Below are 57,671 nucleotides of genomic sequence, written 5' to 3' on the forward strand. Positions count from 1 at the left end.
GGACTATTAAAAGCCCCTCATTCCTCTGAACGTTTGCAAAGTTACAAATATTTTTGCCACATTCCAAATGTTTTACGGCTTTTTTATCTGCTTATAAGCGATTTAGATGAAATATATCCAAGGTCTTTCTTCCCCTAAGAAATCTTCGAATTCTAAATTCTTTCATGAAAGAAAATATTTCTTTTCGTGAAGAAAAATATTTTTTCTCATGAAAATAAATTCTTCCTTTCATGAAAATAATTCTATGCAAAACTTCCTTTAGATAACTAAAAGATAGGAACTACACATATAAAGACCACTAAATCAACTGTATATAAGCACATATCACCACTTATCAATTCTAAATAAACTGCGAATTCTGTATTTATTGTTTGATAAAACGAACGATATCTTCCAAGACTTCTGGCGAGATCGTTTCTTCGATCATCCTATACTCCGAAACATTTCCGGTCTTACAGTGTTGGAAAAGATGGTTAAGCGATGGATACTCTTTGATAACGTTTTTGGGATTATTCTTTAGATGAGCCTTAATTCCTGTAAGATTCAGCGATGAGATTACTTGAATATCACGATTACCATTAATAGCCATAACAGGACAAAACGTCTTTGAAATATCCCCAGATGGATCATAATCAATAAAGAAATTCAGCCAAGGAGACTTCTTTAAAGAAGCATTCATACGGTATTGCTGTGTAGTGAGTCGCATTGATTGCCCTGCAAGTTCAAGCATTATATTCGTTTGAGCTGTCAAAGCTGTATCTCCTTTCACGCCAACACCAGCCATACTAATAACGAAATCTACTTTCCCTTTCGCTCCCAACATGAAAGCTATAGAGCCTCCTTCACTATGTCCGAGTACGCCAACCTTACCAAAAAGCTTTGACGTACGCAGAAATTCAACGCCACTCATTGCATCTCGCATAAAATCAAGCGTCGTTGCATGTTCCACATCTCCGCCTGTTGATTTACCAAAACCACGATCATCATAACGCAAAGTGGCTACACCATTCCGTGCCAGATAGTCTGCTATAACAAGGAAAGGCTTATGATCGAAGACTTCTTCATCTCTGTTCTCCTGCCCACTCCCAGTAACCATCAACACAACAGGGGTCTGTCCTTTCTTATAACCAATAGGGTATGAGAGTGTCCCAACAAGTGTTGCCTTATCTGTCACATTATTAAACGTCACTTCTTCTGTCTTATATGGATAGGGAGCTACAGGGTTCTGCGGACGATTTAGTTTCTCCTCTCCTCGTTTCAAGGTTAATGGAAAGGGTTGCCCCTGGGTAAAAGTACCGACTATCTCGTCCCCTTTCAATTTTCCTTGATAGCTGAGAGCCAAACTTGCGAGGCTTATACTGATAGAATCAGACGAGCAGTAATCTGTTTCTACCGCTATCCCCTTTGCCCCTTGATCAGGACTATCGAGCGTACATTCAACCTTTCCTTGTGCATCACAATTCACATGTAACACAATAGTCAACAATTGTGGACCAAGATTCAACTTACCCATCCACACTCCTTCCATAGGTTTCTGTGCAAAAGCTCCAACCCACGAAAACAACAAACATAAGAGCAGAATCTTCTTTTTCATATTCATCAAATTTATAGTACAAACTGTTTTAGGCAAAACAAGTACTTTAAAAAACTTTTTCAAGTCTCGTTCTCACATCCATCCTCCACTTGCCTTGGCACTGAATAACAAGCAAGTAAGGTTCCCACAGGGCAAAGATAAAGAAAAAAGACATATAAGTCAATCCCTCTAAAAGAAAATATTTCATATATAAAGAGAATTATCTATCAAAAAGCAGTTCATTAACATGACAAGTAACCCATAAATAAACACACAAAATGACTATATAAGAATAAGGCTTATAAGTTCCACTTGAACTCATAAGCCTTATTCCTTTTATTAAAAAGTTCCCTTTATTTCGCCTTTGACTTCTGCTTTTTATCAACAGCTACATTGCTTGCTGGTTCGAGCTTAACCAAAGGCTGACCAACAACAGGCTGCAAGAGTTTCTTATACTCTGCTGGATTCTTCAAGATTTCCACAGCCTTTTTCCACTGCTTATCAAACTGCAGACTATTCTCCAAGGAGCCTTTCTGGTAATAATAAGCAGAAACGAGGTCGCTCGTCAACACCTTTTTCAGGGTTTGCTTGTTATAATCAAGGTCTTTAGCAAGATTATGATTCAACTTCTTCTCTAAGGCATCAAACTCACCTTTCGCATCATCATAATAGCCTTCGAACTTAGCCAACTTCACAAGATTCTCCAAGTATTTCTTACTCTCACGGTCATACTTGAAACCACTCTTCAACACTGCTTGCTTGAAGTCTTCAAAGTCAGCATCTGAAATAACAAATGTCTTTGCAGGACCAATAGTAGGATGCTTCTTCAAATACTGCAACTCCCAATTCCACATTACCTCTGTTGAATCGCGTCCAGAAGAAGCAAGATAGAAAGCTATGTTTGGTAGAGAGTCTGGACGCACCTCAACATCTGGCTTGATACCACCACCATCACGCACCTCACGTCCGTTTGCCGTGTGGAACACATGTGTTAGCGAGTCTGGTACATGCTCAGTATATCCGCCATTTGCATGCTTATAGTTGATTGCTTGTATACAGCGTCCGCTTGGGATATAATACTTACTCGATGTGAGTTTTAAGTTTCCATTATAAGGAAGATCCATTGACACCTGTACAAGTCCCTTACCATAGGTTCGTGTACCGAGAACTACCGCACGATCAAGGTCTTGCAGACTACCACTGGTAATCTCACTGGCACTCGCAGTCTCATCATTCACCAACACAACAATCGGCATAACGGTGTCAATAGGTTCAACTGTCGTCTTATACTCTTTGTTTGCACGTTCCATCTTACCCACCGTCTTCACCAGTGTAATCCCTTTCGGTACAAACATATTTACGATGTTAACCGCCTCTTGCAAACTACCACCACCATTGTTACGGAGGTCGAAGACAAGTGAGGTCATACCCTGTTTCTTCATATCAAGGAAGGCACGACGTACATCCTTAGCACATCCCGTTGTGAAAGAGTTAAGATTCAGATATCCCACTCCACCATCCTGCACACCATAATAAGGTACGGCAGGGAGCTGAATAGAACGACGAGTAATCTTAAACTTCATCTTCTTATTCACTGACGGGCGCTGAATAGTCAGGATAAAGGTTGTACCAGCATCGCCACGTAGATGATTGCTGACGTATGCAACATCCTTACCCACCATTGACGAATCGCCAATAGCAAGGATGACATCACCCTTCTTCAAACCAACTTCCGCAGCAGGCATATTCTCGTATGGCTCATCAATCACCGTATTCTTCAATAAGAAATTATAACGAATCAATGCACCGACACCTGCATACTTACCCGAAATCATCAAGTCGAGGTCTTTCACCTTCTCCTCTGGGTAATAAATTGTATAAGGGTCGAGCGAACGGAGCATGTAATTGATACCCGTCCCGATTACCTCGTCGGCATTAAGGCTATCAACATACATCAAGTCAAGATACTTGTAAATAGCCGAAAAAGTCTCAAGATTCTTTGCGACATTGAAGTTATGCTCCTTCTCCGCAGTGCTTTGTGCCATAACAGACCCACTGAAAGTTAGCAACCAGAGTCCGAAAGCCAAAAACAATTTTCTCATTATATATTATATCTGTTTGTTGTTTAATGTTCTTATAACGGGACAAAAGTACATTATTATAATGGAAAACACGCCTTAATAACAACGAAAATAAAGAAAATTACGATTTTCTTAAAATTTTCTTCAAAAACATTTGGCAGTTTCAAAGAAACATACTACCTTTGCAACCGCTTACAAGAAATAAGCAATACAAACTGCTTCAGTAGCTCAGTTGGTTAGAGCACCTGACTGTTAATCAGGGGGTCGTTGGTTCAAGCCCATCCTGGAGCGCATCAAAAGGAATTACGAAAGTAATTCCTTTTTTGTTTTTATACCTTTCAAGAGACTTTACTGTTAGTTCTGTAGCAAGATGTGAGAAAAAGATTAATTAGCCTAATTGGGCATATTAGGCTTAATATAATAACAGAAAGTATAGGAAGACAGAAAAGAAAAAGGGTGTATGCTCTCCTTTTTAAGAAGACTCATACACCCACTATTATATGTAAGTCTGAAAAGTTGCTCTTACTTTGAGCGCCAGAGACCATGGAGGTTGCAGTACTCACGTGCGTAAACCTCTGTAGCATCAGTCTTAAACTCAGCTACTGGACGGTCTGTTGGCTCGAGATACTTACGGAGTACCTCGTTGTTGTTAGTTACCAACTCAATCCAAAGGATAGAGTGAGCCTCTGTCATTGGGTGCTCAACCTCACCAACAGTTACGCGGTAACCACCTTCAATCTTCTCAACAACTGGTACGTGCTTCTCGGTAGCAGCATCAGTAGTATTCTCAACTACATGCTCCATACCAGCAACACCACACTCACCGCCTACTAATACTTCAACGATCTGACCACTCTCTGAACACTTATATAATTCGTTTCGCTTTGACATAATAAATTATTTCTTAATGTTTTATGTCTGCAAAGATATATCTATTTTCCGAAAGAAACAAACTTTCCTCTTGTAAACATTACAAAATTTACATACTTTAAGACTTTATTCACTACAATGACTACCTTGTATTTACACAATATCTTACCTTATTAGCTATCAAAACTTTATCAACTCTACCCTATCCCACCATCTTTTACCATCGAAAAGATGCCCAACACCAATGGTGTTAACGCCTAACACCAATGGTGCGAACCATAAGCACACGATGTGTGGAGGGCTAAATACCACACAACACGTCGTATAAATAAGCGTAACATGACGTTAGAAAGGGGTATAAAAACAAAAAGTAAGTCTCCTTAATGTGATAAGAAGACTTACTTTCTCGAAGTTTATACACCGCTAAATATAGGATATTACATAGAAAAATGTATGCTTTTTTCTTTTTATCTGATAGCTGGACTTACTTTACAACTATCTTTTTGCCTGCATGGATATAAACGCCACGCTGTGAAGGCTTACCTATGAGTCGCTGACCAGAGAGTGTGTAATAATACTTATCGCCCCTGCTCTGTTTAGTATCAACCTCAACTCCTTCAATACCAGAAACTTCATTCGTCACGTTATTGACTACATACTTACCATTCTCCTTTGTTGATGAGATAACAAAGTAAGACGTTTTCTTCACGCGTTCGATGTCTAAACTTTGATTATCACTGGCATTTGATGCGCTACCAATACTAAACACAAAGTTCACATAGTCATCAGCTTTTGTGAGCGTATAGTCTTTATAGAACCAAGTCTTACCATTCAGGATTGTCTTTGAAGTAACCTTATCACCGGGCCATGCCGTTGCTGTGTGCGTACCACCCCATGAATGATAATTCACGTATGTCTTCCAATTCACCTGATCAGTATTCACATAGACACGAATCGTCTCTGGTGTGAAGGGAACAGGAGCCGTAACCTGATAGCTGCGAGTGATAACCTTTCCCACTACACCATCTGCCAACAATGCCACCTTCAAGGTTGTTTCGCCCTCAGGGAGAGTTATCTCCGTTCCAGAAGCCACCTGCGCACTACTTGCCATTGGCTCTGTACCATCCGTTGTATAAACAAGTTTAGCTCCCGCATTGGCAGACACCGCAGTTAGTTTAACCTTTAAGTTCTCTACTTCATACTGACCACTCGCCTTATCAACCCAAGGCATCTCTGCATCATTAGTCAAATAATAAGCGTAGTGATAACCACTCAACAACTTTGTATAACGTGAAGTAGGAACTATTAGTTGGTTAGCATTGTTACCCACAACCACCAAGAGTTTTCCATTCGTACCTGTAACAACATTGGCATAATAATCCTTTGAAGTACGATAGACCAGATAACAGCTCGTATTCGTTACCCCAGCTAATTTACGAGCATCAATCATTGCCTTTATTTCCTTTGGATAAGCAAGATAATGAGTATAGAAAACGCAAGGTGTTCCAGGCATTGCCAAGAGATAAGCATTGGCTGCTAACGTATCCTTACGGATAGGGTCTGGAGTGTAACCGCTCGTCGTCCCTCTGTCTTGAACATCATGATTTTCAACAAAGGTTACGGCATATTGCTTATAAGCACCATTATCTATATTAAGCCCTGTAGGTCTTGTATCATTAAGAACACGCCAATCATTCTGATTAATAGCATCACGAACAGCATAGCGGAAAGCAAAGTCGAAGGCAGCACTACGTTTTCCTGTGGCATCAATCCACGCCTTTACAGTATTCGCATTGCCGTCCCAATACTCACCTACCGAGTACTTTACGTTTGCTGCTGTATTATAATTACCAACATGAGAAGCGCCAAATCCCTTCACCATATCATATCGGAAACCAGCATAACCAAGGTCATTGAGCAAGTAATCTTCGTATGCTTTGACAATCTTCTGAACGTTCGTACTCTTATGATCAAGGTCGCGCATACCGCCCCAACCTTCTCCTTCGTCATTGTTCTGACTAAGTTGAGTGCCCGTTTTTCTTGCTTCTGTAGCAGCCGCTCCACCGTCATCATCAGCACAAACATCCGTAGAAAGGTTTTGATAAGTTACTCCCTTATAAACTTCTGCAGGGAAACCAAACCATCCATTATTCGTTCCATGATGATTGATAACCACATCGGCAATCGTACCAATCTGCTTGTTCTTAAAGGTAGTAATCATACTCCTCAACTCTGCCTCAGTACCGAACGATGAGTTCTGATTGAAGTAATAGAGCGGATCATAACCCATCGACTTCGTTGCAGCAGCCTTGCCACTCTGCGGAACCCATACAAGATCGAAATAACCAGAGAAGTCATTAGCTTTCTTCTCCAGCACAGTCCACTGCGAATCGTCGAACGAATCCCAATAAAATCCTTGTAGCATTACGCCACCATAATCAGCAGGCCACCCCTGTGACATGGCACAAAGGGAAAATACTAAGGCATATAAAAACACGAGTTTACGTTTCATATAGATTTCATTTTTAGTTGTTTACAGTCTATGTGTACAAAGATAATGATTTACCAAACACAATATTCGCAAACAACTGTGTATCTAAGTATTTTAAAATGCAATCGTTTGCACTTTTATGAACAGAAAACTAAGCCCCAAGTACTCAATAGTTTCCTCTTCAAAAGCCATAAAAAAGAAAGAGTGTGTCGAACAATCCTTCGACACACTCTTATCGTTTTACCTAAATTCAAGTCATTAAGGAACAAGTTCCATTGTACAGTGTGACTTCGTATCACACAAGAGATAGAGTTTGATATTATACTTACCAGCTGCAACATTGATGTTACCACCCTTGAAAGTAATATCAGTCAATGAGCCACCCCAGTCTAATACCCAATCATTGTTAGCACGGAACTTCATCTCACCTGCAGTCAGTGTGATGCCCTTTATCTCCCAACACTTCTCTGTAGCATTGTAGGTCATTGCCTGATCGCTGTTCCATCCGTTTGGAGTTGCAGAACCAATAATACCAACGCGATTGATAGCAGTATAGGTAAGTGCCTGTGATGTGAGGTCAATATCCACCTTATAGAAGCCTGCTGGCTCAGTCAACACGATATTACTACCCTTCTCTACGAGACCAGTACCATAGTCAGTACCGTTCCAGTCCTGCTGAGTTGCAAACTTAAAGCCATTCTGATTGAGATACATAAAGCCTGTGTACTTACCATCAGCAGCTGCGCTATAAAGCGGATTGCTGAATGACCAGCCGTTAGCATCACCTGACATATAAAGATACTGAGTGAAGGCTGGTGCAACACAAGTTACGTTTGCAGTCACACTCTGTGAAAGGCTGAAGCCCTCACCACGGAGCAACTTTACTTTATCAGTCACTGTAATAGGCACCTGATGTAGGTTGCCATTCTTACCATAGAGGCTCTCTACGGCAGAAACAAGTTCTGTACTCTTCACCTTACCCTCTTTACTTGCGTTAAGGGTTGCGGTCTTACTATTATAAGAAAGTACAGCCGTCAAGGTCTGAGAAACGACAGAATCCGTTGAGACAACCTTTGGAACAAACAGCTGAACAGAGTCTGCTGTTGCAGTATTGAAGTCGATGGCAGCTGCTTGGTTTACAGTAAACGTAACCGTACTGGCTGTCTCTGCGCTGTTACTCTGTGGTGCAGTCCATGCTTCATATTCATCGCTACCGCAAGAAGCAAGTAGCAATGCGGCACTTGCCATGATTAATAATTTCTTCATTTCGATTCTTCTTGTTATGTGATAAGGGTGTGTCATACTAATTGTGCCTGCTGACACACCCTCTATTATCATCTTTAATAAATTACTGCTTTACGAAAGAATACTGACCAGTGATGTCGTTGAAGTAAACAGTGTAAGTACCCTTACCATTGCGAACATTCTTACCGCCCTTCGTTGCAACACCATATGGGAATGCTTCAGAACCCCAGTTTACGTCCCAAGTACCGTTAGCAGCGAACTTACAGCCCTCACCATCAGCACCAGTAGACTTCTCATTGAAGGTCACAGTAGCCTTCCAATCATGATTCTCTACAACAGTTGTCTGTGCAGTCATTGGTGTTCCTGCAGCATTCCAGCTGTCATGCTTACCAGGAAGACCCATAGAGTTGTAAACAGTAGGTGTAGCACCAGTGTACTCTGCGATTGTCAGTTTCACATTCTTAGTATCAAAAGTAATGGTATAGTAACCAGCTGTTGGAACCTTGATATCAGAAGAACCGCCATCATTATAAAGGAACTCGCCATAGCTTGTGCCCTGACCAACCTGACCAGCATCCCAATTCTCTGGGTTCTTCTTCAGTTTGAAGCCTGCTGTTGACAGATAACCAGTCCAAGAAATTACGCCCTTACCTGTCTTCTTATCATACTCCTGACCTTCCATTGGCAACAATGGAACCACCTGACTATTACCCCAAGAGCCATCACCGAAGTTACCACCGATGAGATACCAAGTCTCAACAGGAGCGTCAGAAAGCTCAACATAATAAGGAGCAACACTCATCTTTACAGGGTTAGAGTAGATTGTATCACCATTTACTAATGAGTAAACACGTGCGTAGAGTTCCTGTGTTGCAGGGACAGTAGTCTCCTCATAGCGTTCCATCTTCTGAATAGCCGTTGCAAGATCAGCTGCAGGAACAGAGGTAGAAGCTGTACCTGTTGGCGAACCAACAGCAGCATAGTTACCACGTTCAGCATCCATATCAACAACAGCGTCCACAGACTTTGTCCAAGTGTTGGTAGTTGAGAACTGCATACCATATTCAGCAGCTACAGGGAAACCGTATTCAGGCTGCGACCATGTGAACTTCAGGCTCTCAGCAACTTTTAAATCTATTGTTTGTGCAGCGTAAGCTGGTGTGTTCAGAACAAATGTCTTTGGTGACTGAAGAACTGGATTATTGTCCAAGTCCTTGTCGCAGGCAGAGAACAGTGCCACACCTGCACACAACAGCAACGATGACTTAATTATTGATTTCATATTGATTATTCTTTAATCGTTTACTTTCTATTATTCAATAGTACGTCTTTTCAATGTCTTATGGGTCTCAAGAACATCATTTCTAACCATGATGTGGGTTATATTGAGTCTTGTTGGCGAATTCTTTTCATGAAAAGAAATAATTATTTTCACGAGTGGAAAAATTTATTTTCATGAAGAAAAATATTTATTTTCATGAAAAGAATTTGCCGTAGATGATTACCAAGAAGTTAATTCTCAGCTTTCATCAGACCTTCCAGCCATTGATTACACCTTAATTAATACCCTGGATTCTGAATCAAGTTGGCTTCGTTAGCAACCAAATCACTTGTCGGAATTGGGAAGAGGTTAAGGTGAGAGTCGAAGTTACGACCGCTCTTCACACCACCCTTCCAACTCCAGTTGTAATTAACATTACCACCAAAGTAGCCGAAACGGATAAGTGTTGTACGACGCAAGCCTTCGAAGTAGAACTCACGGCTCCACTCGTCACAAATCTGACGGAGTGAGTAAGCTGTCTGAGTAGTAGCATTAGCACGCGTACGGAGCGCATTGATATAAGCAGTTCCCTGTGCAGTTGTCGTTCCATTGTTCTGACGTGCATCTGCTTCAGCATACATCAAGTAAGCCTCAGCAGCACGCATAAGGAAGAAGTCGGCATCTGGGAAGAGTGAGTTATGACCTGCACTGCCGTCCGTCTTGAAGTTATTAAACTTACAAACAGAGAATCCGTTGGTAAATACCTTTACACCCTTCTCATCGTCACCATTGCTTACATTACGACCTTCACCATCGAAGAGGGCACGATCGTCATCAGCTGCTGCTGGCATAGCGTATGCAGCAACATTAGGAGCATCGTTATTTGGGAAGAATTTCAATACGAGGTCTGGACGCATACGGTTACCAGCCCAACCACCAGTAGTATTATTACCTGCAACGGTAGCACTCTTGATATGCTCGCTGTTATCGTTAGAACCAGCCATAAGGTAGAGGGTTGTACCATATGAAGTAGTCTTCAAACCATCCTGAAGGATAGGGAAGATAGCCTCAACAGAAGCACCATTCTCACCATTATCGCCCATAAAGAGCTGCTGGTAAGCACTCCACTGACCCTTCTTGGTGGTATAGAGCTTATAAGGAGAGTCAATAACCTTCTTTGCATATAACTTAGCATTAGCCCAATCAGCAGTACCTGTATAAACCTCAGCATTCATATAAAGACGAGCCAAGAGCATCCAAGCAGCAGCTTTGTCGACACGACCATAACCAGTAGTGGCTGAAGTCTTAGGACTTGCATCGTTCAAATTAGGCTCAACTTCATTCTTCAATTCATCAATAAGCCACTTATAAAGGTCTGCACGCTGGATGCGAGCTGGCTTAGCAGAAGATATTGCTGTTGTGAAAGGAACATTACCCCATCCGTCCAAGAGATAGTAATAATTCAAAGCACGGATGAAACGAACCTCTGCTGACATCGTTGCGTTGTAGTCACCGAAGTCTGCAAGATACTGATTGCAATAGGTGATACCCGCATAAAGACGATAGTAAAAACCCTTCAACATTGGATGTGAAGCGTCATAACTATCGAAGTTCATGTTAGAAATACCTTCATCACCCCATGCGCAGATAGCCTCATCAGTGGTCAACTCCTGTGAATTGAATAGCTGACGTACGTAACCACTGGTTCCACCATCGATACCATCAACATCGCTGTCACCATTAGCTCCACCGTTACCAGCCATAGCAATATGAGCATAGCACTTATTGAATGCGCTTTCTGGCGACGTATTTTCCTTTGTATTAAGGTTTGGATCAATTGGTTTTACATCCAAATCGCCTGTACAAGAGGTGAACCCTACTGACAGCAAAAGTGCTGCTGTAGAGAATATATATTTGAATTTAGTATTCATTGTCTTTACTCTTTTATAGATTTAGAAATTCAGGTTCAAACCCAAGATGAATGAGATTGGACGTGGATAGAGGTTGTTGTCAATACCATTGAACACCTCTGGGTCGAGACCTTTATACTTAGTAAGGCAGAACACGTTATTCACAGTTCCATAAATACGACCAGTAATACCATTCCATGAACCCTGCTTGAGAAGATTAGCGAAGCTATAACCCAAGGTTACATTATCCAACTTCAAGAAAGAAGCATTCTGTACCCAGTAGTCTGTCTGAGTAGATGTAGTCTCGGTTGACAACCAGTTGTCTGCTACTACATCTGTAGGACGGTTCACGAGGAACTTGCTCTTTACAAATATTTCTGAGTTAGACATATTAGAAGTACTTGCAAAAGCATCATTGTAAACATAGTTACCAAGACTTGCACGGAGTGCGAAACCAAGGTCCCAGTTACGATACTCGAAACGAGAAGCAAAGCCCATCGTTACTGGTGCTGCAGGTGCCTTGTAGTAGTACTTATCAGCATCGGTAATCTTACCATCGCTGTTGCGGTCGACAACTACGCCCTCCAACGGCTTGCCATTCTTATCATATGCCTGCTGGAATACGTGGAAAGAGTTAACTGCATTACCTACATGCTGTGCCTGGATGTTACCACCAGTACCAGCAGAGATACCTCCTGTTGGTACGAAATAGTTTGGATCGCTACCACCATTAAGGTTCGTAATCTTATTATAGTTATAGGTGAAGTTGTAATCCATTGTCCAGTTGAAGTCCTTAGCGTTCACTGCCAACCAGTGGAGACTTGTTTCAACACCCATATTATACATAGAACCAATGTTGCTCATTACCTGATTACGGAAGTTAGCACCTGCTGGTACGGTTGCATTGTTGAGCAAGTCGTTGGTCTTGCGATAGTACCAATCAATGCTACCTGTGAGGCGCTGCTTGAGAATACCCCAATCAAGTCCTACGTTATAAGAGGTAGTAGTCTCCCACTTCAAGTTTGGATCGTATGCCTTTGGACGAGCCAAAGAACCATCACCAGCGATTGGATAGGTAGATTCAGTACCTTTATTCATTTCGTATATAGCAAAGTAATTATAGTCGCCGATACCTTCCTGCTGACCAGTCATACCCCAGCTAAGGCGAAGTTTCAAGTCTGACAACCAGTCAATCTGCTTGAAAAGGTTCTCTTCATTGATACGCCATGCGAAAGCGAATGATGGGAACGTTGCCCAATGCTCCTTAAAACGTGAAGAACCATCATTACGTACGGTTGCCGTTACCATATAACGACCATCCATCAAAGACCAGTTTGCACGACCGAAGAAGGATACAAGATAGTTCTCTGTCGCATAGTAATAAGGTGCATAGTTGCGTTGTTTGCCAGCAAGAGTTGCATCACCGTTTGTTGATGGATAGTAACTCCAATAAGCGTTATTGGTGTTGTGCCAGAAGTGTGCCCACTCATAACCAGCCATGATATCGAAGTGATTCTTTGCTTTATCATTGAAATCGTGGTAGTACTGAGCGTATGCAGAGAGCTGCATGTTACGTTTCAACTGTGATTCCCATCCATAAGAACCATAATAGATAGCCTGTGGAGAGGCTGGATCAACATCTGTTACCTGACGTCCCTTTGCAACATCAACACCTGCAGTAACGTGGAAACGGAGGTCTTCAAAGCCATGAACTTTATAATCAACATCGGCACTACCAAGGAAGTCGCGGCTGATAGCACGGTCGTTCTTTAGGTTAAGAATAGACACAGGGTTCTTTGTTGCCAATGAATAATAGGTCTTTGGCCAACTGCTATCATTGAGCGCTGTACCATCATCAAGCCACTGATAGTAGCCACCGAAGTTATCATAACCAGACGCATAGACTGGCTGTGTTGGGTCAAACTGACGTGCTGCCTTGATAGCCTCACCATCAGCATAGCGATTCTTTGTCCACATTCCCTTAGCATTCAACGTAACCTTCAAGTGGTCATTCAAGAAAGAAGGGCTCAATGTCAACGCTCCAGTGAAACGCTCAAAGTTAGAAGTCTTGATGATACCCTGCTGATTTGTGTAACCTGCACTAACACGATAAGGCAACCAGTTAGCAACTTGACCAGAAACGGCTACGTTATGGTCGTGGCTAAAAGCAGTGCGGAAGATTTCGTTCTGCCAGTTAGTATTAGCCTTACCAAGGCGTGAGTAAGCTGTTGGAACTTGATTACCATTAGCATCGAGGATATAAAGATCTGTACCAAACTTGTTTCCTATGAGGCTACGATACTCATCAGCAGACAACACATCAAGATTCTTTGAATTCTTACTAACGGTAAAGCTACCATTATAAGAAACCTGCAAACCACGACGTCCCTTCTTAGTTGTAATGATGATAACACCATTTGAACCACGAGAACCATAGATTGCAGTAGCAGAAGCATCCTTCAAAACGTTGAAAGACTCAATATCCTGTGGGTTTACAAGTGCCAAAGGATTGCTTACACCCTTAATACCTGTCTGGTCCATAGCCACACCATCAATCACAATCAATGGATTGTTAGATGCGTTCAAAGAAGAACCACCACGAATACGAATGTTAGCACCGCCACCAGGAGTACCACCATCGCTCGTTACACTCACACCGGCAACCTTACCAGCAAGCATATCCTGTGCATTAACAACAAGACCCTTATTCTTGCTATCAGGTTTCAAGGCTGTCACAGAACCCGTAAGGTCACTCTTCTTAACAGCACCGTAACCAATAACAACAACCTCATTCATCTGCTGTGCTTGGTCTTCCTGAAGTGTAATTACCATACCATTGGCTGCAGCTACTTGTTGTTTCTGGAAACCAATGTAAGAGATTGTCAAAGTAGCACCCGGCTGTACGCTGATAGAGAAGTTACCATCAAGGTCGGTCACTGTACCATTACTTGTCCCATTGATAAGGACAGAAGCACCAATGACTGGCTCACCAGTAGCATCCTTCACCTGTCCTGTAATCGTAGACTGCGCAAAGGCACTGACTGAAAGGAATAGACCCAACAATAGAGTCAATATCCTAACAGGAAATTTGCATTTTACCTGCTTCATCTTTGTTATTGTTAAAGTAATTTATAAATTGATTAAAGTAATATTCGTTTAGTTCAATCAAAAGATAGGTTAATACCTTTTTGTAGGCTTTTTCTGCTGCAAAGTTAGTTGAGATTAAGCTACTTTATACTATTTTTGCTTTGAATTTGTATTTTAAGCAATGCAAACGATTGCACAAATAAATAAGAGATAAATAAATTGATATAGGTCAAAGAAGTTATAGAAAATATGTATATTTGCGTAATAAAACAATTAGCAGACTAAAGACAAAGCTAAATCGCATGAGTGACTCAACCAACATAACAATGAAGGATATAGCCCGAGACCTTGGTGTTTCGGTCGCTACTGTTTCTCGTGCGCTCAAAGATAGCCCTCGTATATCTGCAGAAAAACGTGAGGCAATAAAGAAGTATGCACAAGAACATAACTTCTACCCAAACATCCTTGCAGAGAGTCTGCGCAAAAGTAAGGTACAACCGATTAAGATTATCGGCGTAATCATTCCGCAACTTGACCATTTCTACTTCTCATCTATCCTTTCTGGCATCGAAGAAGAGGCTTCTTCACGTGGCTATCGAATTATGGTTGCACAGAGCCGAGAGAACTATGAGGACGAAGTGAAAATCTGTCGAGCATTTTCGGAGAGTAAGGTTTGTGGCATCATCGTTTCTCAAGCGAAGAATACAACCAAATACAACCATTTTCAAACACTCATAGATAAGGGTGTACCTTTGGTTTTCTACGATCGTATCAGTACGGGTGTAAATGCCAGTCGAGTGGTTGTTGATGACTATATGGGGGCCTTTTCCGCCGTCACACATCTTATAAACACAGGTTGCAAGCGTATTGCTTATTATGGTACTTCGCTAACCATGCAAATCGCAAAGAACCGTTATAACGGATATCTTGATGCCTTACTGAAGAATGGTATGCACCCTAACGAGCAACTGATTAAGAATTGCGACAATAGGGCAGACGCTGAGCTTATCACTCCAAGCGTGATGCGACTTCCAGAACCACCAGATGCCTTCTTTGCTGTCAATGATGACACAGCTATCGGTATTCTCTACTCCTGCAAACGCTTAGGTTTCCGTGTGCCAGAAGACGTCTCTATCTGTGGTTTCACTAACGGACAACGTGCCATTGCCTGCGACCCAATGCTGACAACAGTTGAACAAAGAGGAGTCCGCGTGGGTGAAGAGGCTGCGAGTATTCTCATCGATCAAGTGGAAGGAAGACTTCCTAAGAATCGAATTGAGAAACGTGTGGTGAGGACAAGACTGATTATCAGAGGGACAACGAGGTGAGGGAACCTCCCCCAACCCCTCCAAAGGAGGGGAGTGCTGGGGACTTTATTGGGCTAATAAGCCTAATTAGCCCAATTAGCCTAATAGCCCTCTCTTAAAAAAGAAAAGGCTAAACAGGCTTCACACTCCCTCGCAAGAGGGGCTTAGGGAGGAGAATATTGGGCTTATTTGCCTAATCAGCCCAATCAGCCTAATAGTCCTCTCTTCAAAAGAAAACAAACAACACAAGCTTCCCATTCCCTCGTCAGAGGGACTTAAGGAGCACAAAAACTAATATAACAATGAAACAAAAACCTAACTTAAGCTTCTGGCAACTTTGGAATCTCAGCTTTGGATTCTTTGGAGTGCAGATTGCGTACGCGCTGCAGAGTGCCAACATCTCACGCATTTTTGCGACATTAGGTGCTGACCCTCACAATCTTAGTTACTTCTGGATACTCCCTCCATTGATGGGTATTGTCGTACAGCCGATTGTAGGAACACTCTCTGACATGACGTGGACACGCTTCGGACGTCGCATCCCTTACCTCTTCGTAGGTGCAGCCGCTGCCGTCCTCGTGATGTGTCTGCTGCCGAATGCGGGCTCTTTAGGTATGGCTGTCTCAACGGCGATGGTATTTGGACTTGTCTCATTGATGTTCCTCGACACAAGTATCAATATGGCTATGCAACCCTTTAAGATGTTGGTGGGAGACATGGTCAACGAGAAACAGAAGACACTCGCTTACTCTATTCAGAGTTTTCTCTGCAATGCAGGCTCTATCGCAGGCTATGTCTTCCCATTCTTCTTCACTTTCTTAGGTATCTCTAACCAAGCTCCATCGGGTGTTGTTCCAGACTCAGTGGTCTATTCTTTCTATATCGGTGCAGCCATCCTCATCCTTTGTGTTATCTATACCACAGCCAAGGTAAAGGAGATGCCACCAAAGGTTTATGCCGAATACCATTCGGTAGAGAAGAAAGATGATACTTCAAAGTCTAATGTCTTCACCTTATTAAAAATTGCACCACCTACCTTCTGGAAAGTAGGTTTAGTACAGTTCTTCTGCTGGTTTGCCTTTATGTATATGTGGACTTACACCAATGGAACCGTAGCAGCTAACTGTTGGGGTGTAGATATGCTTGCACATGATGCAACAATGACAAAGGGATATCAGGAAGCAGGCAACTGGGTAGGTATTCTCTTTGCCATTCAGGCGATTGGTTCAGTAGCTTGGGCAATGGTTCTTCCACAGTTCAAGAACACCAAACTCGCATACTCCTTCTCACTTATCTTAGGTGCAGCAGGCTTTGTCCTCGCAGCCTTCATCCACAATCAATATGTGATGTTCATCCCATTCATCCTCATCGGATGTGCTTGGGCAGCCATATTGGCAATGCCATTTACCTTGGTGACAAATGCGCTCGAGGGCTATGGCCACTTGGGAACTTATCTCGGATTGTTCAACGGTACCATCTGTATTCCACAAATTATCGCTGCGGCTATTGGCGGAGTACTCCTTCAGATGGTTGGTTCCGTACAAAGTAATATGATGATTGTAGCAGGTGTTTCCCTCTTCCTCGGTGCAATGTCCGTTGGAATTATAAAGGTACGCCGTCCTGCAGAACAAGGGTAACATAACTTTTTTATAATCTCTCTGAATTTAAGGGTGTACTGAAAAGCGTTTCAGTACACCTTTTTCCTTTTCTACAAACACTTTTTACACCTCTTATCGCTCAACTCAATAAACCTTTTCTACCAACAACTTACTACCACTCTACCCTCACCAACAAGTTATTTTCATGAAAAAAAATATTTTTCTTCATGAAAATAAATATTTCTTCTCACGTAAATAAATATTTATCACCATGAAAAGACATGATAAACCACTGAGAAATCAATCTCAATAGAGCATTCTTTCCTATATCAAATAAATAGCTAACATCAGCTAACAAACATCCTCTTATCAGCTTGCTATTCCCAGTTTACAAGTCATATAGTCCTAAACCCAAAATTCGTTTACCGTTTCTAACGACTGTGTTGCAGCCCCGCACCATTGGTGTTGAGCGTGCGCACCATTGGTGCTAAGCACTAACACAAAAGCAAAGTAGCGTTAGAAAGCATCGAAAATAAGGTTTTATTTATACTTATAGAGCGTTAGTTCATTAGCCATGAATTATCACCAATCTATCATTATGCAAACGATTGCATATAAATTGATATAAATCATGTAAAAGGGTATTGCTTTTTCTAATTAATATTATTATCTTTGAGGCAAAATAACTACCCAACTCTATGAACATACAGTTTCACATAGACTACCAGACCTATTACGGACAAGACCTTGTCTTGAATATTATTACAGGTCAACACAAGGGGGCTGTAGAGGCCTCACAGTACAGAATGCGCACATCTGACGGCTACCACTGGGAGGTGGAAGTGAAGAAGGATGCAAAGCCAGGAACGCATATCGATTATTTCTACAGCATTCTCTGTGGTAATAATGAACAGCGAAAAGAATGGGGCGTAATCAATCACCGATTAGATATTGATACAGAACGCAGTCTTAATTATCGTGTTTACGACCATTGGAGTGACATTCCGGACAATGCTTATCTCTATACTTCTGCTATCACCGATTGTGTTGCGGGTAAGAAGTTAGCGAAGGGTAAACTCAATAACTACAACAAAGCTGTCACACTGAAGGTGCGTGCACCACAGTTAGGTGCAACGGATGAACTTTATCTCGTAGGTGCTGAGCCTGCATTAGGTGCTTGGAACGTGAAGAAGGCACTGAAGATGGTACAGCATAATATCAACGAGTGGAGCTATACCTTAGATGCTACAAAACTTGCTGGCGACCAACTTGAAGTGAAATTCTTCATCAAAAGCAATGATAGCAATGAGAATCTTGTTTGGGAATATAGCGACAACCGCACCTTACTATTGCCAACAATGGATGAAGGCGACGTCGTTGTCTATGAGTTGACAGAGGCTTCTTTCCCTCTTCCAGCTGTTCGTGTTGCTGGAACATTGGTACCTGTGTTCTCACTTCGTTCGGAGACAAGTTTCGGTATCGGTGACTTTGGCGATCTAAAAAAGATGGTTGACTGGGTGAGTATGACCAACCAGCGTGCGCTGCAGATACTTCCTATCAACGACACAACTATCACTCACACTTGGACAGACTCTTATCCATATAGCTGTATTTCTATCTTTGCCCTCCACCCACAGTATGCTGACCTTACAGCATTACCTGCACTGAAGGACAAGAAGCAGAGTGAGAAGTTCGAGAAACTACGTAAAGAGCTTAACGCACTGCCACAGATTGACTATGAGCGTGTGAACGATGCAAAGACAGAATATCTCCGTCTGCTCTTTGAACAAGAGGGTGAAAAGGTACTCGAAAGCAGTGCTTTCAAGAAATTCTTTGCTGAGACAGAGAGTTGGCTTGTGCCTTACGCACAGTATTCTTATATGAGAGACAAGTTCGGGACAGCCGATTTCTCTCATTGGCCAGACCATAAACAATGGGATGAGGCCGACCGCAAGGCATTGTCTAACCCTAAGAACAAGGCTTACAAGGAAGTAGCTTTCTTCTATTACGTACAGTTCGTATTGAGTAGTCAGCTGAAAGCGGTACACGAATATGCACAGGCTCATAAGATAATCCTCAAGGGTGACATCCCTATTGGTGTCAACCGCTATGGCTGTGACGTATGGACAGAACCACGTTACTTCAACCTTAACGGGCAGGCGGGTGCTCCACCTGATGACTTCTCAGTGAATGGTCAGAACTGGGGGTTCCCTACTTACAACTGGGACGAGATGATAAAGGATGGTTGTCAGTGGTGGGTAAACCGCTTCCAGAACATGGCACAGTACTTTGATGCTTATCGTATCGACCACGTACTCGGCTTCTTCCGTATCTGGGAGATTCCTATTCATTCAGTACACGGACTGCTCGGTCAGTTCGCTCCATCACTTGGTATGACTCGTGAGGAGATTGAAGGCTACGGTCTACACTGGCAGGAAGAACTCTTCACCGAGCCATTCATTGCTGATTGGGTACTCGACCGCATCTTCCGTGAGCATGCCGACGAGGTAAGACAGAAGTATGTGGAACACGTATGGGGCGACAGATACAAGATGCGTCCAGCGTATGACACACAGCGAAAGGTTGAGAAGGCCTTTGCTGGTAAGAACTCTGATGTTGACATCTGGCTGCGTGACGGACTCTATGCACTGATTAGTAATGTACTTTTCGTTCGTGACCATAAGGATCCAAACCGTTTCCACCCACGTATCTGCGTACAGTTCGACTTCATTTACGAGAGTCTCTACGATAGCGATAAGGCTATATTCAATAAGCTTTACAACGATTACTACTATCGTCGTAACAACCAGTTCTGGTATCAGGAAGCTATGAAGAAACTGCCAAAGTTGGTTAATGCAACTCGTATGCTTGTCTGTGCAGAGGACTTGGGAATGGTTCCTGATTGCGTGGCATGGGTGATGAATGAGCTACGCATCCTCAGTCTTGAGATTCAGAGTATGCCTAAGAACCCGAAGGTGCGCTTTGGCTATCTCAGTGAGAACCCTTACCGCAGCGTTAGCACCATCTCTACTCATGACATGGCTACCCTGCGTCAGTGGTGGGATGAAGACTGGGAACGTGCGCAGGATTACTTCAATAGCATGTTACATCGTGGTGGCCCAGCACCTCATCCACTGCCAGGTTGGTTGGCAAGAGACATCGTTAGCCGTCACCTTACATCGCCAAGTATGCTCTGTATCCTCGGTATTCAGGACTGGATGAGTATTGACGAGGAATTGCGTTTGGCTGACCCTAATGCCGAGCGTATCAATGTTCCGTCTAATCCAAAGCATTACTGGCGTTACCGTATGCACGTCAGCATTGAAGACTTGATGAAGAATGCGTCTTTCAATGAGCAGATAACAGACCTTATCAATCAGGCGGGTCGATAAAAAGAATAGGTGATGATGGCTATTATAAATTATTATAACAACCCATCATCACCTAAAATTCATCACCCAACACCTATTATTCATCACCCAACCCCCAACCCCTACACCCCTATTCATCATCACCCAACATTCAACACCCATCACCCAACACCTACAACCCAATGAAATTAAAATACAACCTTGCAGCATCTGTAGCTGCTTTCATACTCTCGCAGAACGTTGTTGCACAACAGCGATTCAACGAGATGTCTTATTCTCCGAGCGAAACAACCTTCCGCCTCAACGCGCCTTCTAAGCCAACGCTTCGCCTTTATGAGGCAGGACGAGGTGGAAAAGCCTATAAGAAGGTGAAACTTGCACCGAGTGGAGACAATACTTGGACGGCTACTGTGAAGGGAGACCTCAAAGGTAAGTTCTATACTTTCGATATCGGACACGGCGAGACACCGGGTGTCTTTGCCAAAGCGGTCGGCTGTAATGGCGGACGCGGTGCCATTGTTGATATGAAAGAGACCAACCCAACAGGCTGGGAAAGCGATCGTCGTGTACCAACTAAGAGTCCGGCAGACCTCATTATCTATGAGTTGCACCACCGTGACTTCTCTATTGATCCTTCATCGGGCTTGATGCACAAGGGTAAATACCTTGCCTTAACTGAGCAGAAGGCTATTGATCACTTGAAGAAGTTGGGTATTAACGCTGTGCATATCCTCCCTTCGTTCGACTTTGCTTCGATAGATGAATCCAAACCGGACGTGCCACAGTATAATTGGGGCTATGACCCATTGAACTATAACGTACCAGAAGGTAGCTACTCATACGATGCCAACCTGCCTACACGCCGTATTATGGAGTTCAAGCAGATGGTACAAGCATTGCACAAGGCGGGTATCAGAGTTATCCTCGACGTTGTTTACAACCATACTTTCGACCTTACAAACAGCAACTTTGAGCGTACTTACCCTAAGGCTTACTACCGATACAAGGCTGATGGTACTCCTTCAGATGGCACAGGGTGTGGCAATGAGACGGCAAGTGAGCGTCCTTTGATGCGCGAGTATATGCTGGAATCAATGAAGTATTGGGTAAATGAATATCATATTGACGGTTTCCGTGTAGACCTTATGGGGGTACATGACATTCAAACCATGAATGATATCCGTCGTGAACTCAATGCTATTGATCCAGAGATATTTGTCTATGGCGAGGGTTGGAGTGCTGGTACATGTGCTTATCCACATGAGAAGTTGGCAATGAAGGCAGCTATTCCACAGATGCCGGGCATTGCAGCCTTCTCTGATGACATCCGTGATGCCTTGCGTGGACCCTTCTCAGACGACCATAAGCCCGGTTTCCTTGGTGGCGTTACAGGCTTGGAAGAGAGTTTGAAGGCAGGTATTGCGGGTATGATTGAGCACCCACAGGTAGACTACTCAAAGGTAAACTATTCTAAGAAACCTTATGCCCTTGAGCCTACTCAGATGATTTCTTATGTCAGTTGTCACGACGACTTGTGCCTTGTTGACCGTCTGAAGGCTTCTATTCCAGAGGCTGAATATGACGAGAATGAACTGATTCGTCTGAATGAACTTGCCCAAACGGCTATCTTCACATCACAGGGTGTACCTTTCATGCTCTCTGGTGAGGAGATGCTTCGCAACAAGAAAGGGGTGCATAACTCGTATAATTCACCTGATAGTATCAATCATCTCGACTGGAATAACCTCAAGACTTATCCGCAGGTATTCAACTATTACAGTGGACTCATCAACCTTCGCAAGGCACATCCAGCCTTCCGATTGGGCAAAGCCGACCTCGTTCGCAAGCATCTTGAGTTCCTTCCTGTACAGGATTGTTTAGTTGCTTTCCGCCTAAAAGACCATGCTGGTGGTGATAAGTGGAAGAACATCTACGTCATCCTCAATGCTAACAAGGAACTTCGCACCGTCAACATCCCTAAGGGGCAGTATACGATTGTATGTGCTAATGGTGAAATTAACGAAGCTGGATTAGGCAAAATGGAAGGTGGCGAGGTGATGGTTGACGCCCAGTCAGCCCTTATCTTGCATGATTAAGTCGCTATAACCTTCCCCACTTCTCCCCAAAAAGGAGGATTGCTGACCATTCAGCAGATTATTAATAGCTGTTAAGGATATTGGGCTTATTGGCCCTATTAGGCTAATTAGGCTAATAAGCCCAATACCACAGCAAAACAAATTACCTAAAATGAACCGCAGACAACTAACGAACGAACCTAATCTTTCCCTCTTTCAAAAGACTTGGAAGATTCTTTTATTCTTACTTCTTTTATCATCTCCTATGACCGCTCAGAACAGTACGGCAGCTCAAAAGAAAGCCAATAATCGAACAGCTACACCAAACGTTACCCGCATTGACCCTACCAACTGGTTTGCTGACATGCAGGACCCAACGTTACAACTGATGATATATGGCAAAGATATCAAGTTTGCAGACGTTACAACGGACAACCCTAATGTAAAGATTGACTCGCTTGTACGCCTCGATTCACCTAATTATCTCCTTGTTTATCTTAACTTAAAAGGTGCGAAACCGGGTGAGGTAACCCTTACCTTCTCTAATAAGAACGGTAAAAAGACAACAAAGAAGTTCCAACTAAAGGCACGTGAGATGGCTGGAGCAGACCGCAAAGGCTTCGATATCTCGGATGTTTTATATATGTTGATGCCCGATCGTTTCGCTAATGGAAATCCAAAGAACGATGTAATCAAAGGGATGGAAGACCAACTATGCAACCGCAATGAGCCAAGTCTTCGACACGGTGGCGACCTTGAAGGACTCCGCCAACACCTCGATTACTTCACTGACCTTGGTGTTACTGCCCTATGGTTGACACCAGTATTGGAGAATGATCGCCCTGCTGATGGTGGCAAACACAGTACTTATCACGGCTATGCTACAACTGATTACTATCGTGTTGACCCTCGCTTCGGTACGAATGAGGAGTATAAAGCCCTCGTTGACGAATGTCATAAGAAGGGATTAAAGGTGGTTATGGATATGATTTTCAACCATTGCGGAGACTATCATCCATGGGCTAAGCATACACGCATTGATGAAAACGGCAAGACAATCAAAGACTATCCATCAAAGGATTGGTTTAACAGTCCTAACTATGGGCTCCAAACAAGCTACAAGCTTACTCCTGTCCTCGACCCATACGCCAGCAAAGTGGATATGAAAGAGACTGTTGACGGATGGTTTGTTCCCTCTATGCCCGACCTCAACCAGCGTAATCCACACGTTATTAAGTATCTGATTCAGAATTCTATTTGGTGGATTGAAACCGTAGGTATCGATGGAATCCGTATGGATACTTATCCCTACGCAGACCGACAAGCCATGGCTGATTGGATGAAGGTGCTCAACAAGGAATATCCCAACTTCAACACCGTTGGCGAAACATGGGTAACAGAACCTGCCTACACGGCTGCTTGGCAGAAAGACAGCAAACTCTCTGACATTAACAGTAATCTAAAAACAGTGATGGACTTCGCCTTTTTCGATCGTCTTTCGCAGGCAAAGAACGAGGAAACAGATGATTGGTGGAAGGGATGGAACCGCATTTACAACTCTCTTTGCTATGATTACCTCTATACTGACCCATCTTCTGTGATGGCATTCATTGAGAATCACGATACTGACCGCTACCTTGGCAATGGTAAGGATTCAACGGCTTTAAAGCAGGCGTACGCTCTCTTGCTGACAATGAAGCGTATTCCACAGCTCTATTATGGTACGGAGATTCTGATGAATGGTACGAAAACGGAAACAGATGGCAATGTACGACAAGACTTCCCTGGTGGTTTCCCTGGCGATAAGGTCAACAAGTTCACAAATGAAGGTCGTACCAAAGCCGAGAATGCTATGTTTGATTGGACCAGCCGCCTACTCCATTGGCGACAGAACAACGATGTAATCATCAACGGTTCTCAGACACAATTCATTCCTCAGCATGGCGTTTATGTACTTGCTCGTCAACATAATGGCAAGACGGTCCTCACTATCCTCAATGGTAAGAAAGCTGACAACCAAGTCGATGTAGCCCACTATGCCGAAGTAATTGGTTCACATACCACTGCAACCGATGTCCTTACAGGTGCTACTGTAGACCTCACAAAGAACATTCCTTTGGTACAACGACAAGCAATGGTGCTCAGTTTCTAACTTTAAAACGTCGAATAAAAGCCAAAACGAATATAAACTTCACACTAAACAACAAAGACTATCGGAGTTCCCGATAGTCTTTGTTGTTTCTATTCACTAAATCAGAACGTTACTGTCAGACCCACAGAGAGAGCTGTTTTGCCTTGATAGACGCGCCCATGTTCCACATCATCGCCAAAAGTCTTGAAGAGATTCTGTCGCACCTGCCCATAAAGTCCGAATGTCTCACTAAAGTTATAGCGTACACCTGCCTGCAAACCAGCTGTTCGCAAGCCGACGGAAACACCACTATAAATATCCAGTACGGATGGTAGTTTCAGTACTTCAGCCCAATGATAGTTACCCGTCAAGCTGAAATCATACCCCATAAAGGCTCTATCACGTCCTTCGTCATAGTCCTTCACGTTGACATAAGTTAGCTGTCCGCCTACTGAAACGTAGTCGCTAAGCGCATAATCGCTGCCCAACTCTATACCAGACCTCCCTCCAACATTGGCATAACCTGCATAAACTTTAATATCTCCTTCTCCGTCCCACGCCTGTGCCTGTGCACTATGCGGAACACAAAGCAGACAACCAAGCAGTAAAAGCCATTGATAGAGACGGAATTTATCAATATATCTCATCATCTTCATAGCTCAATTATTTTATAGTGTACTTTGTAACAGCAAACACTTTACGGCGTTCACCAGTCTTAGTATTCTTCACCACCTGCGTTCCATAGACGAGGAAGTTATCTCCATACCAGTGCTGAGAGTTAGAGTAACGCATCTTCTTAACGTCTTCGTCTTCATTATCCGTTTCTATAATCTCCGACGTACGGTCTTGAATCACATTTCCATCCGCATTTCTAAAGAGTTTAGATACCAGTCTGTTCTTATCTGTAAAGAGAAGATTCACATTATTCCCCTTCATACTTGCAGAAACAAAATGTTTCACATACATCGGCATAAGGCGTGGCTCCATAGGGAAACATTCGTCCCAAAGCAGATTACCTGCAACATCAAACTTTGCAAGAACAGCGTGTGTATAGTTATAACCTGCGAAGGTTGTAATCATTGTATTACCAATCCAAGTCGTACGATAAACAGGATAGTAAGCCTCACCAAGATAGAAGTAATCCTTACCATCCGTCATAATACGATGAGAAGCCATCAAATACTTCAGCGAATACTCCTTACCAGCCTTCTCTGCCTTTTCCTTTCTGCGTTCAATCTTTGCTTGCTTACGGTCGCTCATATACTCCGTAAAGTTCTTCAACTTTAAGAAGTTGTAGAACTTGATATTATTAAACCTATCGTCTTTCAGCTCTGAGAAGAAAATACCTTCCGCCCCACCTTTCTTCGACTTAGAGTAAGTTCCTGTAACAAAGAACTTATTTCCTGCCTTTGAGACTGATGCCGAGATGATTCGTTCAGCAATATCAGCAGTGAGATTGTTTGCTCCTAACTGATTGCCCTGCATATCCAGACGAAGCAGATAGACATCGGTCTCTACTCCTACCAACGCATAGATAGTATTGTCTATCACGGTATTTTCAAGCACAAAGATATTCTTATCCTTCACTTTTGGGAAGTGGATATCGGTAAATCGGCAATTACCCGTCTTCAAATCAATGATACCAATGCGGTCTAATTTCTTCTGTGTTGAACTGAAAACGACTGATCCATTCGCAATAACGAGATTTCTCATCGACCCTTTACGGGTGTATTCACCATCCGTTGTGGTTATTCTATGTGTTGCAGGATTGAAAGCAACGATCATAAACGAACCATCCTTCTGACGCAAAACAGTATAAAGCACACCACTCTCAACCACATCTGAATAGAAATACATACCCTTATCAATCAATATTGAATCGGTACTTATCAGCTTCATTGCGGTTGAATAAAATTCTGTCTTGAAGTAACGCTTACCCTCTTTGCTGTCCTTAGCAAACGACTGAATGACCAGTCCCTTGTCATCCACAGGCAACACGACCTGATCTTCATAGTCAGCACGGTGAGGATACTCTATTCTTCCTGTCACCTGAGCAGTCATACTCATCACCTGAGAGCACAACGCAATAACACATAATAGCAGAGTTCTCATAATTACTTTATCGTTAATAGTTAATGATTAAGATTGTCTTTATATTTTAAAAAGCGATCTAAAAGTTCGTTACACTATATAATTTTAGGCTCTCTTCATCCTCCTTTTAGAGTTTTAACTTACTGAACACAAAAGTACATTTTTTATCGGATAATCACAAATAATTCAAAGAAACTTTCACAGCCTACTATTATTTTTATCCAAATTAACCTAATCTATTGAGCATAAAGAGGATGCATAACTTGTATATAGACACAACAATGAGAAAGTCCTAATGCTCTTCTCGCTGCTTTTATACGTCTTTCTCCCTATTCAGCATCATGCACCTTTAATAGATTCATAAGTTCATCGAACTCGGAAGAGTATTTTACACCTGTTTGTCCCCAGTCATATTCATATCGAACGGTCTTTCCATGATAGTAAATATAGATGTATAGACCACCCATATCACTGCAATGTTCGTTACCTTTTACCGCCACAATGTCCTTTACAGTACCCTTGACGAACATATCATCAACAAGTTCTTGTACACGATGAGCACTATCATCACTAAAACGAACAGTTCTGACAGTGTCTTTACCATCGTCAGATACAAATATTGATCGCGTACATTTCGTTACACTTCCATTCTTATATAACATCCAATAAACCTCCGTACGACCGCAACTATAGCCGGGATCACGTCCAATAAGAACGGAGTCATACGCACTGAGTGTATCCTTTTTCTTGATACTACCTCGATTACCTTCTGTACAACTGACGACTGCAAAGGCAATTATACCACATAACCATAATAACTTATTCATCCTTCTAAAAAAATAAAAAGTCAACCGCTATCAATCTATCCTACTAACTATATCGGAACGTAAGACACTATAAAACAGTGCAACTATCAACTATAACCTTTCCTTTATGTACTTTTCACAAAAGTAAGCATTAATATTCTTGTTTCCAAACATTGGTCAATAAAAGTTCGTCTTACCCATCTCTTCTATACGTGTTAGTGCTTAGCACATAGCGTGCGGAGGGTAAGCACCAATGGTGCGGAGTACTAACACGATGGGTGATGATGCGGAGGCGGATTCAAAAAGAGCGCTTTTCAAAGGATAAAAAACACAAGGCTGCCCTCGTTAGGACAGCCTTGTACATCTTATTGATAACTTAATTGTTGTCTAATCCGTCTCTTACTGGAAGAGAATATTTACTGTTGTCTTACTCTTTACAGGGCGGTCATTCTGCATAGCAGGGTTCCACTTAGGCATATTGTTCGTAAGACGAACTGCCTGCTCTTTGTAATATTCCACACAGTTGTCCAACACACGCTTCTGTTTTTCAGCATCCATCTTCATAAAGTGCTTGCTTGTGCCCTTCACATTCTTTACGTCAACGACACGAGCACCAGTAACAGTGCCATCCATCTCAACATTGAAAACAACGGTCATCTCAGCCTGTACCTTTGAACGGAATGACTGAATACTGCGACGCTGACTCTGTGCAAAATAGTTATTTATAGCCTCCTGACCACCTTCAAAGGTTGGGAGCACCTCTGTCTTACTAACCTGTGGAGTCAGAGAAAGGGACTCTAACTTCGCTTTCAGCTTATTAATCTCCACCGTTCCCATGACAATCTTGCCCTCTGGGTCAATGAGATACATTGAAGGAATCCAATCAATCTTATACAACTTGTCGATAACAGTATTCTTTCTGAACTTCTTTAGTTCGCTCACCTGTGTCCAGTGCATCTGATACTTGCCCCAATAAGTCTGTGCCCAAACCTCGCGATCGGTATCAAAAGAGATACCAACAAACTGCACTCCATAATCGCGGAACTGCTCGTAAAGCGCCTTCATGGCAGGAATGTCACGACGACAGTCTGGACACCAGCTTGCCCAGAAATCCAATACCACGTAACTACCACGATACTGACTCAACTTTATTTCCTTAGCATCGTATGTCTTCAACTTAAACTCAGGCGCACGAGTACCCGGCTTGAGCATGTTCGTGGCATACTTAGCATCTAAATCCTTAGTTGGTTCAACGTTTGTTGTCTGTGCAAAAGCCACTGATGCGGACATAAGAAATACACTGACAACAGCTAAAAGAATTCTTTTCATATCTAATTTTATTCTATTTTCTTTATCTTCCTTCCACTAATAAGATTGGAATTTGCAGTTTTTAGCTCTCCTTTCAGTTTTCAGTCATGTTGCAAATATACGACCTTATTTTGAATAACGCAAATACATTATTGTATTTTTTCTATGGTCAACGTCTGGTCGCAATAGTCAACAACAGCTGGACGATGGGTGATAAAAATCACCGTTTTATCGTGATTGGAGAGTATATTCTTCAAGAGGTCGCGCTCTGTCTGTGGGTCAAGGGCTGACGTTGCCTCATCAAATATCATGATACTACGGTCACGCAGTAACGAACGAGCTATGGCAATGCGTTGTGCCTGTCCTTCACTGAGTCCTCCTCCCTGCTCTGAACAGAGGGTATCGAGTCCTAAAGGAAGATGGAAAACAAAGTCAGCACAGCTCTTCTTTAATACAGCAATCATCTCTTCTTCCGTTGCATCGACCTTACCGAGTAGTAGGTTCTCACGGATTGTGCCACTAAGAAGTGTGTTACCTTGAGGGACATAGACAAAATTGGTACGCATGAGCGGTGTCAACTCTCTGCTTTCTTTTTCGTTATAAATCTCTACAGAGCCCTTATTAGGCTTCATCAAGGCAAGGAGCATACGTACAAGTGTTGTCTTACCAGCACCTGTCTCACCAAGAATAGCCGTACAAGAGCCTGGGTAGAAATCGAAGTCAAGATCCTTCAATATCTCTCGTTCGGCATCATCATAACGATAGTCGACATGATTCAAACGAATACCACAAGGTCCTGCCACCTCTATCGGCTCGCCTTGTTCCTCTAAAGGATTCTCCTCTAACTCCATTAGTCGCTCGGCAGCAGTGAATACTGAGACAAAAGCAGGTACCAATTTCGTTAATTGACGAGCAGGATTTTGAATCTTATTTACCAACTGTAAAAAGGCTGTCATACCACCAAAAGTCAGCGAATGAGCCGACATGCGGAGGGCTGCCCACGTGAAAGCAACAAGATAACCAAAGGCAAACCCAAAGTTCAAAACAAGGTTTGAGAATACAGAAAACTTTGTTCTTCGCACTACCTTACGACGCAACTCGTGTTGTGTTCCCTCTAACTTTCCAACAATCATCTCGTCACTTTCAAGTGTCTTGATGAGCATTCTGTGCTGAATCGTTTCTTGCAAAACACTCTGAACCTTTGAGTCTGAGTCGCGAACTTCACGTGTCAGTCGTCTCATCTGACGTACATACACCTTGCTGATGAGGACAAACAGCGGAATCATAACGACAATGATAATAGCAAGACGCCAGTCCATCGACATCAAATAGAAGAAAGCACCGAGGAACATAGCCAATGTTGAGACTGAACTTGGTATCGTCTCGGTGAGGAAACTTACCACATTGGCAACATCAAATTCCAGTCGATTAAGTACGTCACCACTGTGATGACGCTCTTTTCCGTGCCACTCCGAACGTAGAATACGGTCGAGCATGCGCTGTTGCATACGGTTCTGTGCCTTGATACCTAACAGGTTCTTTACCCACACAGAGGCTATACTCAACGCGAAATCGCAGAGTATCAACGCTCCCATGATGCTCACTGCGGTATAAATACTGCCCTCTATGACATGAGAAGCCACATCAATGGCATGTTGAACAGCCCATACTGTTGCCAAAGAAACGACTACACTGAGAATACCTATCAAAGCATTCAGTATCGCCTGCTTACGATTACCACGCCAAGCATTCCACAACCAGCGGAATATCTCCTTGCTTGTGTAACGCGTTTCAGGGATTTGAAAGAGGTTCTTTATCTTGCTTAGCATTATTACCTTTTATTTTTAATTTTATTGAAGGTGTGGGAATGATAGACTTTTCAGCTGGGTTAGCATAGCTAATAAGGATGGTTTGAATAGGAAAACTAAACTGTATGGTAAGCTATTCACTGCCTTTCTCGCCAACAATCAGCCTTCCTAAAACTGGCGTGTATCAGCTCCCCACATCAACTTCTCACGTAGTGTTGAGAAGAAACGCTGCCCATAGACCTTCACGATACGCACCTTATGCGGTGCCTTCTTTATCGTTAGCGTTACTCCCTCGCTGAGTTTCTCTGACCGTCCGTCTACAGCTGCAAGGAAGTTGTGGCTTCGACTCTTTACTTCCAACTTTATCTCAGCCTCATCACTGATAACGATTGGACGAATATTCAGACTATGTGGGGCTACAGGAGTCATACTTAAAATGCCTGATTGAGGTACGATAATCGGACCACCAACCGACAATGAGTAAGCTGTTGAGCCTGTTGGCGTACTGATAACAAGTCCGTCAGCCAAATAAGTTACCAAAAATTCGCCATTAACACTTGCCTTTATCGATATCATCGCAGCATTATCACGTTTCAAAATTGCAATATCGTTCAAGGCAAAAGGGCAGTTCTCGAGAGCTTTCCCGTCTGCTTCAAGTTGGATAACAGCACGCTCCTCGATCTCATATCTTCCTTCAAAGACATTATTGAGTACGTCTTTAATTTCTTCTGGAGCAACATTTGCGAGGAAACCTAACCGTCCCATATTCACGCCAATGATAGGTATTTGCTTGGGACCAACCTTACTTGCTGCCTTTAGAAAAGTACCATCGCCACCTAAGGAAATGACATAATCGACATCAAAGTTTACCCCCTCGAATACACCCGCTATAGAAATCGACTTCTTAAGTTCTTTTTGTAGGCTATTATAAAAGTTCTGTTCAATATATACATCAGCTTCATGCTCCCTCAGATAGTCTAAGATTTCTGTTATCTGAAGCGAGTCAAAAGCTTTAGAAGCATTGCCGAAGATAGCAAAACTAAGTTTCTTTTCTGCCATAAAAACATGCCTTTTTTAATTCTTTTAGTCTTACAAGCCACACAATACCATGAATATTTAGTATATTTGCAGACACTATTCATTTGCAAAAGTAAAGATTTTAATTGGATTTATTACGTAAAAACAAAATAATTATGGCTAAGGTATATGAGTTTCTCGCTAATGGCTTTGAAGAAGTTGAGGCTTTGGCACCTGTCGATATCCTACGACGTGGAGGCGTAGAGGTGAAGATGGTTAGTATTACAGGTAGTAATCTCGTTGAATCATCACATGGTGTAGTGGTTAAAGCCGACCTCCTTTTTGAGAACATAACCGACTTCTCGGATGCAGACTTACTGATGTTGCCTGGCGGTATGCCCGGTTCAAAAAACTTGAACGAGCACGAAGGCGTTCGTAAAGCCCTCAAAGAGCAGTTTGAAAAAGGTAAACGCGTTGCTGCTATCTGTGCTGCTCCATTGGTATTGGCATCTGTTGGCTTGTTGAAAGGTAAGAAAGCAACTATTTATCCAGGTATGGAAAGCTACTTAGGTGAGGATGCTGAATACACAGGAGCACTTGTTCAGGAAGACGGAAACGTAACAACTGGTGCCGGTCCTGCTGCTTCTTTCCCATACGGATATCAGCTTCTAAGCTATTTCCTACCTGCTGAGAAGGTGGAAGAGATAAAGAAGGGTATGATTTACGACCGTCTTCTCAATTCATAAACCATATTCATAGCATAGAATTGTGACGTCTAAAACATCAAAATATGCCATCATCGTCGCTGGCGGAAAGGGATTGCGAATGGGAGCAGACATACCCAAACAGTTTCTTCCTGTCGGTGGGAAACCTGTCCTCATGCACACGATCAGTCGCTTTCATGCCTACGATAAGGATTTGAAAGTTATCCTCGTCTTACCGAAAGAGCAACAAACATATTGGAAGGAACTATGTGAGCAGTATCATTTCGATGAGGAGTACCAGTTAGCTGATGGTGGTACAAGTCGCTTTCAGTCATGTAAGAATGGTATTTCGATGATTCCTACAGATGCTGTTGGACTTGTTGGCATCCATGATGGGGTGCGTCCTTTCGTCTCTTGTGAGACCATTGCACGTTGTTTTGATACTGCTCAGACGTCAAAAGCGGTCATTCCTGTATTACCAGTTACTGACACTCTGCGTTTTATCGGTGACTCTCCAAGCGGAAGAAACGTACAGCGTAGCAATTATAAAGCCGTACAAACGCCACAGGTCTTCGACATTCAGCTTATCAAACAGGCATACGAACAAGAAGAAAGTACCGATTTTACCGATGATGCGAGCGTTGTTGAACGACTCGGACAAGTGGTAACAATGGTGGAAGGAAATCGTGAGAACATTAAGATTACAACTCCATTCGACTTGAAAGTGGCAGAAGCTCTTTTAATTCATAATTCATAATTCACAATTCATAATTATGATTACTATTATTAATTCAAAATTCATAATTCATAATTCATAATTATGATTACTGAGTTTGATGGAATTATTGGATAAGTTTGATGGAGTTATTGGATAAGAAAGACGAAAGAGTGGAAGTGTAAAGATGATGTTTAAGACTGATAAACAGCACAACCAAGATGTGTAAAGCATAGAGATGAAGAATATAAAGGGCGTTATTTCGGAATTATTTTCACGAAAAGAAGAATTTATTTTCATGAAAAAAAATATTTCTTTTCATGAAGAAAAATATTTCTTTTCATGAAAAAAAATCCTTTAACATCATATAAGTTAGAGCGCTATAAGGCCCTTATAATAAGCCCCAAAGCCAAATAAAAGAGCAATAATAAGCAACAAAAAACAATAGCTAACATCTTAATGAAAGTTAAATAACAGCATTTTTTTCCCATGCTTGTAACTTTCCCCCATAGATAAGCGTCATTTAAACAGAGAGAAGATGAAAAAAGTCAGTTTCCGTAACGATGTGTTGCCGTTGAAGAATGAACTCTTCCGGCTTGCACTCCGTATCACGCTCAACAGAGCTGAGGCTGAGGACATCGTTCAGGACACACTGATAAAGGTCTGGAACCGCCGATACGAGTGGGAAAACATCGATTCTATCGAAGCATTTAGCCTCACCGTATGTCGAAACCTTTCGCTCGACCGCATCAAAAAGAAGGAAAACAACAATGATTCTTTGGAAGATGTGAAAGTAGCTGAGCCTCTCGCTTCATCTAATCCTCAAGACCGAATGATTGAAGAGGACAAAATCAGTCTCGTTAAACAGATTGTAGATGCTCTCCCAGAGAAACAACGAAGCTGCATGCAGCTAAGAGATTTTGAAGGAAAGTCATACAAAGAGATTGCTGAAATACTCGAAATCAGCGAAGAGCAAGTGAAGGTAAACATCTTTAGAGCTCGCCAAACGGTCAAACAAAAATACTTGAAATTAGACAATTATGGATTATAAGTACATCGAACAATTACTGGAACGCTACTGGCGTTGCGAGACTTCTCTCCAAGAAGAGGAAATCTTGCGTATGTTCTTCTCACAGGAGGACATCCCAACTGCGTTGCTGCCTTATCGTTCTCTGTTCGTTTACGAGCAGAATGAGAAGGAGATGGACGTCTTGGGCGATGACTTTGACCAGAGAATCCTCGGACTAATACAGGAAGACGAGCCAGTAAAGGCTCGTGTAATAACAATGCGCCACCGTCTTATGCCACTCTTCAAGGCAGCTGCTGTGGTAGCAATCTTCCTTACCTTAGGTAATGCAATGCAGGTTGCTTTCTCTGATGATGATGCTCATCAGGTAAGCCCAAACACTGCAGCTGTTAACAAACCTCAGGAGGGTCCATCTGTTGCTAAGGCCGACTCGGTAGTGAGCGACACCTTACAACATAAGATACAGTCACCTGTATCAACCATCACAAAGTAAGACAATTTCTATGCTTTCTCTATAAAATAATCATTTTAAGTAAAACAACTCGAGGCTGTGAAGTCTCAATTCTCTCAAATTTTTCATAACATACTAACGTAGAAGAGCCGATACTCCTAATGAGTGTCGGCTCTTCTTATGCTGGAAAACGAGGAGAATTAATTCAGAATTCATAATTCAAAATTCATAATTATGATTGGGTTTAATTCAGAATTCATAATTCAAAATTCATAATTATGATTACCGATGACGCGTAAAGACAAAGTTCAAGACTCAAAGTTCAATGTTCAAAGGGTAAAGTTCAATGTTCAAAGGGCTTAATTATGATTACTGATGATGCCTAAAGACAAAGTTCAAAACTCAAAGTTCAATGTTCAAAGGGTAAAGTTCAATGTTCAAAGGGTAAAGTTCAATGTCCAAAGGGCAATGTTTAAAGAAGAAAAACGCCGAGACTCTCAACGAGCTTCGGCGTTATTAGTATGTTTAACTAAGAAATCTTTTCAAATGAAAGGGAACCTCACGGTCACCTTTGTCATCCTTGATCAATCGTTAAACTTTTACCTTAATAAAATAACTAAAAACCTAAATCTATTACTACTAACCTAAACAATCTATTAACCTTTTGACAATGCAAAGTTAGAATGTTTTCAAGTATTGTGCAACATTTACATTGACTTTTATATTGAAGACTATCTTTTCTTGATACATATCAACCCTTTGTGTGCGCAAACAATCAATATTTAGTCACTTTTCTTGGCTTTTTATCTGTTTTCTTGTAACTTTGCTGCAAATGATATATCAATGAGAATACTGATTGTAAATACCAGTGAGAAAACAGGTGGTGCTGCTGTTGCAGCCAACCGACTCAAAGATGCTCTGAATAATAACGGAGTGAAGGCAAAGATGTTAGTACGAGATAAACTGACAGATGACATCACTGTGGTCAGTCTTGGGCACGAATGGCGTAACCAATGGAACTTGTTATGGGAGCGTTTCTGCGTATATTGGAACCTTCATTTCTCTCGAAACCACCTCTTTGAGATAGACTTAGCAAACACAGGAACGGACATTACGAAGCTACGCGAGTTCAAAGAGGCTGATATCATACACTTGTCTTGGATTAATCAGGGTATGCTCTCGCTGAAAGGTATCCGTAAGATTCTTGACAGTGGGAAGCCTGTCGTGTGGACAATGCATGATATTTGGCCTGCAACAGGCATTTGTCATATTACATTAAACTGTCTACGCTATCAGTCGGCATGTGGTAATTGCCGCTTGCTACCCAATGGTGGCTCTACAAACGACCTATCTCATCGAGTCTTAGAACGTAAGAAGAAGATGCTTGAAGGGCGTAACGTCATGTTTGTTACATGTAGTAAGTGGCTTGAAAAAGAGGCTCGCAAGAGTGCTATTCTCGCTGGTCAACAGGTGCGTTCTATCCCTAATCCCATTGATACACACGTTTTCCATCCTGCCGACAGCAAGCAGGCACGTATAAAGATAGGGCTCCCTTTGAATAAAAAGATAATCCTTTTCGCCTCACAACGAGTAACAAATGTAAATAAGGGTATTTCTTATCTTGTCGAAGCATGCCACCAATTGGCTACGAAATACCCAGAGATGGTGGACAACACTGCCGTGGCTATACTCGGAGGACATGCAGAAGATCTTAGGGAGGAGTTCGATTTTGAAGTCTGTGAGTTGGGTTATGTTAATGACACCCAACAGATAGTTGATGTCTATAATGCTTGCGACGTGTTTGTCTTACCCTCCTTGTCAGAGAACCTCCCTAATACTATTATGGAGGCAATGGCATGTGGTGTACCTTCGATAGGCTTTAAGGTTGGAGGAATACCAGAGATGATAGACCATTGTAAGAATGGCTATGTAGCGGCAGAACGCAATGCAGACGACCTTGCAAAGGGCATACACTGGGTGCTTGATGAGTCCGACTACACAGCCCTTTCAGAAGCAGCTGTTGGGAAAGTACTGCGCTGTTATTCACAACGTAGTGTCGCAATGCAATATCTTGAAGTATATAATGAGGCACTCGCCTATAAGAATTTCCGATTATGATCACATTTTCAGTAGTCACTATAACCTATAATGCAGCTTCGGTTCTGCAACCGACACTTGACAGTGTGCTCATGCAGGACTATCCTCATGTGGAGCATATCATCATTGATGGAGCCTCAACAGACAACACTTTAGAGATTGCCAAAGCCTATCAGCAGCTGTCTGACGAGGCTGAAAATGAGCATGTCGTACGTATTCAAAGCGAGCCAGACGAAGGACTTTATGACGCAATGAATAAAGGCTTACAACAGGCTACCGGCGATTATATTGTCTTCCTGAATGCAGGTGACCGCTTCCCTAATCCCGATACATTAGACAAGGTGGTACTTGCTGCTGTTGTTGGAGATGGCGAGGAACTCCCTGCCGTCCTCTTTGGCGATACAGACATCATTGACGAAAAGGGCAACTTTATTAGCCACCGCAGGCTAAGTCCATCAGAACGACTCACATGGCGTTCTTTCCGTTATGGTATGTTAGTATGCCATCAAGCATTTTATGCTCGCTTAGACATCGCTCGTTCACTATTATATGATACAACTTATCGCTATTCAGCAGATGTCGATTGGTGTATACGTGTCATGAAAGAGGGCGAACGTCAGCAACTTCTTTTACGTAATATCCATGCCGTTGTAGCAAATTATGTACGAGAAGGACAAACAACCCTTCATCACAAAGAGTCGCTCCGTGAGCGTTTTGATGTGATGTGTAAGCACTATGGACTGATTCAAACAGTCCTCCTTCATGCATGGTTTGCCGTACGTAGTTTAATAAAATAGGTAGACTTCCTTTGGTTTAAATGCCCTTAATACGTCCTATTGATTGTTAAGGGCTGCAATTTCTGCGCTATAAAATCGTTTTATCAGTAAGTAGTATTATTATGGGGACGTTTAGAGTAAGTTCATGCTCTGTCCCCTTCACCTAATAAAACGTACGAAAATGGAAAGAATGAGAATTAAAATGTTAGTAGCTTTGTTGCTGCTATGCCTTTCGGTATCAGCACAAACAGAGTATAGTGGTATTGCTGGAGCATCACCAGGCATGGTAAGAGCAAATAAGCAGGCTGCAGCGAAGCAAGCCAATCGCAATTCAAAGGCTGCGAATTCTTCTAATGTATCAAAGCCTAAGACTTCCAACAATGGCAATGCAAATAGTAATAACTCAACCTATGCACCGCTACCAGACAACAATGAGTCTGGCGAAACAGAGGTTAGAGACGGCTTTAAGACTTTCTCACGTGGCATGGGTAAGGTGATTAAACGTGAAACCAAGACTATGGGAGAGGTAACCCGTAAGATTGGTGCCGATGGCAAGAAGTTCTTTAAGAAATTAGGTAAAGGAATCTCAGACTCTTTTAAACCAGACACGACAACCTCTAAGTAAGATTTCGTTTCACACTATATATGGCGTGTTCCAAGGCTAAAACCTTTTGCGGTCAATAGTCTTGGAACATTTTTTTTAATTTCTCTTATTCCGTAAACAAGACCTTCTATCAGTTAGTTCTATTACCATCACGACATATTATGACATGCTGAATGAAGTTTTCTTTCCGCTTTTTATTACTGCGTAATTGCTCCGCACATGATGTGCGGATGCTTCGCACATATCGTGTTAAGGCTTAGCACGTGTGGTGCAGTTGGTAAACACCATTAGTGTTAGCCCCTAAACACCCTGCAAAATGCGACTATACGAAGTCATTTTTATCTACTCTTATAAGAGAGTTCATGAGTCAATGACCGGCAAGGGCTTAATAAGTCATCTGGAATGTTTTGCCATTAGTAAATAATTGACTACCTTTGCCACCCGAAACAAGATTATTATGAATACCATTGTTCCCTTTAGTCATCCCATGTATATCATGCTGAAACCAGCTGGTTCGCTTTGTAACCTGCGGTGTAAGTATTGTTATTACTTGGAGAAGAGTAAGCTTTATGACGATAATAAGAATCATGTTATTACCGATGCGTTACTTGAGAAATTCATCAAGGAATACATTGAGGCACAGACAACGCCACAAGTCCTCTTCACATGGCATGGTGGTGAGACACTAATGCGTCCTATCTCGTTCTATCGTCGTGCGTTGGAACTGCAGCGTTATTACGCTCGTGGCCGCCAGATAGACAATAGCATTCAGACAAATGGTATTCTACTAAACGATGAGTGGTGTCGTTTCTTCAAGGAAAATAACTTCCTTGTGGGTGTCTCTATTGATGGTCCACAAGAGTTCCATGACGAGTATCGCCGCAACGCAATGGGTAAACCTTCCTTTCATCAGGTGATGAAAGGTATAGACTTATTGAACAAACATGGGGTTGAGTGGAATGCTCTCGCCGTAGTCAACGACTTTAATGCAGACTATCCGTTAGACTTTTATCACTTCTTCAAGGAGATTGGCTGCCGTTATATACAGTTTACACCCATCGTAGAGCGTATTGTAAAGCGTACAGATGGACTGACCTTAGCACCAGGAATGCAGGAAGGTGGTGAGCTAACCGACTTCTCTGTGACGGCTGAACAATGGGGTAATTTCCTCTGTACCATCTTCGATGAGTGGGTACACCATGATGTAGGCGAATACTATATACAGCTCTTTGATGCCACTTTAGCGAATTGGGTTGGCGTTGCACCAGGTATTTGTACCATGGCAAAAGAGTGCGGTCATGCAGGTGTTATGGAGTATAATGGTGATGTTTATTCGTGTGATCACTTCGTTTATCCAGAACATAAACTTGGCAACTTGTCACAGCATACCATTTATGAGATGATGAATAGCGACCGACAGAAGGACTTTTCCAAGATGAAGTATAGACTTCTTCCACAACAGTGTAAGGAGTGCAAGTATCAGTTTGCTTGTCATGGAGAGTGTCCGAAGAATCGTTTTATTCGCGATTGTTACGGCAATCCTGGACTTAACTATCTCTGCAAGGGGTATTATCAGTTCTTCGAGCATGTAGCGCCTTATATGGACTTTATGAAGAACGAACTGGAGAATCAGCGCCCACCTGCTAATGTAATGAATCAAGTGTTCGGGAAGTAAAACTCCCTTTGAGTTTACTCCATATCCGACTTAATTCGCTTTCCTTTTGTTCTTATAAACAGAAAAGACTATAAACGAAAACAGCTCCGATAGACTATGTCCATCGGAGCTGTTTGTATAATGGGTTAAATGTTTACTTCGTAATTGAGAGTAGCTGTCCCTCTGATACTCGTGTCAATCTGCCTATGCGGTTCTGACGGCACAACTGATCGATACTAATGCCATGCTGTTTGGCTATCGTTTCTAAGGTTTCACCATTAGCCACCTTGTGATAGAAAATCTTTCCGTTATCAGCACTTGCCTCATTACGTGGTGTACGACTTGAGAAATCAGTGTTGTAACTTCTCTCCTGACGTGAATTATAACTTTGGTTGCCTCTTCCTTGAATATTCTCACGAGAGTAACCAAGGCTTGAAGAAGTACCACGAACGGCTGTTGCACGCTCAGACTCTTGCGCTACAGTGTTGCGATGGAATACATAGTAGTCGCCAGTAACATCTTGGTTAGCGAAGTCGAAGAAGAGTGCTGGATTCAAAGCTACACCTGCCAAACGAGTTTCGAAGTGAAGGTGAGAACCTGTAGAACGACCAGTATTACCACCTAATCCGATAGGCTGACCAGCACGAACAGTCTGGTTTGGACTTACTATTTGCTTTGAAAGGTGGCCATAAATGGTCTCAAGACCGTTATTATGACGGATAACAATATACTTACCATATCCGTTTCCATCGTATTTTACTACACGAACCTTACCAGAGAAGGCTGCACGAATAGTATCGCCAATATACACTTTGATATCCAATCCTTGGTGACGACGACCCCAACGGCGTCCGAAGTTACTTGTAATCACACGGCTTGGTGTTGGCATATGGAAGCCACGAAGATCAATTTTGTATACATCTGGGAGGTTACCTCCACGGTGTGCATAATTGTTATTCCAATCATTATAGAGCTCAGATGATGGCTCTTCAATATCTTCAGCTTCGCGAAGACGATTAATAACCATTGTGTCTAATGCTTTAGCACGGCGGTCGATTGGTGCTTGACGGGCAAGCAAGTCTTGGGCATTTGCTGAATGGGCTGTCAAAGTTAAGAGAGATGTTAGAGCAAAAGTCCTAACTATTTTCTTAAAAGTCATAATCAAGTTATTTTATTTCTACACTCGGATGCCTTGCGGCACGGGACAGATTTTCATATCCCTTTCTATCGGTTAAGTCGTTGATAAACTTCATAAAAGTACGAAACTTTTTACCGAAAGACTTCGCAAAGATAACGAAAAAATATAGAATAAATTGCACCTTAGCTATTTTTTTAGCCTGTTTAACAAAGGAATAATACGTATTTTCGCCTCCACATGATTTATGTCAAGTCGCTAAAACAGGGCGTTTGAGGCCAATTTTATGGTGTAGTTTTCTATGAAATAGCAGCCCAGTTTATATTAGTCTTTCTTAACGCTTTAAGTCTCTCCCAGAGCATGTTATATTCTATTTTTTGACAAGTTGGGTCGTCGTCGATAATCTTTTGTGCCTCTTCTCGTGCCATCTGAACAATCTGTCCATCACGAGCAATATCGGCAATTTTAAGGTCGAAGGCTATACCACTTTGCTGTGTACCCTCCAAATCACCAGGTCCACGCAACTTGAGGTCGGCTTCCGCTATTTCAAAACCATCATTTGTATCGCACATAATATCAATACGTTTTCTGGTTTCCTTGGTTAGTTTGTGGTTGGTAACAAGGATACAATAACTCTGTTCAGCACCACGACCAACACGACCACGCAACTGATGTAGTTGAGAAAGTCCAAAACGCTGGGCATCGAGAATAACCATTACGCTGGCATTAGGTACGTTTACACCTACCTCTATCACTGTTGTGGCAACGAGTATCTGTGTTTGTCCACTGACAAACTTCTGCATCTCGGCTTCTTTTTCCTTATCCTTCATCTTTCCATGAATCTTACTTAGCTGGAATTCAGGGAAGATATCTTGCATAGCCTCAAAGCCATCCTCAAGGTTTTTGAGGTCCATACGCTCGCTTTCCTTGATGAGTGGATAGACGATATACACTTGGCGCCCTAAGTTAATCTGCTGTCTTATACCACTATAAAGGCTCGCCATCTGGTCATCATACTTATGAATCGTCTGTATTGGCTTACGTCCTGGTGGCAACTCGTCGATGATAGAGACATCAAGGTCGCCATAGATGGTCATCGCAAGCGTACGTGGTATAGGCGTAGCCGTCATAACCAATACGTGTGGAGGATTCTCACTCTTACTCCATAGCTTTGCGCGTTGCTCCACACCAAAGCGGTGTTGCTCGTCGACAACAGCCATACCGAGATGCTGGAACTGCACTTTATCCTCTATAATGGCGTGCGTTCCTACAACAATATTAATAGAACCGTCGATGAGTCCGTCCAATACTTCTTGTCGTTTCTTCCCCTTCACGATACCCGTCAACAGTTCAACACGCAAGTTCATTCCCTTGAGAAACTCTTTTATCGTCTGGAGATGTTGTTCTGCAAGTATCTCCGTAGGTGCCATCATACAAGCCTGATAGCCGTTGTCGATAGCAATAAGCATAGACATCAGCGCTACAAGGGTCTTGCCAGAGCCTACATCGCCCTGTAACAAACGGTTCATCTGTCGTCCACTTGCCATGTCTGCACGTATCTCATGCATCACTCTTTTCTGTGCTCCAGTAAGTTCAAAAGGCAGGTTATGGGAGTAGAACCAATTAAACTGTGCTCCAATCCTATTAAATATATAGCCTCGGTATTTGCGACGATGGTCGCTGGCATAGCGAAGGATGTTAAGTTGCACGTAGAAGAGTTCTTCAAACTTCAGACGTACACGGGCGCGCTGGGTGTCATCAACCGACTTTGGGTAATGAATCTTGCGCATAGCAGCATCCCGTGAGATGAGATGCAAGTGGGTTGTAATGAATGGTGGAAGTGTCTCTTCTAAAGGTTCAGTAAGCTTACTAATCAACATCTTTGTCAGTTTCTCCACAGCACGTGAAGTGATACCAGCCTTCTTCATCTTCTCTGTTGTGACATAGAAGGGTTGCATACCCATGTCATTGAGTTGCAACTGAGACGCATCATCAATGTCAGGATGCGTAAACTGAAATCTACCATTGAAGAAGGTAGGCTTACCAAAGATAATATATTCCTTGTTTACTTGATAGTTCTGATAGATATACTTCGTACCATTAAACCATACGATATCACAGACACCATGTCCATCGGTGAAGTGTGCAACGATACGTTTCTTACGTTTTCCCATCTCAGCTTCCTCAAAACTGAGGATTCTTCCTTTGATTTGCACAAACGGCATATCTTGTGAAAGCTCTGAAATAAGATATAACTTTGTACGGTCAACATATTTGTAAGGGAAGTATTCGAGCAGGTCACGATAGGTATGGATTCCAAGTTCTTTGCCCAGAATCTCCTTACGATGTGGCCCCACACCTGGTAAATACATTATGTCTTGCGATAGTATATCCATTCCTTTAACTCATAATACATAACTCAAAACTCACAATTGTGTTTAATTCCTTAACCCACAATTATTCGAAAGGCGTTCTCATCTCTACGTTAGAATTATGATTATTGATTGTTATTGACCTTTACAACTCTATAAACACTTAACTGATAAGCCCTTAATTCGGCTATTCATCAACTCTCATAACCCTCTTGAAGGATACTATCATGTGTAAATAAAGCCATTATTCAGTATCCTCTCTCACGTTGAAGGCCACTTACTCTGAATTATTTTCATGAAAATAATTATTTATTATCATGAAGAAAAAGATTTATTTTCGTGAAGAAAAATATTTATTATCATGAAAATAATTCGGTAAAAGTACGCTTCTTTTAGAAAGAACGAGGATAAAACAGCAGAGTAGACATACCTTATAACCTACTTAAACACCATATTTTGACGCTCTGTATTAATAAACGTAGGGACGCACAGCACATGCGTCCGAAACGAAATGTTCATGGTTGACGCACGAGCTATGCGCCCCTACAGATTGTCAATGATAATTCTATGATATAACTACAGCTACCCTACTCTTCTAAGAGAATTTTAGTTTACTCCAAATAGGTATAACCGTAGAGTCCGCTGCGGTAGTTACTGAGGAACTCTTTACCCTCCTCAAGTGAAATCTTACCCTGCTTTACGCTCTTTGTCACCCATATTTCGAGTTGACGAACGAGCTTCTTTGGATTGTACTGAACATACTCCAATACCTCTTCAACCGTCTCACCATCAAAGATCTGATCGATATGATAGCTGCCATCCTTTACTGAAACATGTACGGCATTGGTATCACCAAAGAGGTTGTGCATGTCACCTAAAATCTCTTGATAAGCTCCAACGAGGAAGACACCGAGGTAATAAGGCTCATTCTTCTTCAATGCGTGAATAGGAAGAACGTGACTACTGCGACCCATTGCAACGAAGTTTGATATCTTACCGTCGCTATCACAGGTGATATCCTGCAATGTAGCATTACGCGATGGACGCTCATTGAGTCGTTGGATTGGCATTACTGGGAAGAGTTGATCTATCGCCCAACTGTCTGGAAGAGACTGGAAAAGTGAGAAGTTACAGAAATATTTGTCTGCAAGAAGCTTATCCATATTGCGCAACTCATCAGGCACATGCTTCATATTCTTTGCCAAATTGTTGATTTCATGGCATACACTCCAATACATTGCCTCAATCTCAGCACGTGTCTTTAGGTCTACTAAGCCATGAGAGAACAACTCTAACGCCTCCTCACGGATCTGCTCAGCATCGTGCCAGTCCTCTAACATGTTACGAGAATCAAGGTTATCCCAGATATCGTAGAGGTCTTTTACTAACTGATGGTCAGTATCCTTTGCCTCAAAATCCTCTGACATCTCTGGCAGAGAGGCGGTTTCAAGTACATCAATCACGAGGACAGAGTGATGAGCAGAAAGACTTCTACCACTCTCTGTGATGATGTTTGGATGTGGAATATCATTCTTATTGGCTGCATCAACAAAGGTATAGACGCAGTCGTTGACATATTCTTGAATGCTATAGTTGACAGAACTTTCGCTACTTGCAGAACGGGTACCATCGTAGTCGACACCTAAGCCACCGCCACAGTCAACGAAATCAACGTTATAACCCATCTTTCTGAGGTTCACATAATACTGTGCAGCCTCGTTGAGAGCAGTCTGAATACGACGAATCTTCGTAATCTGTGAACCGATATGGAAGTGGATAAGATGCAAACAATCGTGCAATCCCTTGTTATCAAGCGTTTCTAAAGCCTGCAAGAGTTCAGAAGAAGTAAGACCAAACTTAGAAGCGTCGCCACCACTATCAGCCCACTTACCAGAACCACTGGATGCAAGTTTGATGCGAATACCGAGGTTTGGCTTTACATTCAACTTCTTTGCTGCACGTGCGATAAGGTCGATTTCATTGAGTTTCTCCACCACAATGAAGATACGCTTACCCATCTTCTGTGCTAACAAAGCCAGTTCAATATAGCTCTGGTCCTTATATCCGTTACAGATAATGAGCGAATCGCTCTGACACTGTACGGCAATCACAGCGTGCAACTCAGGCTTTGAACCAGCTTCCAAACCCAAGTTGAACTTACGTCCATGGGAGATAATCTCCTCAACTACTGGCTGCATCTGGTTTACCTTAATAGGATAGATGATGAAGTTCTCTGCTTTGAAATCATATTCCTTCCTTGCTTTCTCAAAGCAAGAGGATGTTTTCTCGATACGGTTATCGAGAATATCCGGGAAACGGAGCAACACTGGAGGTGTCACATCACGCAGGGCGAGTTCGTCCATAACGTCACGTAAGTCAACTTGTGTATTGTCCTTACAAGGTGTTACATACACATCACCCGATTCGTTAATACCAAAGTAAGATGTACCCCACCCTGAGATGTTGTACAACTCTTGAGAATCTTCAATCGTCCACTTTTTCATTTCTATTCTTCTGTCCCTATATATAATCTTGAATTAATCAATTATTTGCTTTGAGCATTTGGTTTCTAACTATCTATTAATAGCTATTTTATTTCAGACTGTTGGCTTTATTCAACTTTAATAGTTGGCAAAGTTGATTAACCGAAATCTGTATCTTGTCGTAACTATCCATAAGACTCACGTCAAGAACGTGCTTAGCCTTTGTGTAAAAAGGTTCACGATGCTTCAGTTGTTCACGAATAAACAGGTTTACTTCATCAGCTGTCTTATTGAGTAAGAGGGGTCGTACGGACTTCCCCATCAGCAGATGCTTATACAGAACATCAGTCTCTGCTTTCAAATAGACCGTCTCAGCCTGTCCATTCATATACTCCATATTATCAAAGAAACATGGAGTTCCACCCCCACAAGAGATAATGACATTCTCAAATTCAGCCACTTCGTGAAGCATTGACTGCTCTATCATACGGAAGCCTTCCTCTCCCCTTTCATCGAAGATTTGCTTCACCGTCTTGCGCATTCGGCTCTCTATATACCAATCTAAGTCGTAGAACGGAATGTTCAACTCCTTTGACAAGGCTCTGCCTACGGTCGTCTTGCCCGCACCCATATAACCAATGAGAATAATGCGAAGCGGCTTATATTCTTCTGTATGCTCTGTCATACTCACGATATATTTATCATCCACCCTATAGTCTGTTATCATCAGACTACGTGGTGGATGTCTTCCTTTCCCTTATAGGTGAGTCTTTATTCAATTACTTCTTACGCTTTGGTTCCGGAGCATTCTTTACGATGTCCATACACTGCTCATAAGTAAGCTCGGCAGCCTTATCATGAAGGGTCTTTGGCATACGGTAGTTCTTACCATCATAAGCAATATAAGGACCGTAACGACCATTCATCACCTCCATCTTAGCATCTTCCTCGAAGGTCTTCAGGTGACGCTGTGCATCCTGCAGACGCTTCTTTTGAATAAGATTGATAGCTGCATCAAGACTGATTGTGAGTGGATCTTCCTCCTTTGGCAGCGATGTATACTTCTTATCATGAAGTACATAAGGACCAAATCGACCAGCTCCAATCACGACATCTGTACCCTCAAACTGACCAAGGTTACGTGGTAACTTAAACAATTCCAAAGCCTCATCAAGGGTAATGGTTTCCATACTCTTATCAGATGGGAGCTGTGAGAAGCGTGGTTTGTCCTCATCGTCAGCACTACCAATCTGTACCACAGGACCGAAACGACCAATCTTTACGAACACAGGTTTGCCTGAAACAGGGTCAAGACCAAGTTCGCGCTCACCTGCCTTATGCTCAGAACGAGCATTCATCACCTTCTCTACTTCTGGTTCAAAGCTCTGGTAGAAGGTTTTCATCTCCTTATTCCACTCTGCTTTTCCCTCTGCTATCTTATCGAACTCCTGCTCAATCTTAGCCGTGAAGTTATAATCCATGATATCAGGGAAGTTACCCATAAGGAAGTCGTTTACAACGATACCGATGTCAGTTGGGATAAGTTTACCCTTATCCGCACCTGCCATCTCCTTCTTTGTCTTGGAGGTAATCTTCAAACCGAGCAATGAGTCAACAGCGTACTTACGTTCTTCACCCTTGCGATCTCCCTTTTGCACGTATTCACGCTGCTGAATCGTTGAGATTGTTGGGGCGTAAGTTGACGGACGACCAATACCGAGTTCTTCGAGTTTACGCACAAGACTTGCTTCCGTGTAGCGGTTTGGACCCTGTGAATAACGCTCTGTTGACACGATTTCACGACGTTCCAACTCTTCACCTTCATGCATTACTGGGAGTGCATGTGAGAACTCCTCACTGTTTTCGTCATCGTCAGTTGACTCGTGATATACCTTCAAGAAACCTTCGAAAGCTACTACCTCACCATTCGCAATAAACTGTAAATCGGTGGTATGCTTGCCTTCTTCTGACTCAAGTGATATATTCACTGTGGTCTTTTCTATCTTTGCATCCGCCATCTGTGATGCAATCGTACGCTTCCAAATAAGGTCATACAGACGCTTTTCCTGGCTTGTTCCTTCGATAGAAACATTATCGATATAAGTTGGACGGATAGCCTCGTGTGCTTCTTGAGCACCCTTACTATGTGTCTGATACTTTCTTACTTTACCATAATCTTCGCCATAGAGTCGCTCAATCTCAGTCTTACAGCCCTCGATAGCCAATGCTGAAAGATTCACACTATCAGTACGCATGTAAGTTATACGACCCGCCTCGTACAATCTTTGGGCAACCATCATCGTCTGACTTACGGTAAATCCGAGCTTTCTTGCAGCTTCCTGCTGGAGGGTTGAGGTGGTAAATGGAGGAGCTGGAGTACGCTTCAAAGGCTTCTTAGCAATCGATGAAACCTTGAATTTTGAAGTCTTACACAGTTCAAGGAATGCTAATGCTTCCTCATGTGTCTTAAAACGCTTGCTCAACTCTGCCTTCACTTCATTCTTTGAACCGTCCTCACTGCTCACAGCGAAGACTGCATTCAAACGGTAGTAAGGCTCTGAATTGAAGTTTTGTATCTCGCGTTCACGCTCAACAATCAATCTAACGGCTACGCTCTGCACACGTCCTGCACTCAAAGCAGGCTTTACCTTGCGCCACAACACTGGTGAAAGACGGAAGCCAACCAAGCGGTCGAGTACACGACGAGCCTGCTGTGCGTTCACAAGATTCATATCCAAACGACGTGGTGACTCGATAGCTTTCAATATAGCTGGCTTGGTAATCTCATGGAAAACAATACGATTCGTTTTATCCTCATCCAATCCCAGCACCTCGCAAAGGTGCCAGCTGATAGCCTCTCCCTCGCGGTCCTCATCGGAAGCTAACCAAACCTTATCGGCAGCTTTTGCACTCTTCTTCAGTTCACTGACTACTTTCTTCTTCTCATCAGGGATTTCGTAGTCAGGATTTAACGTGTCGAGATCAATGCTAAGTTCCTTTTTCTTCAAGTCACGGATATGTCCATAAGATGACATCACCTTATAATCCTTACCGAGAAACTTCTCTATGGTCTTAGCCTTTGCCGGGCTCTCTACTATTACCAAGTTTTCTTGCATAATCAATCTTGTACATTTTTTCAAGGACGCAAAAGTACTTAAACTTTTTGCTTACACCTTATATAATAGGCAAAATTTCTACTTTTTTAAGTTTTTCGACTCCATTTGCAGGAAATCATATAGTGCCTGACGGATAGAACGGAGTCCAAACTGCTCTGTGTGAACCTCTGACAAAGGAAGCCACATCGCCTCTTCTACATCGTCAGCAGCCTTTAATACAGTCTCATCCTCTACCTTACAAACAAAGAAGGCATCAAGTGTTGGAATATCAAAATCACTATACCGATACTTATTCGGAAGCGAACAGAAGTAATGTTTTTCCTTGACTGTCAGGTTGGTTTCCTCTTTCACCTCACGTATCAGTGCCTCGCCAATCGTCTCCCCAATATCACAAAAACCACCAGGAAGGTCCAATGTTCCACGTCCGGGCTCAAACTTCCTACGTGTAACAAGCAGTTCTCCTTGCTCATTCAGAATAAATGCTGCGACTGCAGAACTTGGATTTAAGAAATACTCAAAGCCACAGCTCTCGCAGCGTTTGCTTTTTTCATTCTGTTCAACAAAGTGTTTACTTCCACATACGGGGCAATACCGAAATTTATCTAATACGTGCATCTTGAGATTGTATATTGTTCTTGAACATTGATGTAACCATTTAAAAAGCTAACTAAAAGGTAGTTGTTAACAGTCATACGAAATTATTAAAATTCGTTTATACTCTATACCTTTTATTATTTCTGCTTGCAAATATACTAAAAACTCTAAACATCTACTATTGAAATCGTATCTTTTTGTTAACTTTGCAACTACATGTTCAAAATCACACGATTTATTCCTCTTCTTGTTACAGTAACGTGTTGTTTTCTGTAAATCAATTATCTACCCAAATATCGTAGAAAAAGAGAGGGGATAAACGAACAAAACAAATAAACTGAGAATAGAATGAATTTTAAAAAACTTTTCCTCGTAATGGGGTTGGCCACTGCCACTATGACAATGTCGGCTCAAAGTGTCTTCGACATTAAACTTTATAATGGACGTCCACCTTACGATAATGGTGATCCAAACGACTCTGCCAAGGTTCGCGTATTCCTTCCTATGGAGAAACAAGCTACTGGTCGTGCCGTAGTTATCTGTCCGGGTGGTGCATACGAGACGCTTTCTATGGAGAAAGAGGGCTACGATTGGGGAGAATTCTTCCAGAACCAAGGTATTGCAGCTATCGTTTTGAAGTATCGTATGCCACATGGTCAGCCAGAAGTTCCAGTGTCTGACGCTGAACAGGCGATGAAACTTGTACGCTTGAATGCAACAAGCTGGAAGATTAATCGTAATGATGTTGGTATCATGGGATTCTCTGCTGGTGGCCACCTCGCTGCAACTATCGCAACAAGAAGTCAGGGTGAGGCAAAGCCTAACTTCCAAATTCTCTTCTATCCAGTTATCTCAATGATGGAAGGTTACGGACACGACAGAAGTCGTCAGAACTTCCTTGGTAAAAATCCAAGCAAGCGTGACGAAAAAAAATACAGTGCTGACATGAACGTAAGTCGCGTGACACCACGCACTTTCATTGCACTCAGCGACGACGACGATACTGTTCCACCAGCAAATGGTGTAAACTTCTACACCGAGTTGTACCGCAATGACGTTCGTGGTTCGCTCCACGTTTATCCTGGTGGCGGCCACGGTTGGGGTAGCAAGATTGGCTTCCGCTATCATGAGGAGATGATGATGGACTTGAAGGCATGGTTAAAGAGTTTCTAAACCTATTCTAACCTTATCCTTCAATGGGATAACCCCAATTTGATTCATTAGAATTTGATTGAATTATACACAATATAACAAAGGGATGCACAGGCTGTGCATCCCTTTTTCTTGTCTTGTCTTTCCTTTCTAAAGGTGATAGATACTCGCTATACTAATGCTCCGCACCATTCGTGTTAGCCCTCCGCACCAATGGTGTTAAGCCTCCGCACCATTGGTGCGGAGCATTCCTCTCCCCCTAATTCACGGCTAAAAAGAAGACTTCCACAGGATAAATACACCTTTATTGTTATAATACAGCAATAAAGACGTTTGCATTTTCTCCTCCAATAGCAACAAATCAAAAAGAGAGTCAAGTCAATCTTTTCCTAAAATCACACTAAGGAAAGAATTGACTTGACCCTCTATCATGCCATTAACACTTATAAGTTCTAAACGAACCAAGCAAAAGGCTATTTAGTATTCATCTATTTTCAGTTCTTTACGATAATCATTCAAACGCTTCATCAGCTGCTTTGTTACCTTCTCCGTACCCTTCTTGCCGTAGATATTATTCAACTCATCAGGGTCATTCTGCAGATCATAAAGCTCGTAATAGCTTACATCAGCATCATCGTTGAAGTAGTGTGTAGCATTCAAATACTTCAGACAGTTATACTCACTCGTACCCGGAATCTTCTGATACTTATTCTCCTCCACGGCACGCATACCGCCCTTACCATAGAAATAGATAAGTTTGTAGCGATCATTACGTACACCATCGTGCTTACGAACAAGGTGATAAGTAGGATAATCGTAGTAGTGATAATATAAATCCTTACGCCAGTTCTTTGGCTTATTGCCTGCAAGCAGCGGCTGCAGTGGCTTACCTGTCATCTCCTTTGGCTGTTGTACACCGGCATAAGCAAGGAAAGTCGGTGCAAAGTCGATATTCTGTACCATATCAGTATTCTCTACTCCTTCTTTGATATGACCTGGGTAGCTAATGATAAGTGGGGTGTGTAAAGACTCCTCATACATGAATCGCTTATCAAACCATCCATGCTCACCCATATAGAAACCTTGATCTGAGGTATAGATAACCACAGTATTCTTATCCAAGTCATGTGCCTTAAGATAATCTAACAGCTGACCGACACTCTCATCTACCGAAGCAATGACAGACATATAATCACGAATATAATTCTGATACTTCCACACTGCGAGGTCTTTCCCTGAGAGTTTCGCCTCGATGAAACGGCGGTTTCTTGGCATATAATACTTATCCCATGCCATTCTTTGAGCTGCTGTCATACGACCAAGTTCGCCCATCAAACCTGCATAAGAAGCCATACTCTCCACGTCTGATGTATCGAGAAGCTCTGGAATCTTGAAGTCTAAGATTAACTCCATATCTTTCTCAATTTTCATCTTCTGTGTTTTAGCTGCCGAACCGCGATTCTCATAGTTATCCCAGAAGGTTTTTGGCAATGGGAAGTCTACCCCATCATACATTCCGATATGCTTTGGCTCGGCAAACCAACTGCGATGTGGTGCCTTATGATGCACATATAGGCAGAAGGGCTTGTCCTTCTGTCGATGGTCAAGAAACTCTATCGCATGCTGTGTGGTCAGTGTTGTTGCATACCCCATCTCCTGTTTATACTTGCCGTAGTTGCCTGTTGTGCAGAAATTTGGATTATAGTACTTTCCCTGACCATCGAGGATATAATAGTAATCGAAGCCCTTCGGGCGACACATCATGTGCCATTTACCTACGATTCCAGTCTCGTAACCAGCCTTCTGCATCAGCTCTGGGACGAAAGTCTTTGTTGTATCGATACCCTCAGCCAACTGTCTTTGCCCATTCTGGTGACTGTAGAGTCCTGTCATCAAGCAAGCACGACTTGGCGTTGACAATGAGTTTTCCACGAAACAGTTGCGAAAGAGCATTCCTCGTTGTGCCAAACGGTCGATGTTTGGTGTAGGAGCTAACTTCGAGATAGGACTACCATATGCACTAATTGCCTGCATAGCGTGGTCGTCACACATGATGTAAAGGATGTTAGGACGTGCCGCATCCTGCGCAAGCATCTTACCGTGGACACACGACAGTGCCGCCAACGGCAAGATTGCCTTTGTAATGTTTTGATTCATATAGAATAGTTTTTAGTTGTTTAAGCCTTATTTTCCCCTTTCCATCGGCATTGTAATCGGGAATAACGGATTGTCAACATGCTCTTGATAGATAATCTTTACCATCTGATCAACAAGCTCTGGATGTTCCTGAGCTACGTCCTTATCTTCGTGAAGGTCTGTTGCAAGGTTGTAAAGATGTGGTACACCACGGATAACAATGAGCTTCCAATCTCCCATACGGACACCAATCTGATTGGTTTCAGCAAACTCCCAATAAAGGTGTGGGTGGCTTTTTTGTGCCTTTTCATCGCTCATCAAGGTTGGGAAAATAGAGATTCCATCGAAATAATCGATAGTTTTTTTCTTATTGACATAACGTTTTGGGAAGTTGCGTACACCTGCCACATCACAGAAAGTTGGCATCAAGTCGTAGAATGCAAACGGCAAGTCATTGGTCACTCCTTCCTTAACACGTCCCTTCCAACGGGCAATAAACGGAATACGAATTCCTCCCTCGTAACACTGGCGCTTAAGTCCTCGCAGCTTACCATCACGATTGAAGAAGGTTGGGTCGGCTCCACCCTCCTCATGAGGACCATTGTCACTGGTGAAGATGACGAGTGTGTTTTCTGCAAGTCCTTGCTCATCTAAGGTACGAAGGATCTCTCCAACATACGCATCAAGGCGAGTTATCATCGCAGCAAACTGTGCGTGGGTATGCTCTACGGCATTATATCGTGAGCCTTCCTGCCCTCCCCAAGTCTTATCTTCAAAGAACTTCTTTTTATAGAAAACCACGAGTGAGTCGTTGGGTTGTGTCAACTCTGCATGAGGAAGCGTATAAGTGAAGATACCAAAGAATGGTTTTTCCTTGTTCTGACGCTTCAACCAATTCAAAGCGTGCTGATGTATGAGGTCGGCTGAGTAGTCTTTACGTTGTGCATACTGCTCACCAAACATCGGATAGTCAATATTGTTCTGCATCACAACACGCTTTACCGCACTGTCTCCACGCTCCCTGCTGTACTCATTGAGGAAGTTAGGATAATAAAGATGTGCTTGAAACTGACAGATATAACCATAAAACTCATCCACCCCACGCTTATCTGGGGTTGATTTAGAGCCTTCATAACCACCAGCCCACTTACCGAACATACCCGTACGGTAGCCATTGTCTTTCATAATTTCAGGTAGGATAACATGTTCTGGGTCGTAAGGATGTTGTCCAACAACGCTGAAATCGCGGTTTTTTCCATAATAGATAGGCTTACTTGGTGCCCAATATTCCTTGTTTCCTCTTACTTCCGTATGTCCAGAATGTTGTCCTGTCATAAAGCAGGCACGCGATGGAGCACTCACTGGTGCACCCGCATAAGCTTGTGTAAAACGCATACCTTCCTTTGCCATACGGTCAATATTCGGTGTAAGGATGTACTGCTGACCATAGCATCCAAGGTCGCCATAGCCCATATCATCACACATGATATAAATGATGTTTGGACGTTGCTGGTGTTTCTGCACCATTGCGTTAACTTGTCCACAAGCCAATGCAGCTATGGGCAGAAGTGTCTTTGTTAAGTTTGGTTTCATATAATGATATGTTATACTTTAGGTTCTTGGTGTTTGTCTTTCCCGATTTCATCGTGTAGTAATGTCTACGGGTCTGCAAACTTACATAAAAAAAATGAAAACGCAAATCAGAATGTGCCTCTTGTTGGCTTTTCAAAAGACTTATTGCTACCTTTTATTACTTTTATTAAAATCAAGGATAACTTATGTTAAGTTATATTAAATATAAAGGAAGTAAAACTCAATATATTAAATAATAATAATACTTTTGCAGAAAATTAGAGATATTACAAAATAATTTCAAGCGACTATTCGCAGCAAACATCCAATTAAACAACAACAATCTGCAGTTTCATGTCGAAACTTGCAGAATAATTTATTGGATTTAAGTAACCTATAAATATAAAAAAACAGACAAAAGAAATGAAAAGATTAATCTTAATGTTGGCTCTGTCAATCATTACATTGCAGGCAACATGGGCAAAGCTAAATGTAACTAAAGAAGCTGACGGGACGGTGGTCTTCACGCTCGAAGCATCTGGCGACATTAACAATGAGTTCACACCAGTATCAGGAGGATATGCCGAGTACACGCCATCATATCTAATAAAAGATTATCTGAAGACTACCACGAAGCTGAAAGTTGTAACCAAAACTGGAGTAACTATGAGCAGTGAGGACTTGAAACGCATCTGTGGTATGGCAGAGAAAGAGAACAATTTTCCTAACCTAAACACGCTTGATCTTGAGTTCGCAAACTTCACCAATGACGACGATTTGGTCAATCTGAAGTTTATGGATAACTTGAAAACTATCACATTTCCACGTACAACAACAAACATACCACAACAATGCCTTACGACCGCATCATGTAAAATAGAACATGTTATTATTCCTGATAATGATTCACGTAGTGTTAAAATAGGAGCACAAGCCTTTGGGGAATCCCTCAAGACTGTCAAATTAGGTAAGGTTGATAAGAATGGTAATAGTCAGTTATTACAATACGCATTTGAGCGTTGTACAAATCTCACATCTGTTGACTTTGGCACAGGATGGAAAGAAATTGGCACTAATGCATTCTATGGATGCTCAGCCTTAAAGGATATTGTGTTACCAGAAGGGGTTGAATATATCCGTAATGGTGCATTCAATGGCGCAGCAATTGAAGCCATCCACCTTCCTAACACGCTGAAAGTAATTGAGAAAGATGCTTTCGTATGCGAGAATCTGAAGACTATTACAATTCCTGCAAGTGTCGAGAAAATTGAGACATTCGCTTTCCAAAACAACAAAGCACTTACAGATGTATATGTATTAGGAACAAACACAAAAGCTGGAAACCAAGCTTTTGGTCCCAATACTGTAAGTAATTTCAAATATGACAATCCTGGCAATATCACTCCTGTAAAACGAGAGTTCTATACAAATCAAGAGACTGGTAAGCTTTTCACAATGCTACATTATCCTGAAGCTGCATACGAGAACTATGTAAATGAGAATTCACGTTCATTAGGAGGTTCAACAAAAAATGTTGTTGCAGAGAATGGTGGCTGCTGGCCTACATTTGAAGATGGCAAGTTTTCCTCAACATCTGGTGAGTATGCAGGCTGGAGGAATTTCGCACTTACAGGCAAAATAAAAGATGACACATGGGATGACAACAAACGTGTAGACGGCAAGTGGTACACAATGTGTCTGCCATTTGACATGACAGCCCAGCAGCTCAAGAGTGCATACGGTTCAAAAGTTGAGGTTGTAGAGTTCTCCGATGTAGAAGTTGTTACAAAGCCTAATAATGACAAGATTGTCACACTGAAATTTAAGCAGCCTGTAACAGAGACAAAGGCTCACCATCCTTACATGATTCACCCTTCCCTGCACAAGGGAACGCAGACGGGTGTGAAAACAACCATCGTGGGTATCAAGAAACAAGAAGAGAAACAGGAAAGTTTGGATGCTCAAAAGGTTGTAAAGATTGCAGACGGTGTTACCTATACTTTCATTGGTAATTATGAAAATGCGAAGCCATTGCAGCAGTTTTCTTATTATTACTATTCAGGTGACAATGAGACCCAATATAAGAACGGTTTTTACAAGTGGATTAAGTCTGGCAGCGGAATATGGACTCCTTACACGGCTTGCGTCTTGATGAATAAGGACAATGGTGCGAATGCGAAGCCATCAATCAGCTATTATTTAGAAAGCATTGACGGGCAAACAACTGCTATTGACACGCTTCCTGTTATGCCAGCAGTACACGACATGCAGCAGGGAAAGGTCTATACCATTACGGGACAGCTCGTACAGCAGGGCACAATTAACCTGAAAGCATTGCCACAGGGAGTTTACATCGTTAATGGAAAGAAGTACATCGTTCGTTAAACAAAGAAAAGTCATGATGAAAACAAAATATATAAAACCAATGACGGATATTCATGCCGTTATTACTGAGAAGTTTATATGTAACAGCAGAACAACAGACTCAGCAAGTATTGGAGGTACAGGCAGTCCAAATGAAAAGAGTCAAGACGATATTGATACAGGTGGTCCAGGTGTAGCAGGAAGCAAGGAAAATCCTTTCACCGAGCAAAACACAACTAATATCTGGGAAGATTAAAACCATCTTCTTTACTGTTGATTAACTTATCAAATGGGATTGTATCTGCTTCATGCTAATACTATCCCATTTTTTATTATATATTTCCAACAGAAACAGCTACAACCAGACACTCACTACGAATTATTTTCATGAAGAAAAATAATTATTTACGTGAAAAGAAATATTTATCTTCATGAAAAAAAAGATTTATTTTCATGAAAATAATTCGAAAGGAGGGGTATTTAATGGAAAAGGAGAGCATAAATTACATATTAAGAACTCTAATATTAGAACACAAAAAAGCCCGAATTAATCGAGAAAAGTTATACTTCACTCAATCAATTCGGACCATGTACTTTATCTAAATGCCACTTATCCCTTGCCTGTTAAGATACGTACGATAAATAAATATTTCCCACACGGAAACAATATCACGTATCAGAGAAAGGAA

At 42.2% G+C, this 57,671-nt stretch carries 38 protein-coding genes and 1 tRNA gene; 17 read left to right on the top strand and 22 right to left on the bottom strand.

Annotation, left to right across the window (positions count from 1 at the left end; all coding sequences use genetic code 11):
• Positions 1–364: 364 nt before the first annotated feature.
• Positions 365–1,594, bottom strand: a complete 1,230-nt coding sequence (locus HMPREF1505_RS01825; protein WP_036921959.1) for a S9 family peptidase — start codon at positions 1,592–1,594, stop codon at positions 365–367.
• 332 nt (positions 1,595–1,926) lie between these two features.
• The gene (locus HMPREF1505_RS01830) at positions 1,927–3,675 is read right to left on the bottom strand and encodes a S41 family peptidase (protein ID WP_013264281.1); all 1,749 of its coding nucleotides are present in this window, start codon (positions 3,673–3,675) and stop codon (positions 1,927–1,929) included.
• A gap of 196 nt (positions 3,676–3,871) precedes the next feature.
• Here HMPREF1505_RS01830 and HMPREF1505_RS01835 point away from each other — a divergent pair.
• Positions 3,872–3,945: transfer RNA gene (locus tag HMPREF1505_RS01835), tRNA-Asn, on the top strand.
• Positions 3,946–4,176: 231 nt separating this feature from the next.
• Here HMPREF1505_RS01835 and HMPREF1505_RS01840 read toward each other — a convergent pair.
• The 6 genes from HMPREF1505_RS01840 to HMPREF1505_RS01865 all read right to left on the bottom strand — a co-directional run bounded on the left by HMPREF1505_RS01840 (position 4,177) and on the right by HMPREF1505_RS01865 (position 14,539).
• On the bottom strand, positions 4,177–4,545 hold the full coding sequence (locus tag HMPREF1505_RS01840; RefSeq protein ID WP_009010935.1) for a desulfoferrodoxin family protein: 369 nt from the start codon (positions 4,543–4,545) through the stop codon (positions 4,177–4,179).
• A 463-nt stretch (positions 4,546–5,008) separates the two neighbouring features.
• Entirely contained in the window at positions 5,009–6,985 is a 1,977-nt protein-coding gene (locus tag HMPREF1505_RS01845; RefSeq protein WP_081722912.1) for an alpha-amylase family glycosyl hydrolase, read from the bottom strand.
• A 288-nt stretch (positions 6,986–7,273) separates the two neighbouring features.
• Complete coding sequence (locus HMPREF1505_RS01850; RefSeq protein ID WP_036921644.1) at positions 7,274–8,281, bottom strand: DUF5115 domain-containing protein; 1,008 nt, start codon at positions 8,279–8,281, stop codon at positions 7,274–7,276.
• A gap of 82 nt (positions 8,282–8,363) precedes the next feature.
• The gene (locus tag HMPREF1505_RS01855; RefSeq protein ID WP_036921647.1) at positions 8,364–9,542 is read right to left on the bottom strand and encodes a SusE domain-containing protein; all 1,179 of its coding nucleotides are present in this window, start codon (positions 9,540–9,542) and stop codon (positions 8,364–8,366) included.
• 278 nt (positions 9,543–9,820) lie between these two features.
• A complete protein-coding gene (locus HMPREF1505_RS01860; RefSeq protein ID WP_036921650.1) occupies positions 9,821–11,452 on the bottom strand; it encodes a RagB/SusD family nutrient uptake outer membrane protein in 1,632 nt (543 codons plus the stop codon).
• A 21-nt stretch (positions 11,453–11,473) separates the two neighbouring features.
• Positions 11,474–14,539 (bottom strand): TonB-dependent receptor, encoded by a 3,066-nt coding sequence (locus HMPREF1505_RS01865; RefSeq protein ID WP_036921652.1) that lies wholly within the window; start codon positions 14,537–14,539, stop codon positions 11,474–11,476.
• 281 nt (positions 14,540–14,820) lie between these two features.
• Here HMPREF1505_RS01865 and HMPREF1505_RS01870 point away from each other — a divergent pair, with 281 nt between their 5' ends.
• From HMPREF1505_RS01870 to HMPREF1505_RS01890, 5 genes are all read left to right on the top strand, one after another.
• Positions 14,821–15,846, top strand: a complete 1,026-nt coding sequence (locus HMPREF1505_RS01870) for a LacI family DNA-binding transcriptional regulator (RefSeq protein ID WP_036921655.1) — start codon at positions 14,821–14,823, stop codon at positions 15,844–15,846.
• Between the two features lie 281 nt (positions 15,847–16,127).
• Positions 16,128–17,462: an SLC45 family MFS transporter gene (locus tag HMPREF1505_RS01875; protein WP_036921658.1), complete on the top strand. Its 1,335-nt coding sequence runs from the start codon at positions 16,128–16,130 to the stop codon at positions 17,460–17,462.
• A gap of 659 nt (positions 17,463–18,121) precedes the next feature.
• The gene (locus HMPREF1505_RS01880) at positions 18,122–20,815 is read left to right on the top strand and encodes a 4-alpha-glucanotransferase (RefSeq protein ID WP_036921660.1); all 2,694 of its coding nucleotides are present in this window, start codon (positions 18,122–18,124) and stop codon (positions 20,813–20,815) included.
• Positions 20,816–20,976: 161 nt separating this feature from the next.
• Positions 20,977–22,890 (top strand): type I pullulanase, encoded by a 1,914-nt coding sequence (pulA, locus tag HMPREF1505_RS01885; protein ID WP_036921664.1) that lies wholly within the window; start codon positions 20,977–20,979, stop codon positions 22,888–22,890.
• A 151-nt stretch (positions 22,891–23,041) separates the two neighbouring features.
• Positions 23,042–25,021 carry a glycoside hydrolase family 13 protein gene (locus HMPREF1505_RS01890; protein ID WP_036921665.1) on the top strand — a complete coding sequence of 660 codons (1,980 nt, stop codon included), beginning with the start codon at positions 23,042–23,044 and terminating at the stop codon, positions 25,019–25,021.
• 101 nt (positions 25,022–25,122) lie between these two features.
• On the opposite strand, the gene HMPREF1505_RS01895 is transcribed toward HMPREF1505_RS01890, so the two are convergent.
• From HMPREF1505_RS01895 to HMPREF1505_RS01920, 6 genes are all read right to left on the bottom strand, one after another.
• The gene (locus tag HMPREF1505_RS01895) at positions 25,123–25,650 is read right to left on the bottom strand and encodes a DUF6646 family protein (protein ID WP_051412292.1); all 528 of its coding nucleotides are present in this window, start codon (positions 25,648–25,650) and stop codon (positions 25,123–25,125) included.
• 13 nt (positions 25,651–25,663) lie between these two features.
• Entirely contained in the window at positions 25,664–27,112 is a 1,449-nt protein-coding gene (locus tag HMPREF1505_RS01900) for a hypothetical protein (RefSeq protein WP_036921668.1), read from the bottom strand.
• Between the two features lie 308 nt (positions 27,113–27,420).
• Positions 27,421–27,918 (bottom strand): hypothetical protein, encoded by a 498-nt coding sequence (locus tag HMPREF1505_RS01905; RefSeq protein ID WP_036921671.1) that lies wholly within the window; start codon positions 27,916–27,918, stop codon positions 27,421–27,423.
• 378 nt (positions 27,919–28,296) lie between these two features.
• Positions 28,297–29,226 (bottom strand): redoxin domain-containing protein, encoded by a 930-nt coding sequence (locus tag HMPREF1505_RS01910; protein WP_036921674.1) that lies wholly within the window; start codon positions 29,224–29,226, stop codon positions 28,297–28,299.
• A 128-nt stretch (positions 29,227–29,354) separates the two neighbouring features.
• Positions 29,355–31,034: an ABC transporter ATP-binding protein gene (locus HMPREF1505_RS01915; RefSeq protein ID WP_036921676.1), complete on the bottom strand. Its 1,680-nt coding sequence runs from the start codon at positions 31,032–31,034 to the stop codon at positions 29,355–29,357.
• A 147-nt stretch (positions 31,035–31,181) separates the two neighbouring features.
• The gene (locus HMPREF1505_RS01920; protein ID WP_013264842.1) at positions 31,182–32,072 is read right to left on the bottom strand and encodes an NAD kinase; all 891 of its coding nucleotides are present in this window, start codon (positions 32,070–32,072) and stop codon (positions 31,182–31,184) included.
• 134 nt (positions 32,073–32,206) lie between these two features.
• Between HMPREF1505_RS01920 and HMPREF1505_RS01925 the strand changes: the two genes are divergently transcribed.
• The 8 genes from HMPREF1505_RS01925 (at position 32,207) to HMPREF1505_RS01965 (ending at position 40,079) form a co-directional block, all read left to right on the top strand.
• Positions 32,207–32,776, top strand: coding sequence for a DJ-1 family glyoxalase III (locus tag HMPREF1505_RS01925; RefSeq protein ID WP_004358760.1), 570 nt, complete (start codon positions 32,207–32,209; stop codon positions 32,774–32,776).
• 22 nt (positions 32,777–32,798) lie between these two features.
• Positions 32,799–33,491 (top strand): 2-C-methyl-D-erythritol 4-phosphate cytidylyltransferase, encoded by a 693-nt coding sequence (locus tag HMPREF1505_RS01930; RefSeq protein WP_036921679.1) that lies wholly within the window; start codon positions 32,799–32,801, stop codon positions 33,489–33,491.
• Positions 33,492–33,987: 496 nt separating this feature from the next.
• Positions 33,988–34,500 (top strand): RNA polymerase sigma factor, encoded by a 513-nt coding sequence (locus HMPREF1505_RS01935; RefSeq protein ID WP_036921682.1) that lies wholly within the window; start codon positions 33,988–33,990, stop codon positions 34,498–34,500.
• A complete protein-coding gene (locus HMPREF1505_RS01940) occupies positions 34,490–34,969 on the top strand; it encodes a hypothetical protein (RefSeq protein ID WP_036921684.1) in 480 nt (159 codons plus the stop codon). Before HMPREF1505_RS01935 ends, HMPREF1505_RS01940 begins: the two co-directional genes overlap by 11 nt.
• 801 nt (positions 34,970–35,770) lie before the next feature.
• The gene (locus HMPREF1505_RS01950) at positions 35,771–37,045 is read left to right on the top strand and encodes a glycosyltransferase family 4 protein (RefSeq protein ID WP_036921966.1); all 1,275 of its coding nucleotides are present in this window, start codon (positions 35,771–35,773) and stop codon (positions 37,043–37,045) included.
• Positions 37,042–37,821 carry a glycosyltransferase family 2 protein gene (locus HMPREF1505_RS01955; RefSeq protein WP_036921690.1) on the top strand — a complete coding sequence of 260 codons (780 nt, stop codon included), beginning with the start codon at positions 37,042–37,044 and terminating at the stop codon, positions 37,819–37,821. Before HMPREF1505_RS01950 ends, HMPREF1505_RS01955 begins: the two co-directional genes overlap by 4 nt.
• 160 nt (positions 37,822–37,981) lie before the next feature.
• Positions 37,982–38,425, top strand: a complete 444-nt coding sequence (locus HMPREF1505_RS01960; protein ID WP_036921693.1) for a hypothetical protein — start codon at positions 37,982–37,984, stop codon at positions 38,423–38,425.
• Between the two features lie 436 nt (positions 38,426–38,861).
• Positions 38,862–40,079: an anaerobic sulfatase-maturation protein gene (locus HMPREF1505_RS01965; RefSeq protein ID WP_036921696.1), complete on the top strand. Its 1,218-nt coding sequence runs from the start codon at positions 38,862–38,864 to the stop codon at positions 40,077–40,079.
• A 133-nt stretch (positions 40,080–40,212) separates the two neighbouring features.
• Here HMPREF1505_RS01965 and HMPREF1505_RS01970 read toward each other — a convergent pair whose 3' ends face one another.
• From HMPREF1505_RS01970 to HMPREF1505_RS01995, 6 genes are all read right to left on the bottom strand, one after another.
• On the bottom strand, positions 40,213–41,217 hold the full coding sequence (locus HMPREF1505_RS01970) for a M23 family metallopeptidase (protein WP_036921699.1): 1,005 nt from the start codon (positions 41,215–41,217) through the stop codon (positions 40,213–40,215).
• 275 nt (positions 41,218–41,492) lie between these two features.
• On the bottom strand, positions 41,493–43,589 hold the full coding sequence (gene recG, locus HMPREF1505_RS01975) for an ATP-dependent DNA helicase RecG (protein WP_036921702.1): 2,097 nt from the start codon (positions 43,587–43,589) through the stop codon (positions 41,493–41,495).
• Between the two features lie 587 nt (positions 43,590–44,176).
• On the bottom strand, positions 44,177–46,069 hold the full coding sequence (gene speA / locus HMPREF1505_RS01980) for a biosynthetic arginine decarboxylase (protein ID WP_004358770.1): 1,893 nt from the start codon (positions 46,067–46,069) through the stop codon (positions 44,177–44,179).
• 88 nt (positions 46,070–46,157) lie between these two features.
• Positions 46,158–46,733 carry a shikimate kinase gene (locus HMPREF1505_RS01985; protein ID WP_036921970.1) on the bottom strand — a complete coding sequence of 192 codons (576 nt, stop codon included), beginning with the start codon at positions 46,731–46,733 and terminating at the stop codon, positions 46,158–46,160.
• 94 nt (positions 46,734–46,827) lie between these two features.
• The gene (gene topA, locus HMPREF1505_RS01990) at positions 46,828–49,164 is read right to left on the bottom strand and encodes a type I DNA topoisomerase (protein WP_036921705.1); all 2,337 of its coding nucleotides are present in this window, start codon (positions 49,162–49,164) and stop codon (positions 46,828–46,830) included.
• Between the two features lie 78 nt (positions 49,165–49,242).
• The gene (locus tag HMPREF1505_RS01995; protein ID WP_036921708.1) at positions 49,243–49,779 is read right to left on the bottom strand and encodes an NUDIX domain-containing protein; all 537 of its coding nucleotides are present in this window, start codon (positions 49,777–49,779) and stop codon (positions 49,243–49,245) included.
• Between the two features lie 327 nt (positions 49,780–50,106).
• On the opposite strand from HMPREF1505_RS01995, the gene HMPREF1505_RS02000 reads away from it, so the two are divergent.
• Positions 50,107–50,931: an alpha/beta hydrolase gene (locus tag HMPREF1505_RS02000; protein WP_036921713.1), complete on the top strand. Its 825-nt coding sequence runs from the start codon at positions 50,107–50,109 to the stop codon at positions 50,929–50,931.
• 456 nt (positions 50,932–51,387) lie between these two features.
• Here the strand turns inward: HMPREF1505_RS02000 and HMPREF1505_RS02005 are convergent, their stop codons facing one another.
• Positions 51,388–53,067: a sulfatase gene (locus HMPREF1505_RS02005; RefSeq protein ID WP_197017487.1), complete on the bottom strand. Its 1,680-nt coding sequence runs from the start codon at positions 53,065–53,067 to the stop codon at positions 51,388–51,390.
• A gap of 27 nt (positions 53,068–53,094) precedes the next feature.
• Positions 53,095–54,639, bottom strand: a complete 1,545-nt coding sequence (locus tag HMPREF1505_RS02010; RefSeq protein ID WP_036921715.1) for an arylsulfatase — start codon at positions 54,637–54,639, stop codon at positions 53,095–53,097.
• A gap of 402 nt (positions 54,640–55,041) precedes the next feature.
• Here HMPREF1505_RS02010 and HMPREF1505_RS02015 point away from each other — a divergent pair, with 402 nt between their 5' ends.
• Together HMPREF1505_RS02015 and HMPREF1505_RS02020 are read left to right on the top strand one after the other, a co-directional pair.
• Complete coding sequence (locus HMPREF1505_RS02015) at positions 55,042–57,003, top strand: leucine-rich repeat domain-containing protein (protein ID WP_036921718.1); 1,962 nt, start codon at positions 55,042–55,044, stop codon at positions 57,001–57,003.
• 13 nt (positions 57,004–57,016) lie between these two features.
• The gene (locus HMPREF1505_RS02020) at positions 57,017–57,238 is read left to right on the top strand and encodes a hypothetical protein (RefSeq protein WP_051412290.1); all 222 of its coding nucleotides are present in this window, start codon (positions 57,017–57,019) and stop codon (positions 57,236–57,238) included.
• The last annotated feature ends 433 nt before the right edge of the window (positions 57,239–57,671 follow it).

This window comes from Prevotella sp. ICM33, assembly GCF_000517825.1.
Lineage (GTDB): Bacteria > Bacteroidota > Bacteroidia > Bacteroidales > Bacteroidaceae > Prevotella > Prevotella melaninogenica.

Coding starts and splice junctions, on each gene's coding strand:
- HMPREF1505_RS01830 (WP_013264281.1), bottom strand. CDS start 3,675: ATGAGAAAATTGTTTTTGGCTTTCGGACTCTGGTTGCTAACTTTCAGT.
- HMPREF1505_RS02005 (WP_197017487.1), bottom strand. CDS start 53,067: ATGAATCAAAACATTACAAAGGCAATCTTGCCGTTGGCGGCACTGTCG.
- topA (WP_036921705.1), bottom strand. CDS start 49,164: ATGCAAGAAAACTTGGTAATAGTAGAGAGCCCGGCAAAGGCTAAGACC.
- HMPREF1505_RS01935 (WP_036921682.1), top strand. CDS start 33,988: ATGAAAAAAGTCAGTTTCCGTAACGATGTGTTGCCGTTGAAGAATGAA.
- HMPREF1505_RS01825 (WP_036921959.1), bottom strand. CDS start 1,594: ATGAAAAAGAAGATTCTGCTCTTATGTTTGTTGTTTTCGTGGGTTGGA.
- HMPREF1505_RS01955 (WP_036921690.1), top strand. CDS start 37,042: ATGATCACATTTTCAGTAGTCACTATAACCTATAATGCAGCTTCGGTT.
- HMPREF1505_RS01855 (WP_036921647.1), bottom strand. CDS start 9,542: ATGAAATCAATAATTAAGTCATCGTTGCTGTTGTGTGCAGGTGTGGCA.
- HMPREF1505_RS01965 (WP_036921696.1), top strand. CDS start 38,862: ATGAATACCATTGTTCCCTTTAGTCATCCCATGTATATCATGCTGAAA.
- HMPREF1505_RS01940 (WP_036921684.1), top strand. CDS start 34,490: ATGGATTATAAGTACATCGAACAATTACTGGAACGCTACTGGCGTTGC.
- HMPREF1505_RS01995 (WP_036921708.1), bottom strand. CDS start 49,779: ATGCACGTATTAGATAAATTTCGGTATTGCCCCGTATGTGGAAGTAAA.
- HMPREF1505_RS01845 (WP_081722912.1), bottom strand. CDS start 6,985: ATGTCACAGGGGTGGCCTGCTGATTATGGTGGCGTAATGCTACAAGGA.
- HMPREF1505_RS01985 (WP_036921970.1), bottom strand. CDS start 46,733: ATGACAGAGCATACAGAAGAATATAAGCCGCTTCGCATTATTCTCATT.
- HMPREF1505_RS01970 (WP_036921699.1), bottom strand. CDS start 41,217: ATGACTTTTAAGAAAATAGTTAGGACTTTTGCTCTAACATCTCTCTTA.
- HMPREF1505_RS02000 (WP_036921713.1), top strand. CDS start 50,107: ATGAATTTTAAAAAACTTTTCCTCGTAATGGGGTTGGCCACTGCCACT.
- HMPREF1505_RS01950 (WP_036921966.1), top strand. CDS start 35,771: ATGAGAATACTGATTGTAAATACCAGTGAGAAAACAGGTGGTGCTGCT.
- speA (WP_004358770.1), bottom strand. CDS start 46,069: ATGAAAAAGTGGACGATTGAAGATTCTCAAGAGTTGTACAACATCTCA.
- HMPREF1505_RS01915 (WP_036921676.1), bottom strand. CDS start 31,034: ATGCTAAGCAAGATAAAGAACCTCTTTCAAATCCCTGAAACGCGTTAC.
- HMPREF1505_RS01880 (WP_036921660.1), top strand. CDS start 18,122: ATGAACATACAGTTTCACATAGACTACCAGACCTATTACGGACAAGAC.
- recG (WP_036921702.1), bottom strand. CDS start 43,589: ATGGATATACTATCGCAAGACATAATGTATTTACCAGGTGTGGGGCCA.
- HMPREF1505_RS02020 (WP_051412290.1), top strand. CDS start 57,017: ATGATGAAAACAAAATATATAAAACCAATGACGGATATTCATGCCGTT.
- HMPREF1505_RS01890 (WP_036921665.1), top strand. CDS start 23,042: ATGAACCGCAGACAACTAACGAACGAACCTAATCTTTCCCTCTTTCAA.
- HMPREF1505_RS02015 (WP_036921718.1), top strand. CDS start 55,042: ATGAAAAGATTAATCTTAATGTTGGCTCTGTCAATCATTACATTGCAG.
- HMPREF1505_RS01895 (WP_051412292.1), bottom strand. CDS start 25,650: ATGATGAGATATATTGATAAATTCCGTCTCTATCAATGGCTTTTACTG.
- HMPREF1505_RS01860 (WP_036921650.1), bottom strand. CDS start 11,452: ATGAATACTAAATTCAAATATATATTCTCTACAGCAGCACTTTTGCTG.
- pulA (WP_036921664.1), top strand. CDS start 20,977: ATGAAATTAAAATACAACCTTGCAGCATCTGTAGCTGCTTTCATACTC.
- HMPREF1505_RS01870 (WP_036921655.1), top strand. CDS start 14,821: ATGAGTGACTCAACCAACATAACAATGAAGGATATAGCCCGAGACCTT.
- HMPREF1505_RS02010 (WP_036921715.1), bottom strand. CDS start 54,639: ATGAAACCAAACTTAACAAAGACACTTCTGCCCATAGCTGCATTGGCT.
- HMPREF1505_RS01910 (WP_036921674.1), bottom strand. CDS start 29,226: ATGAAAAGAATTCTTTTAGCTGTTGTCAGTGTATTTCTTATGTCCGCA.
- HMPREF1505_RS01850 (WP_036921644.1), bottom strand. CDS start 8,281: ATGAAGAAATTATTAATCATGGCAAGTGCCGCATTGCTACTTGCTTCT.
- HMPREF1505_RS01900 (WP_036921668.1), bottom strand. CDS start 27,112: ATGAGAACTCTGCTATTATGTGTTATTGCGTTGTGCTCTCAGGTGATG.
- HMPREF1505_RS01865 (WP_036921652.1), bottom strand. CDS start 14,539: ATGAAGCAGGTAAAATGCAAATTTCCTGTTAGGATATTGACTCTATTG.
- HMPREF1505_RS01960 (WP_036921693.1), top strand. CDS start 37,982: ATGGAAAGAATGAGAATTAAAATGTTAGTAGCTTTGTTGCTGCTATGC.
- HMPREF1505_RS01840 (WP_009010935.1), bottom strand. CDS start 4,545: ATGTCAAAGCGAAACGAATTATATAAGTGTTCAGAGAGTGGTCAGATC.
- HMPREF1505_RS01920 (WP_013264842.1), bottom strand. CDS start 32,072: ATGGCAGAAAAGAAACTTAGTTTTGCTATCTTCGGCAATGCTTCTAAA.
- HMPREF1505_RS01905 (WP_036921671.1), bottom strand. CDS start 27,918: ATGAATAAGTTATTATGGTTATGTGGTATAATTGCCTTTGCAGTCGTC.
- HMPREF1505_RS01875 (WP_036921658.1), top strand. CDS start 16,128: ATGAAACAAAAACCTAACTTAAGCTTCTGGCAACTTTGGAATCTCAGC.
- HMPREF1505_RS01925 (WP_004358760.1), top strand. CDS start 32,207: ATGGCTAAGGTATATGAGTTTCTCGCTAATGGCTTTGAAGAAGTTGAG.